Annotated in this window: 60 protein-coding genes (2 of these 60 cut by a window edge); 34 read left to right on the top strand and 26 right to left on the bottom strand. The window is 43.9% G+C overall.

The genetic code is table 11. The annotated features are described in order from the left end of the window. The 4 genes from MTR11_RS08955 to MTR11_RS08940 all read left to right on the top strand — a co-directional run. Window positions 1–117 carry the 3' portion of a DUF1428 domain-containing protein gene (locus MTR11_RS08955; protein WP_104971810.1) on the top strand. It extends 237 nt beyond the left edge of the window, so the window shows 117 of its 354 coding nt (coding positions 238–354); the start codon falls outside the window, past its left edge; its stop codon occupies window positions 115–117. Between the two features lie 307 nt (window positions 118–424). Beyond that, complete coding sequence (locus tag MTR11_RS08950; RefSeq protein WP_150918836.1) at window positions 425–1,051, top strand: LysE family translocator; 627 nt, start codon at window positions 425–427, stop codon at window positions 1,049–1,051. Window positions 1,052–1,220: 169 nt separating this feature from the next. Then, complete coding sequence (locus MTR11_RS08945) at window positions 1,221–1,685, top strand: DUF2846 domain-containing protein (RefSeq protein ID WP_005397344.1); 465 nt, start codon at window positions 1,221–1,223, stop codon at window positions 1,683–1,685. A 158-nt stretch (window positions 1,686–1,843) separates the two neighbouring features. Further along, window positions 1,844–2,185 carry a hypothetical protein gene (locus MTR11_RS08940; protein WP_243327336.1) on the top strand — a complete coding sequence of 114 codons (342 nt, stop codon included), beginning with the start codon at window positions 1,844–1,846 and terminating at the stop codon, window positions 2,183–2,185. Window positions 2,186–2,231: 46 nt separating this feature from the next. On the opposite strand, the gene MTR11_RS08935 is transcribed toward MTR11_RS08940, so the two are convergent. From MTR11_RS08935 to MTR11_RS08925, 3 genes are read right to left on the bottom strand one after another with little or no spacing between them, the layout of a single operon-like run. Beyond that, window positions 2,232–3,587, bottom strand: a complete 1,356-nt coding sequence (locus MTR11_RS08935; protein ID WP_243327335.1) for an FUSC family protein — start codon at window positions 3,585–3,587, stop codon at window positions 2,232–2,234. 14 nt (window positions 3,588–3,601) lie between these two features. After that, entirely contained in the window at window positions 3,602–4,465 is an 864-nt protein-coding gene (locus tag MTR11_RS08930) for an HlyD family secretion protein (protein ID WP_167426513.1), read from the bottom strand. 10 nt (window positions 4,466–4,475) lie between these two features. Further along, the gene (locus MTR11_RS08925) at window positions 4,476–4,688 is read right to left on the bottom strand and encodes a DUF1656 domain-containing protein (protein WP_012841753.1); all 213 of its coding nucleotides are present in this window, start codon (window positions 4,686–4,688) and stop codon (window positions 4,476–4,478) included. 302 nt (window positions 4,689–4,990) lie between these two features. Here MTR11_RS08925 and MTR11_RS08920 point away from each other — a divergent pair, with 302 nt between their 5' ends. Further along, window positions 4,991–5,908: a LysR family transcriptional regulator gene (locus tag MTR11_RS08920; protein ID WP_109170209.1), complete on the top strand. Its 918-nt coding sequence runs from the start codon at window positions 4,991–4,993 to the stop codon at window positions 5,906–5,908. 218 nt (window positions 5,909–6,126) lie between these two features. Here the strand turns inward: MTR11_RS08920 and MTR11_RS08915 are convergent, their stop codons facing one another. From MTR11_RS08915 to MTR11_RS08885, 7 genes are all read right to left on the bottom strand, one after another. Then, window positions 6,127–7,119 carry a DUF2955 domain-containing protein gene (locus MTR11_RS08915; RefSeq protein WP_243327334.1) on the bottom strand — a complete coding sequence of 331 codons (993 nt, stop codon included), beginning with the start codon at window positions 7,117–7,119 and terminating at the stop codon, window positions 6,127–6,129. Further along, window positions 7,109–8,173 (bottom strand): HlyD family secretion protein, encoded by a 1,065-nt coding sequence (locus MTR11_RS08910; RefSeq protein ID WP_046875202.1) that lies wholly within the window; start codon window positions 8,171–8,173, stop codon window positions 7,109–7,111. Before MTR11_RS08910 ends, MTR11_RS08915 begins: the two co-directional genes overlap by 11 nt. Window positions 8,174–8,432: 259 nt before the next feature. Next, window positions 8,433–9,584, bottom strand: coding sequence for an ABC transporter permease (locus MTR11_RS08905; RefSeq protein WP_243327333.1), 1,152 nt, complete (start codon window positions 9,582–9,584; stop codon window positions 8,433–8,435). Further along, complete coding sequence (locus MTR11_RS08900) at window positions 9,581–10,747, bottom strand: ABC transporter permease (RefSeq protein ID WP_243327332.1); 1,167 nt, start codon at window positions 10,745–10,747, stop codon at window positions 9,581–9,583. Before MTR11_RS08900 ends, MTR11_RS08905 begins: the two co-directional genes overlap by 4 nt. Window positions 10,748–10,769: 22 nt before the next feature. Then, entirely contained in the window at window positions 10,770–11,750 is a 981-nt protein-coding gene (locus MTR11_RS08895) for an HlyD family secretion protein (protein WP_243327331.1), read from the bottom strand. A 3-nt stretch (window positions 11,751–11,753) separates the two neighbouring features. Further along, window positions 11,754–13,169, bottom strand: a complete 1,416-nt coding sequence (locus MTR11_RS08890) for a TolC family protein (RefSeq protein ID WP_176320626.1) — start codon at window positions 13,167–13,169, stop codon at window positions 11,754–11,756. 130 nt (window positions 13,170–13,299) lie between these two features. Then, window positions 13,300–13,527 (bottom strand): hypothetical protein, encoded by a 228-nt coding sequence (locus tag MTR11_RS08885; protein WP_005377125.1) that lies wholly within the window; start codon window positions 13,525–13,527, stop codon window positions 13,300–13,302. A gap of 477 nt (window positions 13,528–14,004) precedes the next feature. On the opposite strand from MTR11_RS08885, the gene MTR11_RS08880 reads away from it, so the two are divergent. After that, window positions 14,005–15,624 carry a sensor histidine kinase gene (locus MTR11_RS08880; RefSeq protein ID WP_243327330.1) on the top strand — a complete coding sequence of 540 codons (1,620 nt, stop codon included), beginning with the start codon at window positions 14,005–14,007 and terminating at the stop codon, window positions 15,622–15,624. Further along, the gene (locus MTR11_RS08875; protein ID WP_243327329.1) at window positions 15,621–16,307 is read left to right on the top strand and encodes a response regulator; all 687 of its coding nucleotides are present in this window, start codon (window positions 15,621–15,623) and stop codon (window positions 16,305–16,307) included. Before MTR11_RS08880 ends, MTR11_RS08875 begins: the two co-directional genes overlap by 4 nt. A gap of 77 nt (window positions 16,308–16,384) precedes the next feature. Here MTR11_RS08875 and MTR11_RS08870 read toward each other — a convergent pair whose 3' ends face one another. Continuing rightward, on the bottom strand, window positions 16,385–18,520 hold the full coding sequence (locus MTR11_RS08870) for a TonB-dependent siderophore receptor (RefSeq protein ID WP_243327328.1): 2,136 nt from the start codon (window positions 18,518–18,520) through the stop codon (window positions 16,385–16,387). Between the two features lie 117 nt (window positions 18,521–18,637). Continuing rightward, window positions 18,638–19,570 carry an AraC family transcriptional regulator gene (locus MTR11_RS08865; protein WP_243327327.1) on the bottom strand — a complete coding sequence of 311 codons (933 nt, stop codon included), beginning with the start codon at window positions 19,568–19,570 and terminating at the stop codon, window positions 18,638–18,640. Between the two features lie 539 nt (window positions 19,571–20,109). On the opposite strand from MTR11_RS08865, the gene zwf reads away from it, so the two are divergent. From zwf to gnd, 3 genes are read left to right on the top strand one after another with little or no spacing between them, the layout of a single operon-like run. Next, window positions 20,110–21,612 carry a glucose-6-phosphate dehydrogenase gene (gene zwf / locus MTR11_RS08860; protein WP_005397367.1) on the top strand — a complete coding sequence of 501 codons (1,503 nt, stop codon included), beginning with the start codon at window positions 20,110–20,112 and terminating at the stop codon, window positions 21,610–21,612. Then, window positions 21,609–22,325, top strand: coding sequence for a 6-phosphogluconolactonase (gene pgl, locus MTR11_RS08855; RefSeq protein ID WP_005397368.1), 717 nt, complete (start codon window positions 21,609–21,611; stop codon window positions 22,323–22,325). Before zwf ends, pgl begins: the two co-directional genes overlap by 4 nt. A gap of 37 nt (window positions 22,326–22,362) precedes the next feature. Continuing rightward, window positions 22,363–23,811: a decarboxylating NADP(+)-dependent phosphogluconate dehydrogenase gene (gene gnd / locus MTR11_RS08850; RefSeq protein WP_005397369.1), complete on the top strand. Its 1,449-nt coding sequence runs from the start codon at window positions 22,363–22,365 to the stop codon at window positions 23,809–23,811. 85 nt (window positions 23,812–23,896) lie between these two features. On the opposite strand, the gene MTR11_RS08845 is transcribed toward gnd, so the two are convergent. Continuing rightward, a complete protein-coding gene (locus tag MTR11_RS08845) occupies window positions 23,897–24,100 on the bottom strand; it encodes a hypothetical protein (RefSeq protein ID WP_005397371.1) in 204 nt (67 codons plus the stop codon). A 575-nt stretch (window positions 24,101–24,675) separates the two neighbouring features. Here MTR11_RS08845 and MTR11_RS08840 point away from each other — a divergent pair. Beyond that, on the top strand, window positions 24,676–24,813 hold the full coding sequence (locus MTR11_RS08840; protein ID WP_012841759.1) for a hypothetical protein: 138 nt from the start codon (window positions 24,676–24,678) through the stop codon (window positions 24,811–24,813). A 60-nt stretch (window positions 24,814–24,873) separates the two neighbouring features. On the opposite strand, the gene MTR11_RS08835 is transcribed toward MTR11_RS08840, so the two are convergent. Beyond that, entirely contained in the window at window positions 24,874–26,634 is a 1,761-nt protein-coding gene (locus MTR11_RS08835) for a sigma-54-dependent Fis family transcriptional regulator (RefSeq protein WP_243327326.1), read from the bottom strand. A 239-nt stretch (window positions 26,635–26,873) separates the two neighbouring features. Here MTR11_RS08835 and MTR11_RS08830 point away from each other — a divergent pair, with 239 nt between their 5' ends. Beyond that, window positions 26,874–28,394 (top strand): aldehyde dehydrogenase family protein, encoded by a 1,521-nt coding sequence (locus MTR11_RS08830; protein WP_243327325.1) that lies wholly within the window; start codon window positions 26,874–26,876, stop codon window positions 28,392–28,394. 134 nt (window positions 28,395–28,528) lie between these two features. Here the strand turns inward: MTR11_RS08830 and exsE2 are convergent, their stop codons facing one another. Together exsE2 and exsC are read right to left on the bottom strand one after the other, a co-directional pair. Beyond that, on the bottom strand, window positions 28,529–28,834 hold the full coding sequence (gene exsE2 / locus MTR11_RS08825) for a T3SS regulon translocated regulator ExsE2 (RefSeq protein ID WP_005397379.1): 306 nt from the start codon (window positions 28,832–28,834) through the stop codon (window positions 28,529–28,531). An 8-nt stretch (window positions 28,835–28,842) separates the two neighbouring features. Then, entirely contained in the window at window positions 28,843–29,289 is a 447-nt protein-coding gene (exsC, locus tag MTR11_RS08820; protein ID WP_005397386.1) for a type III secretion system regulatory chaperone ExsC, read from the bottom strand. Between the two features lie 387 nt (window positions 29,290–29,676). On the opposite strand from exsC, the gene MTR11_RS08815 reads away from it, so the two are divergent. From MTR11_RS08815 to MTR11_RS08720, 20 genes are all read left to right on the top strand, one after another. Continuing rightward, the gene (locus MTR11_RS08815; RefSeq protein ID WP_243327324.1) at window positions 29,677–30,084 is read left to right on the top strand and encodes a YscW family type III secretion system pilotin; all 408 of its coding nucleotides are present in this window, start codon (window positions 29,677–29,679) and stop codon (window positions 30,082–30,084) included. Window positions 30,085–30,698: 614 nt separating this feature from the next. Then, window positions 30,699–31,559, top strand: coding sequence for a helix-turn-helix transcriptional regulator (locus MTR11_RS08810; RefSeq protein ID WP_006741517.1), 861 nt, complete (start codon window positions 30,699–30,701; stop codon window positions 31,557–31,559). Between the two features lie 148 nt (window positions 31,560–31,707). Beyond that, the gene (locus tag MTR11_RS08805; RefSeq protein ID WP_006741518.1) at window positions 31,708–32,688 is read left to right on the top strand and encodes a T3SS regulon anti-activator ExsD domain-containing protein; all 981 of its coding nucleotides are present in this window, start codon (window positions 31,708–31,710) and stop codon (window positions 32,686–32,688) included. 12 nt (window positions 32,689–32,700) lie between these two features. Beyond that, window positions 32,701–33,129 (top strand): YscB family type III secretion system chaperone, encoded by a 429-nt coding sequence (locus tag MTR11_RS08800; protein WP_012841763.1) that lies wholly within the window; start codon window positions 32,701–32,703, stop codon window positions 33,127–33,129. After that, window positions 33,126–35,000 carry a type III secretion system outer membrane ring subunit SctC gene (gene sctC / locus MTR11_RS08795; RefSeq protein WP_264762567.1) on the top strand — a complete coding sequence of 625 codons (1,875 nt, stop codon included), beginning with the start codon at window positions 33,126–33,128 and terminating at the stop codon, window positions 34,998–35,000. Before MTR11_RS08800 ends, sctC begins: the two co-directional genes overlap by 4 nt. 5 nt (window positions 35,001–35,005) lie before the next feature. Next, window positions 35,006–36,307, top strand: a complete 1,302-nt coding sequence (sctD, locus tag MTR11_RS08790; protein ID WP_243327322.1) for a type III secretion system inner membrane ring subunit SctD — start codon at window positions 35,006–35,008, stop codon at window positions 36,305–36,307. Continuing rightward, a complete protein-coding gene (locus MTR11_RS08785; protein ID WP_012841766.1) occupies window positions 36,294–36,497 on the top strand; it encodes an EscE/YscE/SsaE family type III secretion system needle protein co-chaperone in 204 nt (67 codons plus the stop codon). The genes sctD and MTR11_RS08785 overlap by 14 nt, the downstream gene beginning before the upstream one ends. A 17-nt stretch (window positions 36,498–36,514) precedes the next feature. After that, on the top strand, window positions 36,515–36,763 hold the full coding sequence (sctF, locus tag MTR11_RS08780; protein ID WP_047009831.1) for a type III secretion system needle filament subunit SctF: 249 nt from the start codon (window positions 36,515–36,517) through the stop codon (window positions 36,761–36,763). Window positions 36,764–36,766: 3 nt separating this feature from the next. Continuing rightward, a complete protein-coding gene (locus MTR11_RS08775) occupies window positions 36,767–37,126 on the top strand; it encodes a YscG family type III secretion system chaperone (protein WP_005395153.1) in 360 nt (119 codons plus the stop codon). After that, complete coding sequence (locus MTR11_RS08770) at window positions 37,123–37,758, top strand: YopR family T3SS polymerization control protein (protein ID WP_104971781.1); 636 nt, start codon at window positions 37,123–37,125, stop codon at window positions 37,756–37,758. Before MTR11_RS08775 ends, MTR11_RS08770 begins: the two co-directional genes overlap by 4 nt. Window positions 37,759–37,766: 8 nt before the next feature. Next, complete coding sequence (vscI, locus tag MTR11_RS08765) at window positions 37,767–38,111, top strand: SctI family type III secretion system inner rod subunit VscI (protein ID WP_005377202.1); 345 nt, start codon at window positions 37,767–37,769, stop codon at window positions 38,109–38,111. Further along, complete coding sequence (gene sctJ / locus MTR11_RS08760; RefSeq protein WP_118781028.1) at window positions 38,111–38,857, top strand: type III secretion system inner membrane ring lipoprotein SctJ; 747 nt, start codon at window positions 38,111–38,113, stop codon at window positions 38,855–38,857. Before vscI ends, sctJ begins: the two co-directional genes overlap by 1 nt. Next, the gene (gene vscK, locus MTR11_RS08755; protein WP_114322286.1) at window positions 38,850–39,515 is read left to right on the top strand and encodes a SctK family type III secretion system sorting platform protein VscK; all 666 of its coding nucleotides are present in this window, start codon (window positions 38,850–38,852) and stop codon (window positions 39,513–39,515) included. Before sctJ ends, vscK begins: the two co-directional genes overlap by 8 nt. Next, the gene (locus MTR11_RS08750; protein WP_006741524.1) at window positions 39,494–40,132 is read left to right on the top strand and encodes an HrpE/YscL family type III secretion apparatus protein; all 639 of its coding nucleotides are present in this window, start codon (window positions 39,494–39,496) and stop codon (window positions 40,130–40,132) included. The genes vscK and MTR11_RS08750 overlap by 22 nt, the downstream gene beginning before the upstream one ends. A gap of 131 nt (window positions 40,133–40,263) precedes the next feature. After that, window positions 40,264–40,749: a CesT family type III secretion system chaperone gene (locus MTR11_RS08745; RefSeq protein WP_243327321.1), complete on the top strand. Its 486-nt coding sequence runs from the start codon at window positions 40,264–40,266 to the stop codon at window positions 40,747–40,749. A gap of 3 nt (window positions 40,750–40,752) precedes the next feature. Continuing rightward, window positions 40,753–41,916, top strand: a complete 1,164-nt coding sequence (locus MTR11_RS08740) for a VopS family T3SS effector adenosine monophosphate-protein transferase (protein ID WP_243327320.1) — start codon at window positions 40,753–40,755, stop codon at window positions 41,914–41,916. 264 nt (window positions 41,917–42,180) lie between these two features. Continuing rightward, window positions 42,181–42,627: a type III secretion system chaperone gene (locus tag MTR11_RS08735; protein ID WP_243327319.1), complete on the top strand. Its 447-nt coding sequence runs from the start codon at window positions 42,181–42,183 to the stop codon at window positions 42,625–42,627. 10 nt (window positions 42,628–42,637) lie between these two features. After that, the gene (gene vopR / locus MTR11_RS08730) at window positions 42,638–43,615 is read left to right on the top strand and encodes a type III secretion system effector VopR (RefSeq protein WP_243327318.1); all 978 of its coding nucleotides are present in this window, start codon (window positions 42,638–42,640) and stop codon (window positions 43,613–43,615) included. A 230-nt stretch (window positions 43,616–43,845) separates the two neighbouring features. After that, the gene (locus tag MTR11_RS08725) at window positions 43,846–44,304 is read left to right on the top strand and encodes a CesT family type III secretion system chaperone (RefSeq protein WP_243327317.1); all 459 of its coding nucleotides are present in this window, start codon (window positions 43,846–43,848) and stop codon (window positions 44,302–44,304) included. Window positions 44,305–44,313: 9 nt separating this feature from the next. Further along, the gene (locus tag MTR11_RS08720) at window positions 44,314–45,792 is read left to right on the top strand and encodes a CesT family type III secretion system chaperone (RefSeq protein ID WP_243327316.1); all 1,479 of its coding nucleotides are present in this window, start codon (window positions 44,314–44,316) and stop codon (window positions 45,790–45,792) included. A gap of 75 nt (window positions 45,793–45,867) precedes the next feature. Here the strand turns inward: MTR11_RS08720 and MTR11_RS08715 are convergent, their stop codons facing one another. From MTR11_RS08715 to MTR11_RS08705, 3 genes are all read right to left on the bottom strand, one after another. Further along, window positions 45,868–46,071 (bottom strand): hypothetical protein, encoded by a 204-nt coding sequence (locus MTR11_RS08715; RefSeq protein WP_005395134.1) that lies wholly within the window; start codon window positions 46,069–46,071, stop codon window positions 45,868–45,870. A gap of 597 nt (window positions 46,072–46,668) precedes the next feature. Next, window positions 46,669–47,412: an SDR family NAD(P)-dependent oxidoreductase gene (locus tag MTR11_RS08710; protein WP_048626454.1), complete on the bottom strand. Its 744-nt coding sequence runs from the start codon at window positions 47,410–47,412 to the stop codon at window positions 46,669–46,671. Between the two features lie 63 nt (window positions 47,413–47,475). Continuing rightward, the gene (locus MTR11_RS08705) at window positions 47,476–47,928 is read right to left on the bottom strand and encodes a MarR family winged helix-turn-helix transcriptional regulator (RefSeq protein ID WP_005395130.1); all 453 of its coding nucleotides are present in this window, start codon (window positions 47,926–47,928) and stop codon (window positions 47,476–47,478) included. Window positions 47,929–48,374: 446 nt separating this feature from the next. Between MTR11_RS08705 and MTR11_RS08700 the strand changes: the two genes are divergently transcribed. Further along, complete coding sequence (locus MTR11_RS08700; RefSeq protein ID WP_005395128.1) at window positions 48,375–49,388, top strand: HlyD family secretion protein; 1,014 nt, start codon at window positions 48,375–48,377, stop codon at window positions 49,386–49,388. 5 nt (window positions 49,389–49,393) lie between these two features. Further along, window positions 49,394–50,926 (top strand): MFS transporter, encoded by a 1,533-nt coding sequence (locus tag MTR11_RS08695; RefSeq protein WP_243327315.1) that lies wholly within the window; start codon window positions 49,394–49,396, stop codon window positions 50,924–50,926. Window positions 50,927–50,977: 51 nt separating this feature from the next. Here MTR11_RS08695 and MTR11_RS08690 read toward each other — a convergent pair whose 3' ends face one another. The 7 genes from MTR11_RS08690 to MTR11_RS08660 form a co-directional block, all read right to left on the bottom strand. Next, on the bottom strand, window positions 50,978–51,580 hold the full coding sequence (locus MTR11_RS08690) for a TetR/AcrR family transcriptional regulator (protein WP_047009923.1): 603 nt from the start codon (window positions 51,578–51,580) through the stop codon (window positions 50,978–50,980). 284 nt (window positions 51,581–51,864) lie between these two features. Then, complete coding sequence (gene vscU, locus MTR11_RS08685; protein ID WP_047009817.1) at window positions 51,865–52,920, bottom strand: SctU family type III secretion system export apparatus subunit VscU; 1,056 nt, start codon at window positions 52,918–52,920, stop codon at window positions 51,865–51,867. A gap of 15 nt (window positions 52,921–52,935) precedes the next feature. Next, the gene (gene sctT, locus MTR11_RS08680) at window positions 52,936–53,721 is read right to left on the bottom strand and encodes a type III secretion system export apparatus subunit SctT (protein WP_243327314.1); all 786 of its coding nucleotides are present in this window, start codon (window positions 53,719–53,721) and stop codon (window positions 52,936–52,938) included. Beyond that, a complete protein-coding gene (vscS, locus tag MTR11_RS08675; protein WP_005377227.1) occupies window positions 53,718–53,984 on the bottom strand; it encodes a SctS family type III secretion system export apparatus subunit VscS in 267 nt (88 codons plus the stop codon). The genes sctT and vscS overlap by 4 nt, the downstream gene beginning before the upstream one ends. 13 nt (window positions 53,985–53,997) lie before the next feature. Continuing rightward, complete coding sequence (gene vscR, locus MTR11_RS08670; protein WP_005377232.1) at window positions 53,998–54,648, bottom strand: SctR family type III secretion system export apparatus subunit VscR; 651 nt, start codon at window positions 54,646–54,648, stop codon at window positions 53,998–54,000. After that, window positions 54,645–55,613 (bottom strand): type III secretion system cytoplasmic ring protein SctQ, encoded by a 969-nt coding sequence (sctQ, locus tag MTR11_RS08665; RefSeq protein WP_243327313.1) that lies wholly within the window; start codon window positions 55,611–55,613, stop codon window positions 54,645–54,647. The genes vscR and sctQ overlap by 4 nt, the downstream gene beginning before the upstream one ends. Beyond that, window positions 55,610–56,250 carry the 3' portion of a type III secretion system needle length determinant gene (locus MTR11_RS08660; protein WP_243327312.1) on the bottom strand. 508 nt of this gene lie beyond the right edge of the window, so 641 of the gene's 1,149 nt are visible here — the last part of the coding sequence; its start codon lies beyond the right edge, outside the window — the gene reads right to left on this strand; the stop codon is at window positions 55,610–55,612. Before MTR11_RS08660 ends, sctQ begins: the two co-directional genes overlap by 4 nt.

Genomic DNA, 56,250 nt, shown 5'->3' with positions numbered 1-56,250 from the left:
GACTCAGGGTGGCAGCGGATCATTGGGGATCCTCGAATGAGTCCTGAGAATAACCCAATGCCCTTTGATGGAAAGCGTCTCATTTATGGTGGATTTGATGTTATTTTGGAGCAGTAAAATACCAGAGAGCCCCAGCTTGATTCGTGACACTTGGCGCGTTAATCAGGATTACGCTTCTGATGTCGATTAAATAGGGCATTCCGCGATAAGCGTTGATAAAACTCCATGTGGAGGCTTAGAGTAAAAATGGAAGGGATAAATTATTCACTGATTGTCGTATCAGCTATAGCTAGCCCCGGGCCTGCGATGGCAGGCACGTTAATGAACTACGGTCAACGCCTTGATAACCAACGGAAACCTAGACGTTGCATTACTTATAGTTCGATGAGATGTTATCCCGCAAGACGTTAATTTGGAGAAAAGAATGGATTCAAACTCACTATTATTATTTGTTGTCGCTTGTCTCGCTATCAACATGATTCCTGGACCTGATGTAATTTATATTGTTTCCAATACAATGAAAGGTAAATTATCTGCTGGGCTGAAAGCGGCTCTGGGGCTTGGTGTTGGTTACTTTTTTCATACACTAGCGGCATGTTTAGGTTTGTCAGCAATAATTCTGAGTTCATCTTTGGCTTTTAGCGTTGTTAAATGGTTAGGGGCTGCTTACCTAGTTTATTTAGGTGTTCAGTCGTTACTGTCCATGTGGCGTGGAGAAAGTAAAATCGTTGAAAACAAAAATGTTGATAATAATAAAAATGTGTTTGTTCAGGGGGTTATTGTCAGCGTGTTGAATCCAAAAGTAGCGTTATTCTTCCTCTCGTTTCTGCCTCAATTTATTGATACGTCTGCAAGCTCAACATCAATGCAATTATTAGTACTTGGCTTGCTGTTCAGCGCACTTGCGACGACATGTAACGTTTTGTACGCATCTGTGGGGAATTGGGTATTTAGTCGTTCACACTCTCAGCGTTACTCTAGAACTCTTGAAGGTGTTTCGGGTATTCTGCTTATCAGTCTAGCGAGTAAAGTGGCATTTAGTGATCGTTAGATACAGGGCATTTTATTCTCGTGATTTTTATATGGCTAATGTTTGCTCAACCTATACGTAAAATGAGTGCTATTGCATAGGTTGAATCACAAATTTCATAAATACCAATAAGTGAACGTATTTATTTATAGTATGGTTGGCGCGATTTTATCGTAGCTAGGTTAATAACATGAAAAATAAAGTAATTCTGTGTTCCGCATTCCTTTTGGGTTTGTCAGGTTGTGCTTCTGTTCCTACTGTTGATTCGACAGTATCAAATCAAATGAAATCATTTGAAGCACCTCAAAAGGGGAACGCAGGGATTTACATTTATCGAGAAGATGCTTTTGTCGGAGCAGCGCTTAAAAAGTATGTTTACGTCGATGGGGAATGTATTGGTGAAACAGCTCCTGGTGTATTCTTCTACCATGAGGTCGAAGGCAATAAAGAACATCAAGTAAGTACAGAGTCTGAGTTTTCTGAAAATCACTTAACTATCTTAACGGAAGAGGGCCGTAATTATTTCGTTAATCAATACATTAAAATGGGTGTATTTGTTGGTGGTGCGGGCGTAGAACTCGTGGACGAAAGCAAAGGTAAAGCAGAAGTACTAAAAGTAGACATGGCAGAAAAAGGAAACTGTCCTTCGATCTAGTTTAACTGACTGATTTTACATTTAAAAGTACTTAAAAAAACACAACCCAGCGCTTGACATGAAAAGTTCAACGTTGGGTTGCGTTTTTATGGCCAACAGCTTTTACTTGGTGTTGTTATTGGTAATACATAAGCGTAAATCAGCAACAAGGATGTGTAATGAAAAATAAGATGTGGATCTTCGCAATTATCTTACTCATTGGTGGGCCTTCACTATTGCCATTTAGTCTGGAAGTTATTTCTCTCATCGAGTTATTTGGGCTGTTAGGGTTGTGGACGGTTTATTCATCCTATGCTGAGTATTTGATCAAGCATCCTCGGCTCAAAAGAGGCGCATCTTTAGCTACATGTTGGGATCTTCAACCTCAAATATTATTCTCATTTCGTGATATTAAAGTATTCCCACTGCTGATATTTCATATGTTTCCTGTTCAAAGTGTGTTGGTTTGGTCTTTAATTTTTACCTTTTCGGGCGGTGTTATTTGCCATTATGTAATTTGATCTAACCATTGTTCAAAGCATTTCCTTATTAAGTTTAATTACTTGTTTAAGCGGTTACGCGGGGATGAAACAGGTCATTAAATAACTTGGCGATCATCAAAATGAGCATGATGTTTACCAGCATGAGTAAAGGTGTTTCGATACGATACTCCGGGGTCAAGTTAAGTGCGCCTGAGGTTAATACCACCAATAAATTGACGCCTAAGACTCTATGGATCATCAGCTGTGGTGTAGAAAATACCTCCCAAATCAAAATAATATTGATGAAATAAAATAACCCTAGTTGCCATAGCTCAGTCATCATGGGCATCAAGAAGATGTATTGCAGCAGTATCACTGAACCTGTTCCCAAAACGCCAAAGAAGGCATCTTTAACAACGCTAGGAGGCATTGTAGGTACTATTGATGAAAAGACACCGGCCAACATAGGGAAGATAAACCCACCTGGTACAGGGAGATAAATCCAAACCAATAACGAGGTGATAAACATCGATAGGCCTTGCAAAACCTTTCTGCGGTCTTCTTTCAAGTGCTGTATGAAAGTCCGGTGTTCACGATGCCAAGATGTTTTCTGTTTCACTTGTTCTGTCAATAAGGTACGACCAATTAGATGCGTGGTTGGCTGAGCGATATTAAGTAGCGTCAGGTTTTGAGCCACAGGTTTCCAGTCAATATCATCACAGTGGGGCTTTTCCACTTGTTCAAGTAATCGTTCTTGAATACGTTTCATCTCTTCGAGGCGCTGATGCCACAGCTTTCGATGTTCTTTGAGGTGGTAACTGCCCGTGAGCGGTAATCCCAGTAGTTGGCACATCTTCTCAATGTTTGCTGTGTTGGTTTCAAGGGCATCAATATCAATGTCATTTGGTTTGTCTATAGCTTTAAGCAACACCTCACGGCTGCTCTCAAAGCGTTGAATGAAATTCTCTTCAGTATTCACTGGCCAAACCAAACGATAAACAACGGAGAAGGTAATGATGCCAAGAATAGTTTCCTGCATTCGAAGTACTGCGCAATGGAATGTCACCTGACTATCAAACCCTCCCATACAAGCGATGATAGAGCACACCGCAAAGCCTATGGAGAACACATAACCGTACTTTTCGTCGCTCGACATGAAAATGCATACACCTAAAAATAGGGTAAAAAAAGTCAGGAACAAGAAGCGATCTTGAGAAAATGCTGTGATGAGGAAAAAGGCATAGCCAATGCCCAGTAGGGTTCCCACTAGGCGGTTATGACCTTTGTTTATCGAGTGAGCGAAGCTTTCATTTAATGCCATTACCGCGACGGCGATCGCTGCCCAATAGGGTTTCTCCCATTGAAACCATAAGGCGAGGCAGATTGCGATAACGATAGACAGCGCAGCTTTAATTGCTTCTTTGGTTGAGGCATTAAACATACATTTCACCGCACTTATTGTTTGATTATTTTGATGGATGCCGTCATACCGACGCGTAGTTGAAAATCTTTTGGTAAGTTGTCTAATTTCACTTTAATTGGAATGCGTTGAGCTAAGCGTATCCACTGAAAATTAGGATTCACATTAGGCAGAAGGTTGTTACCTGTACTACCGTCTTGCTTCGCGATGCCATAACCAATGCTCTTGATTTTACCTTCCAGCACCATTTCGTCGTGCATCATTAAGGTCACGTATGCTTTATCTCGTGGATCAACACCAACTAAATCCGTTTCTTTGAAATAGCCTTCGATCCAAAAGCTGTCTTCATCAATTAATGCTACAACTGGTGAGTTTGCGACAACTTGGGAGCCGGTGCGCAGATTAAAATTAGTGATGTAACCATTTGTTGGAGCGTACACCTTGGTGTAATCAAGGTTTAGCTTGGCTTCTTCAACATTGGCTTTCGCGAGTTCTACGTTGGCAACGGCTGTCTCCACCGCATTGTCTAGGTTATTCAATGTCAGTACAGGTACAGCGCCAGGTGTGCGCTTTTCTAACTTAAGTGCTCGCTGCTCTTCATTTTTGGCCTTTGCTAGTAATGCAATGGCTTGCTTTTGAGCTGCTAGCGCTTTGTGGTACGCCGCTTTATAAATGCTTGGGTCAATCTCAAACAGTAAGTCGCCCGCATTAACTTGGGAGTTGTCTTCAACATATACCTTGATGACTTGCCCGGTTACACGGGGCGTTATAGACACAATGTACGCGCTGACATGACCATCTCTAGTCCAAGGATTGTTTGAGTATGATTGGTAGTAACTGAAAATCACAGTGCCAGCGGAACACAGTAATAAAAATGTGATTAGATAACGTTTTATCACGGAATTTGCCTCAAAAGATGGTTATGAATCGACCAATAACGCCAGTAAAAATCACAATTAGGCTCAGCTCAGCAAGTGCTGGAAACGCAACGTATTTGTGTACCCCTAATTTTGTTGCAACGGTTCCAACCAAAATGGTGAGAATGTAAGCCAATGCAATAACCAGCAACAAGGGTGGGAAGTAAACTTCACCCCACACAAGCTCATGTGGCATTGAGTTCATAGTGCTTTTCTCTATTTATTTGATGAATGCAAAGATAAGAGAAATCCTACAAATGTAACAATCGCTTTTGTAGGATCAAATCCATCAATGTATTTTTTTAGAGAGTTCGTAATGAGTTACGTCTAATGTCGAACGTGCTTTAAGGGGAGTGTGAGTGCGATAAGTTTTCGCATTTACGTGCGGAATAACTACGTATCTAATGATGAAGATAAAAGCCTCGGGTCAACAGTCGCTCTTCCGAGCTAGCATTCTCAATAACTTGTGATAGTTTAGCCATGTAGCCCTAAGATATAAGAAAACCTATGAATTTTAGTCTTGAACAACTATTGGCATTCGTTGCTGTTTACGAGGAGCTTTCGTTTAGCAAGGCTGCTGTAAAATTGAATAAGCACAGAACAACCATCGGGCAGGTTATTACGAATTTAGAAGATTTACTTGCTGTGAGCTTGTTTAATCGGGTTGGCCGTTCCGTAGAACCCACTGAAGATGCTCGCCTTCTTTACCACTATGCAAAGCAAACAATTGAACAAGCCCGTACGTTCGACAAAGTTGCATTGAGCCTTGCTCATGGTGGCTTAGAGAGTGTCAGCATTGCCTATTCTAGTGCCATCCCACATCGTTTGCTGGTGTTACTTCGTGTTCAATTAGCGGCAGATTTTCCGATGATGCGAGTTAACTTTTTTGTTCGTAACCGTAACGAGATCAAAGAAGGTTTAGCGACTGGTGAGTACCAGTTCGGTATTGTCAATGTGCATGATAGCCGTGCAATACACAGTCTAGACTCGACGTTTTTAGGTCACTTCGAATTTGTTCCCTTTGTCCAGAAAGGTGGTGAACTGGCTTCTATGGCACCCGACCGAGTGTTAACTGCGTTGAGGAATAGCAAGCAATTTGTGTTGCGATCTTTCATTGAAGAAGGAATGGGTGAAAAAGTTATCGTCAGTTCGAATCATGAAGAAGTCGATCAGTTGGCTCTTGTTGTAAAAATGGTTGAAGCAGGGCTAGGGTGGGCAGTTCTTCCTAGAACGCTGGCTCATTCGGAATTTTCTAATAATGATATAGAGCCCGTTGAAGTCTGTGAATTACTAGAAGGCTTTAAGTTTGGTTTTGGCCTTTGGTGTCAACCCTCTAAGCAAATAGGGGATGTAAAAGACTCTATCATGAGGGTTGTTACGGCGTATCGGGAGAAGCTAATCCGCGATTTTAAAGCGACGCCATAACCGTATTCATCCAGACCACATTTATAAACAAGACTCAATTCGAGTCTTGTTTTTTACTTGAAAAATTCTTCTCTTCTGATTGGACGTTAATGTTTATTGGGAGGGAGTAATCTTCTGTATGTGATTATAAAATCGATGCTTTTTTACTTATTCAAGCTTCGTTCAATGAGAAAGCTCATATCGCTCAGCCGCTTTAGTTTAAGAAAGAGAGGCTGCAGTTATTTTACCTCTTGCTCTGATCTAAATAAATTGAGAACCAGTACCCCTAGAACTATAGCGATAGAAATAGAGACGAATCGAGTCATTTGAGCAGAAAATGATTCGATGCCCGTATTGTTAATAATCTGGTAAGTCAGCACAGTGAAGTTAGTAAAAAGCAATTGATAGATGGTTAAGTGTGTCTGTCGACGTATTGCAAAACACGCTAGTTGCAGGCCAAAAAAGATGGTAACGCCAAGTACAACGTAAGTAGGTGCACCTGTGGCTACTGCAAGCATGCATGGAATAGTAAACAAGATCCCTAGGCTTGTAGTGATAATTCGATACCGCCCAAAGGAATGACTGTCTTGATTAATTGGGTGCTTAATCATGCTGCCAAATGTTATTGCGATCAATAGCGTTTGAGAGCTTCCAGATGATATTAGCGCGTACAAAACAACACACAATGCGGTTGCTTTAAAGACGATAAGCCCGATATGTTCGTTTGCACCATCAAGAGTGGTTTGGTCTGGTTGTATATCTTTTTCGTCCCCAGGGAATAGCCAAAAGCTAATATATGTGGCAACCAACGCAACAATGAAACTAGTAAATAAGACCCATGGCAACCCCTCAAGCGACAACCCCATTTGTTGGCTTGTGACCACGATAATCAATACAACAATCAAAGTGAGTGTCGAAACGATGTCTTTGGGATCGCGATGACTTCGGTAATAACTCCAACAGAGAAGTGACCAAGTAAACAGTAAGAAGCCACTAGGAGAGCTCATGAGCGCTCCTGCTAAAGTTACGATGCCAAAGCTGAGAAGTGAGAGTATTACCAGCAATTTCAACATCATGTTGAACGGGGGTTTAGATGGCATCAGTGTTAGAAAAATCACAACGAATATTGGCGCGATAAAGGGAGTAGGTGCACCTGAATACTGTAAGTAAAACAGTAAAAGAATCGGAGTGAAAACCAATCTAATGATTGGGTTTGCTGAACTATGAAACATAAGTCCAGATACTCAACACTCTCATCCAGAAAGAGGCCAGCCACTCTCCAAAGGTGCTTTGCTCAGTTAAAAAAGCGACCGTTGCTTTCGAACCATAACGTACGTTTTCGGGAATATCTCCGCCTTCAAAAACAATATTTACAGGATAGCGCTGTGCGTTTAAGGAATTATTGTCTGCAACCAAAAAGCCAGTTGTCGGATCGACGTCGTTACTGCCACCAGTACCCCAACCAATGCTTTCTACTCGCCCTTCAAACACTCTGCCAGGTAAAGCATCCAACACAATCTTTGTTTTTTGTCCCGCACGAACATGCTCGAGTGAGTTTTCGCGAACAAGCGCTGATACCCACACGCCTCTCGGATCAATGAAAGTGACAAGAGGTGAGCCAGTCGTCGCTTTTTGCCCAACAGTGAGTTGTAAGTTAGAAACGATCCCCTTTGATGGAGCAATCACTTTCGTTCGTTGTAAGTCGAGTTGCGCTTTTTCTAGATTTGCTATAGCTGCGAGAATCTGGGGATTATCTTGCCCTTCGGGACCAAGATTATGCTTGGCTTGAGCTAAGGACGCTTCTGCTGCCTCTAATGTGGCTTGAGCTCGTGCTTTGGCTTCGATGGCGTTGTCTAGCTCAGATTTACTCAATACCCCTTTTGCGGCGAGCTCGGTTACGCGAGCTGCTTGTTCTCTTGCGTTGTCACGAGCTGCGAGTGATTCAATGACCTTAGCTTGTGCCACTTCAACAGCCGCTGTGTTGGCTCCAATGTTTTGGCCAGCAATGGCTAAGTTTGCTTCGGCTGAACGCAGATTAATTTGATAATCTCTTGGATCAATTTCGAAAAGCACATCACCAGCATTAACGACTTGATTATTACGAACATGGATTTCAGTTAGGTTCCCCGAAACCTCTGGAGTAATACGGACAAGATAAGAATGAATCCGAGCGGTGCCAGTGATTGGTGTTACTCGATCAGCCCACAAGCTATATAGCCAAACCACAAAAACGAGGCCAATAATAATAAAGCTTAACTTTCTGGAAGATGATTCCGCTTTAGACATCCAATTCTCTCTTGTTACAATACGTTAGGTAAGCAATGTTACAACATGTGACATAAACAATGCTTCCAAAAAATCAACTATTTGTCGATAAGGTCATGGGATCGTTCCGAAGGTGCCATTTAGAGAGGCTGAAGCATGCTAAACGAACTTTCCAATCACGTTGGCTAACGTCGCCAATAAAAAAGGGGCGATACTTCGCCCCTCAGATCGTCCATCAGGTTTTTGATTTGTGATTATATCTTTGAGCTGTAGAGAGAAATCAACTTAGACTTTCTGTTACAACTGGCTTGTTATTGCGCTTAGCAATCCAGTACGCAACGCTACCCCAAAGCACGGTGAGTACCCAAAGTGCCGTCCAATGTGGAGCGACTTGTTGCCAGGTTGCCCCCATTTGGTTTAGCGCTAAGAAAGCTTTGATCGCCCATGTACTTGGACTTAAATCTGCAATCCATAGTAGGGGAGCAGGAATGGCTTCAATCGGCCAAATAAAACCCGCCAAGAAAATGAGAGGCATAGAGCTCACGAGGACGACTAAGGTAACCAGTTCACGCCGAGGTAATAAGTAACCTAGCCAGAAGCCTAGTCCGCAACAACCTAAAAAGAACGGGAACAACATGGTAAGTAGTTCGCTCACATTGGCGATATGGTTTACGTTTAAACGTTCGAAGCTAAAACCAAAATAATAGGCGCCGAGTAAATAATAAATTGCCACAAATACTAACGTTCTCACAAGCAGCAGCGATCCCGTTGATACTTGAGACCAGTAGCCACGACCATGACGCTGTGTTCCCGTTTGTAATCCAACCGCCATGATCAACGTTTGTTGTAAAATCAGAACAAATACTGCTGGCACTACGTATTCGATGTAACCCATGGTTGGGTTGAACGTCGGTTTCATATTAAGCTTAATAGCAGAGTAATTATGGCTAGCCATACTCATGGGCACACCATCTATCACCATTTTACTGACTTTCACTTGGGCCCCTAATGTGCCTCCTGCTTGGGCCAATCCTTCTACCACGGTTCCGTACACGAGAAAATACGAGGCGTCCGCAGCGTAGGCCAGAGTCGGGCTTTTACCTAGCATTAGGTCTTTGTAAAAGTGTTCCGGTATGACTAAAAAACCGGTGATCTCTCGTTGTAAAAGTGCTTGCTTTGCATTAGCAATCGTATGAAGTCGAGTAACTACGTTGACTTGTGGGGTGGCATCAACCATACGTTCCAGCTTTAAACTCGTCTGACTACCATCTAAATTAACAATCGCGATTGGTTGTTCACGAGGCGTTTGTTGTGCATAAGGCAAAGGGTATAAAAACGAGTAAAATACGACACCACCAAACACGGTCAACGTAACGACTGGATTGGTTAGAACGGCCCTCAGCTCTGCTTTAATCAGTTGCCACAATGTCATACCGCCTCCTTCGCTTGGCGTGTTGATGAAGCTATTCGATGTTTACCCATCAAGGCTGCGGTAACGAGCAGGGGCACAACGTAGCCAATCATAGGCCATAGCGAGCTTAAAGATTGTGCGGCCGATGCCCCATAGCTTGCTTGACTCACTTGCACTTCAATGTAATGGGTAATCGGCAATAATGAACGCCATGCATAAGCGAGCGTGTTCATGTCAGAAACTGGGAATGTAATTCCCATGAACGCGAAGCTTGGAGCCGTAAACGCGCCAGCAAAACTCATCGCACGTGCAGGATCCATCGACAAGAAGAAGAACAACGCTCCCATAATGATACAGGCGATAACCGTCGCCAATTGTGCTAGTAGCATAACCACAAAATTGCCTTCCATTGGCCAATCAAGCACGGAATAAAACCAATACAAGAACAACGCACCTTGCGCCATAAAGACCGGAATGTACTGACTTAATAGGGAAGTGAGCCTGGCGTATGGCTTTTCGCCCAAAAACGCAAAGCCATTCTTTCCACCATAAATGCGAAAGTGCGCGGTAAGAATCAAAATAGTGCTTACTACAATACATATTTGCCAAATGGCTGGCACGATAGCCGTTACCAAAAATTGTGCGTAGTTATTGTTACGGTTAAATAATGCGGTTATTTGTGTCGATACGGGTACAGCCTGACCAGCCGCTGCTAACGTTGTGGTGTTACCCTTAGCTAAGTTGCTCATTACTTCAACCTGAGCGTCGAAATAGCCTTGTGCTTGCGCAACGGCAGAGTTGATCAGTTTCGCAACCAAAATGTACTGACTGTTGTAAAAGACAGAAAGTTGAGGTTGGCGGTGTTGGAGAATATCTTGGTCGAACTTAGATGGGATGACCGCGTAAGCGTAGATATCGCCTTCAATCATCGCATTTTTTGCTTCGCTTGCACTGGTGTAGTGATAATTAACAGCCATACTCGACGACGCATCCAAAGATTGAATGAGCTTTCGAGAAAGTTGGGAATGTTGCAGATCAACCACACCGATTGGCAGATCCCGGGCAATGCCCGCAGAGAACACTCCCCAAATCATCATCGCGAGCAAAATCGGTATCCAAGTAAGGCACGAAAGCAACCACTTATCTCGTCGTAAGATATGCCGCTGTGAAATCTTAATCGTCATAGCATTAACCTAGTGGTTGTGATTAAAGTTCAACGACAACACTCATTCCCATACGCAGTTCAGGTTCGGGTTGAGCTGGACGAGCTTCTACTTCAAAGGTACGAAGATCAAAACCTTGAGAAGCATCGGTTGCTCTCCACGTTGCAAAGTCACCCATAACGGCAACATGCGTTACTTTGAACTCAACATTTTTATTTAAGGCAGGCAAATAGGCATCAAAGGTTGCTCCTTTTTTAAAGTGTTGAAGGTAATCTTCACGCACATTAATTGTCGCCCAGGCATCTTCTGTATCTATCACAGTAACAACCGGGAAGCCCTGAGGTGCTAATTCACCACTTTGAAGTAGAACTTGAGAGACTTCGCCGTCAAACCAGCTGTAGATCTGAGTATCTTTCGCATACGCTTCTACTTCGGCTACCGCACCCGATGCCATGCGCGCTTTTTCCGCCGCAGCTACTTTGGTTTCACTTCTAGCACCTTCTTTTGCCATTTCATACATTTGAAACGCGGCACTTTCTGTGTATTTCGCTGCTTGCCACTGAGTTAAAGCTTCATCGCGCTTTTGTTCTGCAACCACGCCATCGTTATAAAGGTTATTCACACGATTGTAGGTTTTTTCCATTAAATTCGCAGCGGCTTTGGCTTTCATCCACTGATCTTTTGCTGCTTGGATTTGTTGCTCGCGTGCGCCTTTCTCAGCTTCTTGAGCTAAGGCGTCCGCCGCTTTTTCACCTGCTTTTGCTTGTTCTAACTTCGCTTCAATTTCAGGACTATGAAGGGTAAAAATAAGCTGGCCTTTCTCTACATCGTTGCCTTTACGGACCATGACCTCATCAATACGCCCTGGAACTTTTGAGGAAATGCTGTATTGCTGGGCTTCAATCAATCCCTGTAAGCGGATCGGTTCTGGCTGATAGGCTTGGTAAAATTGATAGCCAACCCAAGAGGCAACACCCAGAGCACAAAGTGAGAGTAAAACGGGTTTTAGTGATTTAGCTGCCATGATTTATTTCACCTCTTTGGATGTTGAAGCAGGGATATAAGCGGTATTTTGATATTGTTCGAAGCTGTTCATTTCACTGCTCAATGCGAGTAGCTTGGTTAAAGATATTAAATAGCGGAAACGCGCCGCTGAACGTTGTGTTTCTATACTAGCGACATAAAGCTGTGCATCCACAACATCCAGAGAAGACGACAGACCCTGAGTAAATGCTTTTTCACGCAAGCGCAGGTTTTCGTTAGCGAGTTCAATGCTAGATGCGAGCCCTTGTACTTCATCAATGGCTTGCTGAGCCTCCAAGTATGTCTTTTGTACTAGCAGCGATAAATCTTGTTTGGCTTGGGACTTTAATGAGTCGACCTGTGAGACGACGCTTTGAGCGGCTTTGACTTTTTCGCTTCGCCCTGATGATTCAATCAGTGGAATGCTGACACCAACACCAACTAACCAGTCAGGCTTCATTTGGCTTGCGAGAGAATCGTCTTCATACAAGCTGTAGTCGCCGTAAAGGTAAACTTCAGGATAGTATTTCCCTTTTTCTGCTTTGATTAAGCTAGAGGCTTGTTTGTGTTTAGCGCTCAGAAGGTCTAACCCCGGATAGGTAAGCAACGTTTGATCGACAAAAGCGGTAAGAGGGGGAAGACTGTCGTTGATAAACAAAGATTCCGCGGGCTCTACGGCGTCATCTTGTGCAAGTAATTTACCTAATGCTGCTTGAGCGATACTCAAATCGCTGGCGGCTTTACGTGTTTCTACTGATGCTTTATCTAGAGAAGCCTCGGCTTGCAGGCGCTCAACGTGTGCGATTTGTCCTTGCTCTTCAAGCTTAATGGCAAAATCTCTATGCTTTTTTAGTCCAGCTTCAACCGCTTGCCGCGTTGCGAGTACTTCCTTTGCCAGCACGACAGAAAAGTAGTACTTCGATAAATCTTCAAAACGCGCTTGTTGTTCCATTAGAAGCTGACTTTTCGCCTCATCCGTTTTGCCTTCTGCTGCTGATTGAGCCGCAGAAATTCGACCACCAGTAAAAATTGGCCAAATCGCACGAATAGACGAAGAGAAAATATCGCGCTCGGTTATGGTCGAAGTGGTATTAGCTAAGGCACCAAAAATAGGCTGAAAAGCAGGAGGTACGTTAATGTGTGCTCCTGTGCTGTCTAGGATCTGTTTTCCTGAAAGCGTGATATCGGTATCTAAACGCGTGTAATTCGCGCCAATGGTAACTTGAGGTAAGTTGAGATTGCTGGTGGCACTCTCTTGGTATTGGTAGTTCTCGACGTTTGAGCGTTGAGCTTTAAGAGAATAGTTGTTTTCTAGCAATAGCTGCCATGCGGTATCAAAAGTGATCGGTGCCGCATGACAGGCAAGGGAAATCGAGCTGCTAAGTAAGCCCAGTATCCAAAACTTTCCTGTTTTTTTCATAATGGCTGCTTTGTCGTAGAGTATAAGCTCTAATATAAAGGATTCGTAACTTGGTGTTAAGTAGGAGGGGAAATTGGATAGTAGTATGCGCCCAGTTATGTTTGTGCTGGGCGCGAGAGATGTTACAAGTTTACTTCGTATATGGACAGTGAAACTCTGCTCTCCACTCAAGCTGACGAGAACCTCGCATCGTATTCAATAGGTCTTTTCCACTCATTTGAGGGAACGATAACAGGACCTTGAGATCAGAAGTACCGCCTCCGTTTTTTTCATAAGCCCTGACGTGTGTAAACGTTGAATACATATTCTCTGACAGCATGGCCTTATTCAGGCATATTCCAAAGGTATCGCGTTCCATGTTTGGTGTTCCTTCTAACTATAAATGCACCTCTGTTTATAGTTTTCCAGTTTTCAGATGGTGTCTAAGTGTTTGTCATAGAGTCAGTATTTGTGTTTTGTTTTATTTGTGTCCAAATCACTGACATCAATGTTGAGCTTTTAATAGACTTCCAGCTTCACTGCTTTCTAACCGAAACTCTCAATGGTTTCGTTGATTAAAAATTATACGTTGGAAAGTCTAAAAACGCCTCAAAAACCGCTAAAATCGATGTGATCACGATCATGTTTTAAAGGGCAATTTATGTATGGAATTGAGTATCAGAGAGGAATGCTGAATTTGGTCAATGGTTGTAATTTTATGTTTCAGCTCGTCGATTAATTAACCGTAAACTCTGAGGTTTGCTTGCCTTCCTCACAGATTTATCACCGCAACAAAGCCATGCTGTTAACTGAGTGTTAACGTAATCGCTTGGGAGTGAATCATAAGGATGTATTAATGAGTTGGAAAACGATCAGCTTTCGTAAGCGGATGCTCATTATTATGACGCTATCGGGGTTGATAGAGCTTCTATTGCTTGTCGCTGCAGGATTCACTTATCTCAAAATCAATCAAGAGCAAGAAATGGGAGAAAAAGCACTGGGTGTTGCCCGTTTTTTAGCAGACTCCGCCATTGTTCGCGAAATGGTCGCAACCCAAAATCCCCAGCCATACCAACTTCGCTTCCGAGAATTAACCGAAGCCATCGGTGCTGCATTCATCGTTATTGGCGACCACGAGGGAGTGCGCTTAATCCACCCCGTTGATGAGCGGTTGGGTAAGCCAATGAGAGGTGGCGACAATCGTCGAGCGCTAGAGCAGGGATTGTCTTATGTTTCGACGGCACAGGGCTCGTTAGGTTATTCAGTTCGTGGTAAAGCTGCGATTTTTGACGAGCAAGGGAACATCATTGGTGTGGTTTCGGTTGGCTATTTGCTCGACCGGCTGCAAGACCGCATCGAGCCATTTTTGGCTTTTTTGATCTTCATGGTCATCGTAGTTGTTGTCGCTAATGCCATCGTATCCAATTATGCGTCGAGAAAGTTTCAGCGCGCCATTTTGGGGTTCGAGCCTGAAGAGATAGGGCGGTTGTACGGCGAATTAGAAGTGACGATGAGTACCATTAAAGAGGGTGTGTTAAGTATTGATGCCCAAGGGATACTTCGCTCGATCAATCGTAGCGCCTGTCAGATTCTCGGTATTGATAGAGAGGCAGCTCTTAATAAACCGTTGACTGAGACGTTACGCGATAGTGACTTATATACGGTGCTAGAAACCGGACAGGAAGATCATGATATTGAGATATTCCTTAATCATAAACGTCTGATCGCAAACCGTTCGCCAATTTATGTGGATGGAAAAATAGTGGGGGCAGTATCGAGTTTCCGTTTAAGGGATGAAATCAACGACCTAACCGAGCAGTTATCACAAACCAAAGAATATGCAGATTTATTACGTTCGCAAACCCATGAGCATCGAAATAAGCTAAACACCATTAGCGGGTTAGTTCAGATGGGTGAGCTGGATGCGGTGCAAAAGTTAATTGGGCAAGAAACCGCACACTATCAAGCGATGATCGAATTTTTAAGAGACACCGTTAAAGACCCGTTAATTGCTGGTATGTTGCTTGGAAAAACTGAACGTGCTCGCGAGTTAGGCTTACAGCTGGTGGTTGAAGAAGGCAGCCGTTTGGAGCCTCTGCCTGAGTGGCTAAATTCGGAAGACCTTGTCACCATTCTGGGCAACTTAATTGATAACGCTTTTGACGCAACATTAACCTCGATTCGTGATGAATCGAATGTCGCATCGGATCGCAGAAATATCGATGTGTCAGTGAGCGATTACGGAAATGAAGTGATACTTGAGGTGATAGATCAAGGCTGTGGTTTACCAAGCGATATAGAGCCGCAGGCGCTATTTAAAAAAGGGGTGTCGACGAAATCTCGTCAAAATCGGGGGGTAGGATTGCATCTAGTCAACCAGCTGGCTACTCGATATCACGGCCATGTTGAGATGATGCCCAACACAAATTATGGAACAAGAATAACGGTGTATTTACCCAAGGAAGAACAATTATGAGTATGGCGACTCGCGTAATGATCATTGAAGATGATCTTGCTATTGCTGAGCTGCACCACAAATACTTAAGCCAATTGGCAGGTTTGGAAGTGGTCGGCATTGCGACCACGAGAATGGAAGCGGAAATGCAACTCGATATTCTTAAGCCAGACCTCTTGTTGATGGATGTATACCTTCCTGATGGAACAGGGCTTGAGATACTCAATACATTACGTGCGAACAACCAAACGTGTGATGTCATTTTGATTACCGCGGCAAGGGATGTCGATACGCTACAACAGGCAATGAGAGGGGGTGTCGTTGATTACCTACTCAAACCAGTGATGTTTCCACGCTTAGATGCCGCACTGAAAAAGTATGTGTCCCAACGCCAACAACTAGACATCGCAGAGAGTTTGGATCAGAACCTCGTTGATAAAATGCTGCAGTCTCACGCCAATCAAGACAACTTGCCGAACCGATTACCGAAAGGGATTGATGGTGTAACCTTAGATAAGATCAGAGAGTTGTTCCCAAATGATAGTGTGCTGACCGCTGATGAGGCAGGCGAAAAGATTGGTGCGAGCCGAACAACGGCAAGGCGCTATTTGGAGTATCTGATCAGCACTGGTGAACTAGAGGCTGATTTAAACTATGGGTCGGTAGGTAGGCCGGAAAGGTGCTATAAGAAAGTGATACGGTAACGTAGATTTTGATGCTAAATACGAAATGAAAGCGATGGCTTGTTTTAAACAAACCATCGCTTTTTCGCGCTGAGGAGTTAGAAATTATATTCTAATTTCGCTTCAATAGAGCGCTCAGCGCCAAACCAACAGTTATTTTTGTCGTAACAAGAATAGTATTCTTTATCGAATAGATTGCTTGCAGAAAGGGTGACGCTAGCCCCTTTCATTGATTCAGATACTGTTGAAAAATCGTAACTTGCTGCCAAATCAAACAAGGTGTAGTCCGGTACTTTTTGACTATTCTGTGCATCAATTTGTGCTTCTCCGACATAGCGAACGCCAGCACTGGTACGAAGGCCTGAAAGATTTCCTTCAAAGAAGTAATTGGCCCATAGAGAGGCCGTTTGCTCAGGCACCCAAACCGGCGTTTTACCTTCTTGGTTGTAATAACTGTCTTCGGTAATCTCCATATCTGTATACGTGTAGCCTAGAGTGAAATCAGCTTGTGCTGTGGCTTGCCACTTTGCCTCTAGTTCAACACCCTGTGATACCACTTCGCCCGCTTGATAGTTCGGTGCATAAGGATTATTCGGATCGGTCAAGATCGCGTTTTTCTTCGTAATATGGAAGAACGCTAAATTACCCGAAATATCGCCAGACAATGGCGCGTATTTAAAACCGAGTTCCCACTGATGCCCGGTTGATGGTTCAAACGCTTTGCCTGTGGCATCTGCACCCGCAATTGGCTCAAAACTCTCGGAGTAAGTAAGGTATGGGGATAAGCCGAAGTCGAGCTCATACAAACCGCCGACTCGGAAAGATACGTTGGTGTCGTCTAACTCTTCCTTGCTGTTGGATATTGTTCCTAGATAATCGCTCACGGCGTCCGTATTTGAATCGTATTTATCCCAACGAAGACCTGCAATCATTACAAGTTGGTCGTAACGAACTTGATCTTGCAAATAAACGCCAATTTGCTTCGTTTTGATATCTAAGTTTTGTTTGTATTGGAAATTCAGTGCATTACGATCAATGCTGTTGTGGTCAGGATTGAAGATGTCCTGAGTTAGCGAATACCCAAGCGTATCTTTGTATTTTACATCCGAATCTAGATACTGATAATCAAGTCCGAACAATAAGTTATGTTCAAAATTTCCTGTTTTAACGTAGCCAGATAGTTGGTTGTCAATCACAAAGGATTTGGACTTTTCATCGGTTAAATAGGCATTTCGACCAACGGTACGGTTATCCGCCTCAAGTGCGCCGTTATATGTGTTTTCCTGATAGGCATTGGCGGTCATGTAGCGGGCATTCTGTAGAAATTGCCAATTGTTGTTAAAGTCGTGTTGGACTTTGTAACCCATCATCAGAACTTCGCGTTCGTAAGTGTTCCAGTCCTCATCCCCCAAATAAGTGCTTGGTGACATCGAGCCAAGTGGGTTGTCAATCACTGAGCCAGACGCTGGCACGGTCGTGTAGATACCTGCTGATGGATCATTTTGATAGTAAACATTCACGTTGACTAAGGTGCTTTCTGTCGCTTGCCAATTGAAAGATGGAGCGAGGACATAACGTTCGTCTTCCGAAGTATCGGCTTGACCATCTCGCTGTTTTGCGAGGCCGATAATACGGTAATCAACATTAGAATCACCAATTTGTCCTGTGGTGTCGAACGTCAGTTCTTTTAGGCTGTTAGTCCCAGTACTAATCGAGACAGAGTGCGAAGGTGTTGACTGAGGCGCCTTGGCGATAATATTGACCATACCTCCTGGTGGAATATTGCCGTAAAGAACAGACGTTGGCCCTTTAAAAACCTCGATTTGTTCAAGGGCAACGGAATCGACCTGAGGTTGAAGGTTCCAACCATTGTAAAGTAAAGGCAGACCATCATAAAAGTTGGTGTAGTTGATAAAACCACGAATATTGAATAGGTCAAGGCGAGAAACGGCACCGCCACGCAGCTCTGTATTTACGCCAGGCGCGTAACGCAATGCTTCGCTCACCGAGTTTACGCCGCGCAGGTCCATGTCATCTTTAGTGATTACCGTGATCGCTTGCGGCGTTTCTTCCGGTTCTAAAACGGTTTTAGTTGCGGTGTTTCGGTATGTTTCGCCAAGTACTGTGATAGTTTCGTGCTGAGAAGTGCTCTCAGTGGCACTGGCGTGACCAGCAATAAGCGCGGATACCACGACTGCAACCGCAGAACGATGAAATCGATTCGGACTTTCCATATTTATTAATTCCACTACTTTTATTTGTTGATAATGATTGTTGTTTGCATTCTATAGCGAAAGAAATAGGAAAAGTTAACAATTTGGTGCAAAGCCAGAACCTAAGTGCTTAGGCTTCTATCTAATAGGCGTGGCTTCGTTCGGTTTGACAGGTATCCAGTAATGCATTTGGGCATTCTCGCTCTCAACATCATAGTCTTCTGGATAAACTTCTAACTCGTAGCCATCAATACCGTGATAATTGGAATAGGGGAGCCAGTGCAAAATGAACCACTCAAGCGTCGCCGCTAGATTTGATGCTTTACCTATGTGCGTAATCACTGCGTAGGTTTGCTTAGGAACAACCAGAAGATCTGGTTCTTGCGTAGAGCCTTTGGATATTGAAGTTCTTGACGCTGAGTTGTACTCATAACCAGCCCAATACTCGAGTTGCTGGTTGTTTGAATACGCTTTTGTTACGTCAATCACACCAAGATAGTTTCTTTCCAGATGAGTATGTTTTTCAGATGAATAGAGCTGTGACCATAATGAGGGCACTTTGGATTGGAAGTTGGGCGTTGCGGAAAACAATCCATAAATAGGTTCATGATAACCAGCAAGCACAAAAGCAGGTTTTGTTTCTATTCGAACTTCGATAAAGCACTTATGTCTATTTTCGTCTTCTGGTGTATCGCGCAATGTTAAAGGTTGCCTCAAGCCCGTTAGTTGCTGAGCTTTACGATAATCTCGAGGGCTCTTTGAAAACATATTTTTGAACGCTCGACTGAATGCATGTTCAGAAGCAAACCCCATTTCTATCGCAATATCTAACGAGCGATCTGATGTATGGATTAAGCGTTCAGCCGCAAGGCTTAGTTTAAGCTCTCTAATATAGTGAGCGACGGACACGCCAGTGTGTTGCTGGAAAACGCGTTGCAGTTGCCAACGTGACCAGCAGCTTGCTTTCGAGATTTCATCCACGCTAAGTGCGATATCTAGATTGTTGTGAATGTAATCAAGCACAGAGTGTATTCGGTTTATCGGGTGCAGATTCTTTGTGCTTGGTTTCATGACATTCTACTTTCGCATTAATAGTATCCTCATTATCTTTAATTGAGTATCATTATCAATAGAGTGAGAGGATAAAATTCAGGCCACATAGATCACAATAAAATTGTAATGGATTGCAAGGGTGGATAAGGATTGTCCATATTAGAGTTTTTGCTTAATTTTTGTCTTACGTTAGTGCAACTTTTTTTATCCATAAAATACAAATATTTATGATGTTTTGTGCAACTTATTTAAACGTTTGCACTGGCAAGTGTTGATGTAAATCAAATAGTCGTAGACAATACTGCACCGTGTCGGACTCTCCTCCAGCGAGTACAGTGTGTACTTTTGAGACATAAGTGACCTAAATGACCTTAATACGTCGTGTTTCCAACAGATTTGGGAGTGCTACTTCTTGAGGTTCTTTGGGCCTATAGACTTTACCTATCAACGTAATAGGTAAGACCAATTTTCTATTTTGAGGTGCCATTGATAGGGTTGGCTCATCCTTTAGCCGTATCCGGGCACACAATAAGTACCTCGTTTTTAAGGGAAAGATGATGGTAATACCAGAAAACAGCAGCATCGTTATTTTTGGTGCTTCAGGTGACCTTACATATCGTAAGCTCATTCCTGCTTTATACCACCTCTATGCGAACAAGCAGCTTCCAGAAAATTTTGCCATTCTGGGTGTAAGTCGCACTGAATACAGTGATGAGTCTTACCGCGCGAAGCTGAAAAAATCGCTTCAGGAAATGGAAAAGACTGAGCCAGAAACGCTTGATGCATTTATTAACCATCTGCACTACCAAGCTATCAATACTTCTGACACACAAGATTACAGTAAGCTATCTTCTCGTTTAGACCAACTTGCTGACGAATATCGTTTCGATCAGCGCAATACGCTTTTCTACTTAGCAACCCCACCAAGTTTATACAGTGTGATTCCTGCAAGTCTTGCAGCACACGGCCTAAACAAAGAAGAAGATGGTTGGAAACGCCTAATTATTGAGAAACCATTCGGTTATGACCTTGAATCAGCGCGTATTCTGGATAAAGAAATTCACGAGCACTTCCAAGAGCATCAAATCTACCGAATTGACCATTACTTAGGTAAAGAGACGGTACAAAACCTTCTTGTACTTCGTTTCTCAAACGCGATGTTTGAGCCGCTTTGGAACCGTAACTTCATTGATTATGTTGAAATCACGGGCGCAGAATTCCTCGGCGTAGAGGAGCGTGGTGGTTACTACGACAACTCGGGTGCCGTGCGCGATATGTTCCAAAACCACCTGCTACAAGTATTGGCGATGGTGGGTATGGAGCCACCAGCACAGATCAATGCAGATTCGATGCGTGATGAAGTCGTTAAAGTACTCCAGTGTTTAAAACCTTTGGACGAAAACGCTCTGCGTAACGATCTAGTATTAGGTCAATACACCGCTTCTGAAGTTCGTGGACAAAGTCTACGTGGCTACCGTGAAGAGCCGGGGGTTGCAGATGATTCTCGTACCGAAACTTACATCGGTTTGAAAGCATACATTAACAACTGGCGTTGGAATGGCGTGCCATTCTACGTGCGTACTGGTAAGCGTCTTCCAACACGCGTTACTGAAGTGGTTATCCACTTTAAACAAACACCGCACCCAGTGTTTGGTCAAAACGCACCAGAAAACAAGCTGATCATTCGCATTCAGCCAGACGAAGGCATTCAAATGAGCTTTGGCTTGAAAGAGCCAGGCGCAGGTTTTGAAGCGAAAGAAGTGAAAATGAACTTCCATTACGCTGACCTACAAGAAACGCAAATGCTAACTGCGTATGAGCGTCTTCTACTTGATGCTTTGAATGGTGATGCTACGCTATTTGCACGTAGTGATGCGGTGGAAGCGTGTTGGCAGTACGTACAGCCAATTTTAGATTTTAAACAAGATCCACAATCCCTCTTCGGGTACGCATGCGGCACATGGGGTCCTAAAGAGTCAGACGACCTGCTACAGCGTGATGGTCGCGCTTGGCGCTTCCCATGTAAAAACTTAACAGATACGGATTACTGTGAACTATGATCAACCATAAGATCTACCAAACAGCAGAGCAGGTAGTTGAAAGCCTAGCTAACGACATGAAAGCGTTCAGCGAAATGGGCCGACCTGTTCACATCTCTCTTTCTGGCGGCAGCACTCCTAAAATGCTGTTCAAACTGTTGGCTTCAGAGGCTTACGCAACCTCTATTCAGTGGCAAAATCTCCACTTCTGGTGGGGTGACGAACGTTGTGTCGCACCTGACGATGCGGAAAGCAACTACGGAGAAGCGAACGCGCTACTGTTTAGCCAAGTAAACATTCCAACAGAAAACATCCACCGTATACGCGGTGAAGATGACCCTAAAGTGGAAGCGGAACGCTTTGCCAAAGAGATGTCAGAGGTGATTCCGACTGAAAACGGAACCCCTGTGTTTGACTGGATCTTATTAGGTGTTGGTGCAGATGGTCACACAGCTTCTCTGTTCCCTGGCCAAACCAATTATGATGATGCGAATCTATCTCTTGTGGCGTCTCATCCTGAGTCAGGCCAGCTTCGTGTGTCAAAAACGGCACGCGTTTTAGAAGCAGCAAAACGCATCAGTTACTTAGTGCTGGGTGCAGGAAAAGCGGACATCGTTGAAGAGATCAACAGTTCACCTGCACACGCACTGCCATACCCAGCGGCTAAGATTCAAGCGAAATCTGGCCTGACGGAATGGTATTTAGATTTGGACGCAGCAGCAAAAATTGCTTAAACGCTGCTCGTCAATGAAACAAAATTGGAGAGAAACAATGAAAGGTGATATCGGTGTAATTGGCCTAGCGGTAATGGGTCAAAACCTTATCCTAAACATGAACGACCACGGTTTTAAAGTGGTAGCTCACAACCGTACTGCTGCCAAAGTAGACGAGTTTCTGGAAGGACCAGCGAAAGGCACGAACATCATCGGTGCATACTCTCTAGAAGAACTAGTAGAGAAGCTAGAAACGCCACGTAAAGTGATGCTAATGGTTCGCGCAGGTGATGTGGTAGACAAATTCATCGACGCGCTAGTCCCTCTACTAGACAAAGGCGACATCATCATCGATGGTGGTAACACAAACTACCCAGATACAAACCGTCGTGTTGCTGCACTACGCGAAAAAGGCATCCACTTCATCGGTACTGGCGTATCTGGTGGTGAAGAAGGTGCACGTTTTGGCCCATCTATCATGCCTGGCGGCGCTCCAGAAGCTTGGGAAGCGGTTAAGCCAATCTTCCAAGGTATCTCTGCAAAAACTGATGCAGGTGAGCCTTGTTGTGACTGGGTTGGTAACGACGGTGCGGGCCACTTCGTTAAGATGGTACACAATGGCATCGAATACGGTGACATGCAGCTAATCACAGAAGCTTACCAGTTCATGAAAGACGGTCTTGGTATGTCTGCAGACGAGATGCAAGCGGTATTCGCTGAGTGGAACAACACTGAGCTAAACAGCTACCTTGTTGAAATTACGGCTGACATCCTTGGCTACAAAGACGAAGACGGTGAGCCTCTAGTTGAGAAAATCCTAGACACTGCTGGCCAAAAAGGTACAGGTAAATGGACGGGTATCAACGCTCTAGACCTAGGTATTCCTCTAACGCTAATCTCTGAGTCTGTATTCTCTCGCTGTCTATCTGCATTGAAAGATCAACGTGTTGAAGCTGAGAAACTGTTCGGTAAGACAATCACACCAGTTGAAGGTGATAAGCAAGAGTGGGTTGACGCACTACGTCAAGCGCTTCTAGCGTCTAAAATCATCTCTTACGCTCAAGGCTTCATGCTAATGCGCGAAGCGTCGAACGAAAATGGCTGGGATCTAAACTACGGTAACGTTGCTCTTATGTGGCGTGGTGGTTGTATCATCCGTTCTGCGTTCCTAGGCAACATCCGTGATGCATACGAAGCGAATCCAGAACTAGCATTCCTAGGCTCTGATGATTACTTCAAAGGTATCCTACAAAACAGCCTAGTAGCATGGCGTAAAGTGGCGGCTAAGTCTCTAGAAGCAGGCATCCCAATGCCATGTACGACTTCTGCACTAACGTTCTTAGACGGTTACACAACAGCTCGTCTACCTGCGAACCTACTGCAAGCTCAACGTGACTACTTCGGTGCTCACACTTACGAGCGTATCGACCGTGAGCGTGGTGAATTCTTCCACACTAACTGGACTGGTACAGGCGGTGACACAGCGTCTACAACTTACGACGTGTAATCCGCAGTCAGTAAACGGATAAAAGCAAAAGGGTGCCCAATTGGCATCCTTTTTTGTGTCTGGCTTTATGAAACTCAAAGAGCGCCTAGGCGCTCTTTTCAGTGGTCGTTTTCTTGTTTTGATAAAACCTGTCTTTGAGGTAGAGAATTGCGCTGACCACAAGAGCTACTACAGAAACAGTAAATAGGGCATACATGCTGAGAATCCATGCGAATGTAGCCGTCAAAAACGCAATGAAGGAAAACATTCTGCTGAAAGACATCACATGGCCAAGTTTGCTACTTTTCATAAACGCCTCCCAAAGCGGAGTGGGGATAGACAAGTGTGGTCATATACCACACTTTGATTGTCTGTTCTTTTTGGGCGTTTCACACAAAAAAGCGGCTAAAGATTTCTCAAAAAAGGTGAAATATTGAACTGGTAGACAAATCCATAAACGGCTTTACAAATATATGAATGCATTTGTCTATCACTTCAAAGTTTTTGCTGTGCGGATTAAGGCCTTTTAACGCTATTATTGCAGCCTTCGAGTTTACTAGGCGTAATTTCAAGTCAATAATTCCGGGAAGCTCATCCTCATTATCAGTCACGATGAAAATCACTTTTCTTTGTTTAACAGTACTTTATTGAATATGTGTGATTGCATCAGGTTTGAGAATGAAACTAAGGTTGCAAGAAAGGCGAAAAAGAGTGCTAGGTAAGCCTTTGAACTACGCCTATAATTAGCGCCCACATGGAGGATGTTTAATAAATGAACATCCTCTATTTTTTGAAACCAGCAACAAGGATCCAGTAAAACGTGTTTTTCTGGTGTTGTTTACGTTGACCAAGAAGGTGATTAACACAACAAATTGAGGTTCTAAGATGATTCTTAACAAGTACTTTGTTTTCATTCCGGCAGAATTGGATCAGGAAATACACAAGGACAACCAAGTGATCTCTGAGAAGGAAACTCAACGTCAGGCATTAGTAAAACAGGCGCAACAACAAGGTGGCCTGTAAGCTAGGTTTCAAATAGAAAGAGCACCGCAAAGGTGCTCTTTTTGTATCTGAGATTATGGATTAACCCAATATGCCGAGGCTTTTCAGCTTTCTATAAATCGTATTTCGACTGACGCCAAGCATACGAGATGTTTTGCTGATGTTCCCCTGATTGGCTTGATATGTTTTGAGCAGTTTGTCTTCGACGGTTGCACGCAGTTCTAAGGTGGGTTCGGCAGTGGTTGTTACGTCTGGAGCCTGGCTGAGCTTCTTACTCAGGTGAGTCGGTACGTGAGTGAGCTCTAACGTTTCTTCACCTTGCGCCATTAACGCGGATACTTTGATTAAACTATCGAGTTCACGCAAGTTTCCTGGCCAAGAGTAAGAAAGCAGCAGAGAAAGTAGGTGAGGACAGAGTTGTTGTTCAGATTCAGCGTGACGTCGATGAATATTCTCGATCAGTTGTTGCTTATCATCTCGCTCTTCGAAGCGAGGCAATTCGATGATCAAACCATTGAGGCGATAGTATAAATCTTGACGGAACAATCCTTCGCTAACCAAGTTCTCGATATCTTTATGTGTGGCCGCAATGATTTGCGTATCGACTTGAACACTTTGGTTTGAACCCACAGGAAGCACGGTTTTATCTTGCAATACATGCAGCAAGCGGCTTTGAGCTTCCAAGGGTAAATCTGCGATTTCATCCAGAAATAAAATCCCCTTGTGCGCTTGGCGAATTTTTCCCTGATAGCCTTTGCTGTTTGCGCCAGTAAATGCACCAGCCACGTAGCCAAACAATTCGGACTCAACCAAATCTTTTGGTAGTGCGCCGCAGTTTACGGAAACCAACGGCCCCGTTTTTCTCTGGCTGTTTTTATGTAGCGCTTTCACAAACTCATTTTTACCAACTCCAGTCTCTCCGAGAATCAGTAAACTGATGTCTTTATCGATAACGCGATTGGCTTGTTGCCAGCAATGCTCGACAGTGGAATCACCATAATGCAGATCATTGGAAGCGGTAACAGAACGAGACTTCACTTTTTTGTCGGTCAGCGGCTTTGTTTTGAACACGAAAGGGTGCTCGTCACTTTGGATAGAAAGAATGTCGTCGAGCGATAGCCCGATGACGTTTTGTTGAGCAAGGAGCTGAGAAGCAACTTGGTTGTGCGCAAGAATCTGTCCATCTTCATTGGCGATGATAATCCCTTGCCACCCACTGTTCAGTAAGCCTTTCTCACACGCCAAATCCACACGAATATGCCCTTGTGGAATCAAGTTAAGCAATTGATTTTCAACTTGCTGGACCATGTTTTGTACCAGCACTTGCGTTGAGAAGTCATGTTTCTTTTGTTCGCTGGTGATATCTAGCACGCCAATCAAATGACCAAGATGATCGAAAATAGGATTGGCCGAGCAGCTAATAAAACGATGATGTTGGATGAAGTGTTGATCGCCGATGACTGAGACCGGTTTTGCTTCAACTATCGTAGTCCCAATCGCGTTGGTGCCTTTGACCTTTTCTTGCCAGCACGCACCAGAGCTTAGCGCAATTTCGGTCAACTTCTCGCGGAACTTAGGTTGTCCCCAACTGCCGATGATGACGCCGTCGGCATCCGTCAGAATTAAGCGGCTGTCACTATGAGCAAAAAGCTGATTGAACAGCGGGAGAGCAAACTGGGTGACGGTTTCCAATAAGAAGTTGAGTTGGTGACGCCTATCTTGAAGTGTCGCTGGTGTCACTCGAATATCTTCAGGGCGTCGACGCTGTTTTAAACCCGCCTGTTCACTTCGGATCCATGAAGTTGAAAGCCAATTGTTATCGCTAATGTGTTGAAGTTCCATGACTGTACCATTTTGTCACAGTGAGGGTGTGCCATTTTGGAACACTTGAACATTGGTGTTCACACCATACATCCGCTCAAACATCGCTCACTTGGTTTGTTATCGCTTGGTAATCATAGTTTTACATTTAATTAACAACAAGTGTGGTGTAGTTGGCGTGTGACTTGCGTAATGCTCTTTGTGAACAGTGCGATACGACACTGCAATAACACATTGAACGAGAAACAAAAGGAAGAGTTATGATCTATGCACAGCCAGGTAGTGAAAATGCCATTGTTAGCTTTAAATCGCATTACGATAACTTTATCGGTGGGGAATGGGTAAAACCAACGGATGGTGAGTATTTTGACAATATCTCACCAATCAACGGACAAGCGTATTGTAAAGTTGCTCGTTCTGGCGAGGCTGATATCAACTTAGCATTGGATGCGGCACACAACATCAGAACTAAATGGGCAAAAACCAGTGTGACTGAACGCTCGAACATCTTGCTGAAAATTGCTGATCGTATTGAGCAGCATTTAGAAGAGTTGGCAGTTGCCGAAACTTGGGAAAACGGCAAACCAGTTCGCGAAACCTTAGCTGCAGACTTACCGCTGGTCGTGGATCATTTCCGTTACTTTGCTGGCTGTATTCGCTCACAAGAAGGCAGTGCGGCGGAGCTGGATGAGCACACCGCAAGCTACCACTTCCCGGAGCCGATTGGCGTTGTTGGTCAAATTATTCCATGGAACTTCCCAATGTTGATGGCGGCTTGGAAGCTGGCACCGGCACTTGCGGCAGGTTGTTGTGTGGTATTGAAGCCAGCAGAACAAACGCCAACGTCGATTCTGGTTCTTATGGAAAAGATCGGTGATCTACTGCCACCGGGCGTCATTAACGTTGTTAATGGTTTTGGTTCAGAAGCGGGCCAAGCGCTCGCAACCAGCAACCGCATTGCGAAGTTAGCGTTTACCGGTTCAACACAAGTTGGCAATCACATTCTAAAATGTGCGGCGGACAACTTGATCCCTTCGACTGTTGAGTTGGGTGGTAAATCTCCAAACATCTACTTCTCAGATATTTTTGACTATGAAGATGAGTATCTCGACAAGTGTATTGAAGGTACGTTACTTGGTTTCTTCAACCAAGGCGAAGTTTGTACCTGTCCATCTCGCGTGCTGGTTCATGAAGCGATTTACGATAAGTTCGTAGAGAAATTGACGGAACGTGCGCAGTTAATCAAGCAAGGTAACCCGCTCGATACCGATACTCAAGTTGGTGCTCAGGCTTCTCAAGAACAGTTTGATAAGATTTTAAGTTACCTGGAAATCGGCCGTGAAGAAGGTGCAAAAGTGGTCTTTGGTGGTGGTGTCTCTGAGCAGCCAGAGTCAATCAATCAGGGTTACTACATTCAGCCAACGATGTTGGAAGGCCACAATAAGATGCGTATTTTCCAAGAAGAAATCTTTGGCCCCGTCATTGCCATCACTAAGTTTAAAGATGAAGCGGAAGCATTAGAAATCGCGAACGACACCGAATATGGCTTAGGCGCAGGCGTTTGGACTCGTGATGCGAACGTCGCATATCGTATGGGCCGTAATATCGAAGCTGGTCGAATTTGGATTAACTGCTACCACGCTTACCCTGCACACGCTGCGTTCGGTGGCTATAAAAAGTCAGGTATTGGACGTGAAACACATAAGATGATGCTGGATCACTACCAAAATACGAAAAACCTATTGATTAGCTACAGTGTTGATCCACTAGGCTTCTTCTAAATTGAAGTAGTTAACAAAGAAAAAGCAGTACTAACCAAAACCCCGAGCCTTCGGGGTTTTTTATTGCATGGGCTTGCGGGTGGGAGGGGGTATATACGTGAAATTTATATTTTGAACCCATTTATATTGCGTGATCAGGAACGTTGAATTACGGTCACTTTTCGTTCAAGTAGTTTTTCGACCGCGGTGTTTTGCTTTTCAAGACTAAACTGCTGATCAAAATCCAAGACGCGATTACAAGACTCAAGACTCGCAAACTGGTTTAAACATTCGCTAAGTTCTCTTTTAGAGCTCATTCGAGCCAAACTGCTTTCTGATGAAGAGAGTAGGGTCACTTTGCGGCCATGAAACGTTCCTTGTGGCAGAGCATCACTTTGCTGTGCTTGCTTTACTTCATGAACCGGTAAGTTAGTGTATTTAGATTGGATGTCGTTGGACATAGAGACACCTAAACTCTTAAGTCTAAAGTTTGTGGCATCGGAGCTACCTCAGCAGTGGCGACATGAGCAGACAATAACGACTCCCACGACTCACTTTGCGTCAACAATTCCGCCAAAGCTGTTTCAAAATACTCATAATCCAGTCGCTTAATGTTAATGAGTCGGTTTAAACAGAGTACATGTCGATGATTATCTAAACTAAAGAATAATTGATGCTCAGGCCAGTGATAATTAAAGGCTAGGAAAGAACGATAGAGATCGGAATTAACGATTTGAAGACCAACAATCTCAGCTTCGAGCTGGAGGGTTGTCGATTCAGGATGAAAGATGATATGCACTCTTAGATTATCATCAAACGCTAAGCTTACTTCATTTTCCGTTAGATGCAGTGCAGGCAAGCCTATTTGATGAGCAAACTTTAGCAAAATCTCATCGATAGTTTGGCGTGCTGACATAGGAATAGTCCCTTTTGAAATTTTATCAAGGAAAATATTAGATGTATCTCTTCGTGTTTATCAATATTGGTCGGTTGTTATTATATTTTGGTTTTTAATTTCGGTGAGCTAAATAGAACAGCGATAACAAATGTGCTCTGATGCATATTGTGGTGCTTCTTAGATATTTAAATATCTTTGTTCTCTAATATACCCGCCTAATTGAAAGTGTATTAAGGTGCAGTCACGATGAGTTAAATTAAATCTAATGTTAAATATGTGTTGTTGAAGAATGCGATTTATTGTCCGCTTGTAGTATAAATATAAGTTGATCTTTTATATTTTTACATAAAGAATTGTGTGAAATTAAAATGAACTAAGTCTATAAAATAAGTTTATGGTGTCATAATGAACAATTCTATGTGGGCTGGTTTTGTCGGACTATTCCTACTAAGTGGGTGTAGTCAATCTGTGCCGATTGTAAGGGAAGGTAGCTTTGACACAAAGAGTCAGGCGACACTCTATGGTTGGGTTTCTGTCGATGGATACTTTCCACCTTCGATTACGTCTCTTGATGTGGAGATATGCAAAATGATTGAAAATCAGTGTCTTAGGTCTGCATCGCAGCACTACCAAGGCGTTCAATTACCCGTACAGTATTCATTTTTAATTGCACCGATTCAAGCTGGTGACGGAAACATGAAGATAATTGGAAAGCTATACTCGAATGGGGAACTTGTAGCGGAAAAAGAAAAGAACTATTTATTTTCAGTGGAGGGAAAGCAGGAAAATTTGATGCTCGTGCCAAAAAAATAACCAGATGAAAAGTAATCGGTTACATTTAATTAGACCTTACTAAATTATTAAAAATAAAGATTTGCACTTTCCTGTTGTGAAAGTTTTGTTGTTTTTTACAAACATTAATCACATGGTTTAAGTCATCGGGTCAGTTGTTTTTTAGACTTATACTTGTTGCAAAAATAGCATTCTTTATGATTATATCTCGCTCCTTGAACACGTTGGCTTGGCGTTTTAGGCTATAAAACATACAATTTTAAGATTTTGGAAATTTCAGTTTGTTCGATAAACGATACCATAATCTATTTAATTTTATTCTAATGTATAACAAAAATCCTAAACTTTAATAACGAAAGGATATTTAAGTTTTGGCTAATAATAAACGCTATCTGATAAAAATAATAAAGACGGACAGCAGAGTTTACTAAGATAAACTTTTACCTTTAGGTAAGGGTAATGCTTAGGATATTCGCTAATTATTCGGGGGGTATGGTAAGTGATATGAACTTCTATGCTCTTTTCTTTGCTTCTTTAATTGAATAGCAGTACTTAGAAATAACAACAATCAAAGTATTGCTTTGAAAGTTTCTCAACACTCGTACTGAGAAACTCAAAATAATGAAGGGTAGAAAATGGATGTGTCAGGCCAACTAAACACAGAAAAGGTCGGCTCGAGCTCGCGAAAAATTCGTAGTTTTTCCCGCTATGAAAAATCTGACGAAGTATTTCACTCAGACCAATCTCACATTGTTGTCGTTCACAATGGTCAGCTTCGAGTTCAAACAGGTGATTGCACAATCGATGTCGCGGCAGAAAACGGGGTGTTTCTATCCCAAGGGGATTACTTATTCGAGTATTCGCCCTTAGACGGGGCATACAAAGCGTCGATTATAACCTACGACAATGAACTCGTTAGCCAGCTATTACAGAAGCACAGTGATCTTTTGATGATGCTGCCCAAGGTAGATAAAGTTTGTTCTGGCTTGTTTACTTTTGGTTTGAACATACTCGTAGAGCAAGTGCTTTCCAGCATGCAGACGCTTGAGCAACAGGCGTATCCAGATGCGATCATGTGCCTAAAATATGAAGAGTTACTCATTCTTTTGCTGCACGGCAAAGGGGGAGAATCACTCTATGCGTTGCTGTCACAACAAACGAACCGAACATCGGAACGGTTACGTCGATTTATGGAACAACACTACCTCAAAGAGTGGAAGTTGACTGACTATGCGCAAGAGTTTGGTGCTAGCTTAACGACTTTTAAAGAGCTATTTAATGAGCACTATGGCATTTCTCCAAGAGCTTGGATCAGTGAGCGCCGATTGTTGCACGCTCATAAACTCCTGTTGACGAGCAAGATGAGCATCGTGGATGTGGCGATGGAGGCTGGGTTTTCTAGTCAGTCTTACTTTACGCAGAGTTACCGCCGTCGTTTTGGAACGACGCCAAGCCGTGTACGTTCGGGAGACGATCAAGTAGCTATCGCGAAATGAAATGACTTGGGACTAAAATTTTCTGACTAATTTTGAAAGTCACTCATCAGCGTAAATTCTATTATGCGTCATGTAACAACGAACGATTAAAAATTATTACACCTCTTTCTTTCTGGATCGTTCGAGAGGGGTGCGGAGACGAACATAAATGAAAAAGCAGCATTGGCGACGCCGTTCGCTTTTTCCAGACAGCATTGTGACACAAAGGAAAGTGACTGTTTTGCAGAGAGGAGCTCGATATGAAAGTGCTTCTAGATCAACGCAGGATTTCAATGTTGTGCACGTCAATCACCGACAATTGTTGAGTGAAGGCGTCATTAATTATGAACAGTTATCTTTACTTCAGCGCTTGTTGGATAGAAGCGTCGTCGATAGCCTGTGCGCAAGCCAGTTGGTGAAAACGTATCAAAAGCTCGGTGCGTCGCTTGACCGATTCGCCATGCGTTTATTTTTGGAAATTGGGTCGCAGCTCAGTGATAGCCGCACACTCGTGACCTTTGAACAAAGACTGGAATACATCAACGCGCGTCTTGGTTTTCGCTTCAATTTAGCGGTGCCAAAAACGTTGATGCTTTGTTTTCATTTATCGCTAAACGAGTGGATTAACCGTCAAGTTGATCAAAGCGCTTTGCATGCCTCCATTAAAGTGGAACAGCTTATCAATCAGCTCGATATTCAAAAGGAATATTGGTCGAAACTATCGGGAGAGGACACCAGTGCGGTGTTTGTACAACAGCAACTCGATTTAATTGAGCGCCAACAACACCAGTTGAAAGATCAACTCGGGACGTTGAGTGAACAACAGATGCAAGTGATTGAATGTCATCGTTCGTTAATTGAGAAGTGGCAACCGTCCTTAGACGAGCTTAAAGGGTTCGCAGAGTACACTTCTACGACTGCTCAGTTTATCTCTGAGTGGAAAAAGTGGTGTTCGGAAGTTCGACTTGAGGCTCCTGAGCTGAACGAAGTCTGGGATGCATGCGATGTGGTTTACAACGACCAAAATGCGGTTGCGAAAGTATGGCAGTGGTTCAAGAGCATGCAAATTGTTGGCGACATCGATCACTACTATTTTGACACTCAAAGCGGCCAGTGCGGCCAGGCTTGCAATCACCTCAGCCAGATTTAAATAGGGCGTTAAATGTTAGATAAGATGATGAAGTCTTTAGCGGAAACGCTAAAGGTAGGGGATTTTATTGCCTCAGAAAATGGCTCTTACAACATCGAGGTTGATCAGTTGTCACTGACCATCAAACAACACGCATCATGGTTTTTATGGGAAGCGGCTTTACCCTTCCAGTTTAAAGAGCATCTAGATTATCAACAAGAACAAGCGTTACAACGTTGCATGCAGCTCTCATTAAAAACCATCCGTGAAGATGGCTGCGTACTAACAGCGAATGATGATCAGCAGCTGATTTTGCAAAGCAAAGTGAGGATCGAGGACTGTTCGATTGAGCTGTTCTCTTCTTTGCTTTCTAAGCACGTTAATCTATGTGAGCGTTATATGGCATTATTGGAGCACGAGCGCGTGAACCACACGATTAATCATAATGTGTGGTTGCCATGATGCGAAAAGTCTTTCCGAACATCAGACGTGCTGCCACAAAGATACTGTTGTGTGCTGTGAGCTTTGCTCCGTTGGGGTTCGCACAAGCAACAGACTTACACTGGCCCGAACAACCATTCCGATACTATGCAGATAACGACTCATTAAAAGAGTTGTTGAATAACTTTGGCGCAAACTATCGCGTTTCGGTTTCTGTGAGTGACAAAGTTAATGATCGAGTGAGTGGACGTTTTACTCCTGATGACCCGGCTGAGTTCCTCGACTACTTATCGCAAGTCTATAACTTGATGTGGTATTTCGATGGTGCCGTCTTACATGTCTATAAGGCGACAGAAACGCGCTCACGTTTACTCCAATTAGAATTATTGACCGCCAGAGAGCTACGAAGCACGTTAATTTCCACTGGAGTGTGGGATTCGCGCTATGGGTGGAGAGCCGCTGAAAGTAAAGGGTTGGTTTATCTTGCAGGTCCTCCACGTTATGTCGACTTAGTTGTACAAACGGCCGAAGCATTAGAAACGCGCCTGCAGCAGAAATCGAATTCAACCGACGAGTTATTCGTTGAAATAATTCCTTTGAAGTACGCTTCTGCAACGGATAGAGAAATTGCATATCGAGATCAGACCATTACGGTTCCGGGTATCGCCTCGGTTTTAAAGCGAGTCGTGTCTGGTGTTCAAACTCAAGTCACGAGCGCGTCGAGTAAAGAAGTTACCAGTTCAGATAAGCCTGTAAAAAGCAATAAAACCGCCTCAGTTCATGGCGGAGCAACGGTTGAAGCAGAGCCGGGCCTTAATGCGATTATTGTTCGTGATACTCAAGCGCGATTACCGCTCTATCGCAAACTGGTCGCTCAATTGGACCAACCGCAATCAAGAATTGAAGTTGCATTATCGATTGTCGACATCAGTGCCAACGATTTAAGTCAGTTAGGCGTGGATTGGCGAGCGGGAGTATCTGTCGGAAATAATCGAATTGTTGATATCAAAACAACAGGGGATGTGAGTTCGGGGGATGTGACTCTTGGCAGCGGACAAAATTTTAAGTCTTTGCTTGATTCAACCAATCTGAATTACCTGTTGGCTCAAATCCGTTTATTGGAATCTCAAGGCAGTGCTCAAGTGGTTTCAAGACCAACACTGTTAACCCAAGAAAATGTCGAAGCGGTACTGAACAACAGCAGCACGTTTTACGTCAAGCTGGTTGGTAAAGAGACCGCAGCACTGGAAGAGGTCACGTATGGCACGTTACTGAAAATTGTCCCGCGTATCGTTGGTGACAGGTTTGCTGCCCGACCAGAAATCAATCTGAGCCTTCATCTCGAAGACGGGGCAAAGATTACCGATGGTGGTGTCGACGACCTTCCTTCCGTTCGAAAAACTGAAATCAGTACCTTGGCGACGGTGAAGCAAGGACAGAGCTTGCTCATCGGTGGTGTTTATCGAGATGAAGTGAGTCATCAGTTACGTAAAGTACCACTGTTGGGAGACATCCCATATTTAGGTGCGTTGTTTAGAAGCAATACCAACACTAAACGCCGCACGGTGCGCATGTTTATTCTAGAACCGCGAATCGTTGTGGATGGTATTGGCGATAGTGTGTTGATTGGTAATGAGTACGATCTGCGACCAAGCATTGGCAAGCTCAACAACATTTCCAACAACAGTGCTGAATTTAAATCGGTCGTCGAAGTGTATAGCTGCACATCAAAGACTCAAGCAGAGCGCTATCAGCAAGACTTATTGTCACAGCAACAGTCGTCTCAATTGACGCAGTGCCAATTGCCGACAGGGCAAAAGGGTTGGCGTGTAAAAGTATTGGAATGTGATGACTCACAAAGTGAGTGTGTGCGTCCATCAGAGGAGCCTTAACCGCGATGCAGCAATGGAAAATTCGTATTTTATCAGGCGTGCATTCCGGAGTTGAAGTCACCTTACCTGAGGGCGCTCTTGTGCTTGGCAGTGACGACTTTATCGCAGATCTCGTGCTGTCTGATGCTGGGGTCGAAGCTAACCATTTCACGTTGGTTCGCCAGCAAGACTCGGTCATTTTACGAGGCTGCAAAGAGGCAAATATTAACGGTGAAAACATCTCTGTTGAAGATGATGGGATCGAGTTGTCACGCCATGCCGTTGTCTCTGTAGGCGTTGTGAAGTTCGCACTGGGGTACGCAGAAGATGCGTTAATCGTGAGTAACGTTAGCGACGAATCTAGCGAACAGGATACACCAGTTGTTGCTGTACAACGCTCTAGCTGGAAAAAAACAACGCTCATCGCCTTGCTTTGTAGCTTTGTCCCGAGTGTCATTTTTGCTGGTATGTGGTACAGCCAAGCTAACGGAAACAACAACGAGACTGTCACAGAAGCAGAACCCATTGTTTTGGTGCGCAATATCTTAGGCGAGCTCAAACTTAGCGACGTTCGTGTGGAATGGAATGCCGCCGCACGCCAAGCGGTTTTGGAAGGCTATGTTGAAGATCGAACTCAGAAACTCGATCTGCTTGGTCGAATTGATGTACTAGGTATCAATTACAAAAGTGACTTAAGAACGATGGAAGAAATCCGTCGCGGGGTTCGATTTATTTTGCGAAACCTCGGCTATCACCAGGTGAAAGTCGAAAATGGGGATGAGACGGGCACACTGTTACTGACGGGTTATATCGATGATGCAAGCCGCTGGAACCAAGTTGAGCAAATTTTAGAGCGAGACGTACCGGGCCTCGTAGCGTGGAAGGTCGAACTGCAAAGAGCGGGTGCCTACATGGATACGCTAAAAGCCTTATTGACGGATGCGGAGCTACTCAAAAAAGTCCAGTTGGTTACCAGCGGTGATCGCATCGAAGTACGCGGGGAACTTGATGATATCGAAACGACTCGATTTTACGGTGTGACTCGAGACTTCCGAGAACAATATGGTGAAAAACCATATTTAGTTTTGAAATCCATACCTAAGGTGAGTAAAGGCACTAACATCGATTTCCCGTTTCGTAGCGTTAACTTTGGTCAGGTTCCATATGTGATTCTGACTGATAACGTTCGTTACATGGTTGGTGCAAGAACGCCTCAAGGCTACCGCATATCCAGTGTTACGCCAGCTGGCATTGAGTTGGTCAAAGGCGGGCGGGTGATAACAATAGAACTCGGATACGAGGGCGAGACGAACAATGACAAATCTTGAACAAATTTTAAATAACGACAAAAACGGTGCGGAAGTGCACAAGATTAAGAGCAAGCTCTTAGAAGCACAAGCGGTGGTGAAACGTCAGTTGGATTTAGGGTGCTCACCACAGCAGTACCAATTGCTACTCAAACAGTATGAAGCTTACACCGCCGCACATGCGGTCGTTGAATCATACGAAGCGAACTAAAAATACGAGGAAGTCTTATGTCATTTTACGATGCTAGTAACAGTGTAAACCTTGATGATGTTAAAACTAAGTTGGAAAAACAAGCGAAAGATGCCAACACAGAAGTGACGACTGCCATCAAGAACCTAGAAACAAACGCCGATGATCCATCTAAGCTGGCTGAACTTCAGCACGCGATCAACAAATGGTCTGTTGTTTACAACATCAATGCGACCACCACTCGTGCGATTAAAGATGTGATGCAGTCGATTCTCCAGAAGGTATAAAGCATGGAACGAGAAATGCGCCAATTGCTGGCTGAAATCGCGCTGATGGCAACCGGTATGCATCGTCATCAAGAAGCTAACACGATTGCGGACGGCCTTGAAGCAAGCTCTGGTTCTGAAGAGACCGTGGTGATGATTCGTACAATGAGCCTTATGAATAAAGGCTTGTACGAAGAGGCTCATCAATTGCTCGAACCACTTTGCAACGCCTATCCAGATCTGATCAGTTTAGCGGCCCTTGCTTCCGCCAAAGCTGGTTTATTGAGCAAAGCGGAAAGTTGGGTAGAACTCGCATCACAGGGAAGCGAAGAAAGCCAAGCATTTGCTGCAAGCTTTTCTCAGGACATTAGGAACCTTGGATGATCGTTGATTCAAGTAATCTAACTCTTCAGCCTCAACCTCTGCGCCAATCGGAGTCGCGCCATTATGAGCGGAGCGATGAAGATAAGATGAATGTGCTCATGGAGCGTAATGCCAAGCAAGCGGAAGCCTCACACGCCTCTCCAAAAGAGACGTTAGAGAAAACAGAAGCGAAACTGGCGGACATCAAAGCGTGGTATGAATCACTAAAAGACGCAGATGTTGTCAGTAAACAAAGCGTCTTATCATCGTTGAATGAAGCGTTCTCCGATCCTCAAGTTAAACGAGAGGCAATGTGGTACGCCTTTTATGAGGCGAAGAGTGCAAAGGGCACCGAACACCCGCAAGCCGATTTATTAAAGGTGTTGAAGCAGGAGTTGCTAGGGGATTTTTCGGGCCAGCTTATTGCCGAGCCACCTGTCGATAAAGCAGCACTTAAAGAAATGTTGGCGCAGCATTTTCCACTTGGTGCCCAGAAAGAACAAGCCTTGTGGCACTGCTGGGCTGAGTTGAAGTCGTTACCTGGTATGGCATCAACACTGGACATGGTTCGTGATGAGCTTAGCTTCATGATTCAAAAAAATGCGATGGTGAAAAACATCGTGACTCATAGTCACAAGTTAGATTTGTCTTAGGAGTACATATGATAAACACGCAGTACACCGAGGTGATGCAAACCAACATTGATAAGTTGCAGGATGCACAAGTCGAGGACGGTTTAAGTGAACGTTTCGAACAAGCTATGTCGGTTCCCGAGGCGAATAATGGCCTGGAGGGCGGTTTGCTCGAAAACATCAGCGAGTTAAAAAATACTATCGATAACGCGAAAAGTAACCTGCAAGACAACATGAAGATGGTGGGTGATGATCCGGCGCAATTACTGCAAATGCAGTGGGCACTGACGCGCATTACTTTTCAAGAAGAGCTGATCGCGAAAACCGTGGGTAAAACCACACAAAATGTAGAAACCTTATTGAAGGCACAATAGTGATGATGAATAAAATGAGAGCGGCTTTCATCATGCTCACGTTGTTTCTGGTAGGTTGTCAGACCGAGCTGTACACCAACGTAACTCAGAAAGAGGGGAATGAGATGTTGTCGATCTTATTATCCGAAGGTGTCGTTGCAACAAAAGAACCTGACAAAGACAACACCGTCAAGTTAATGGTAGACAGTTCTCAAATCGCCTTCGCTGTAGACGCGCTGAAGCGAAAAGGGTATCCAAGAGAGCAGTTTTCTACATTGAAAGAGGTGTTTCCCAAAGACGATTTGATCTCGTCGCCATTAGCAGAACGAGCACGTTTGGTGTACGCGAAATCTCAAGAACTTTCTTCAACCTTATCTCAGATTGATGGCGTGCTGGTGGCACGTGTTCATGTTGTTTTGGAAGATCAAGATCTACGTCCAGGAGAGCGTCCAACGCCTGCATCTGCCTCTGTGTTTATTAAACATGCGGCGGATATTGCGCTTGACTCGTATGTTCCGCAGATCAAATTATTGGTGAACAACAGTATTGAGGGGTTGAATTACGATCGAATCAGCGTAGTGATGGTACCCTCATCAGAGGTACGAGTTGCTACTCAAAACAATCAATTTAAAAGCATTTTGTCGGTTCAGGTCACCAAAGAGACGGCGAATAATTTTGTCGCCATCCTGGTGTTCTTGGTAGCTGCGCTTATCGGTTCAAATATCGCTACTTTTACTTGGTGCCGCAGGAACACAAAGCGTGGTTAAACCAGAAACACCACTCGCGCAGGTACAACATCAATTTAACTACGCGCCTTGCCAATACATCCATAAAAGTTGGATAGAACAGAAACAGCCTTGGTTATTAAATATTGAAGGTTGGAGAGATAACCCCATGTTTAACCAATGGTGCATAAATGAGTGGGCGTTATCTCCAGTTCCAGAGACGGCTTTTAACAAACCTTGCCATAGCTTGGCGTTGCTCCCAGCGGATGCGTTGAATCAACTCGTATTGATGGTGGGCGGAGCTTTACATTGTGTGGCAATGCGAGGCGTTGTTTTAAAACATCCGAAACAGGTTCTGAACAACGTCTTTGGATTGGAAGGCGCTCGGTTCTTGATTCAAAACGGGCCGATGTTGTTATCCAGTTGGCCGCAAGGTTGGCAACATCCGTTGCCAGAATCATTGGATGAGCGGTCTGTTGAAGCAAAAATGCAAGCGCTTGGGTACTCCTGGATAAGGTTTGTTTTAGTTAACTCGCCAGAAGACATTGTCCTGCGTTGGCAATTCAAACTAGAACAGCAGCTCAGCGAGAGTACGGAAATGGCTAGCTGGTTGGCAAAAGATCAGCGAGATCTGGCGTATCGACTCACAAAAAAAATCGCAAAACAGGTTATTCCCCAATGGTTTCATTTGTTGAAATAAAAACAGACAACTTGCAGCTGGCACCTGGCTTAAAGGTGCTGAAAGCGAAAGATTATGCCAGTTATCTTGATTCGCAACACTTAGTTGAAGCCGCGAACTCCAAAGCTGAAAGCATAATTGCTAATGCCCAACAAGCCTACGAAACTGAAAAACAACGTGGTTATCAAGATGGTCTCGCACAAGCCAAGATTGAAAATGCGCAAACGATGGTTGAAACCCTAGCGCGTTGTAATGATTACTATCAGCAAGTCGAAGAAAAAATGACAGGCGTGGTGTTAGAAGCGGTACGTAAGATCATCGATACCTTTGATGATGTCGATACCACGGTGAGCGTCGTGCGAGAAGCGTTGCAATTGGTGAGCAACCAAAAGCAGGTCATTTTACATGTCCATCCAGAGCAGGTTGTTGATGTGAGGGAAAAGGTGGCTGGTGTATTGAGTGATTACCCTGAAGTCGGTTACGTTGACGTGGTAGCAGACGCTCGCTTGAAAAATGGAGGCTGCATTCTGGAAACTGAAGTTGGGATCATCGACGCCAGTATTGATGGACAGTTGCATGCATTAAAGCAAGCGATGGTGAAGCAGCTCAGTGAGCGTAAAATTACGATTCATGAATAAATCTTAAAAACTCAGCACTTGCTGAGTTTTTTCATTTTAATGCCTTTAAACAAAAAAAATCCGACCATTTCTAAAATATTCACTGCCATAAATCCTTAAGAATACACCTAAGAAAGCTGCTTAGTTGATAAGTGTTGCAACCAAGCAGCGCCTCTAAAACAACAAAAATAGGATTATTTAGTCGAATGGCTAATGGATTTATAACTTCTTTACTGACAGATTTTGCCAGCCGCTGCCAACTGGAGTCGCTGGTTTTTGATGAGGATGATTGTTGTCATCTACTCATTGACCAAAACACAGCAATCACAATTCGCGCACAAGAAGATCGCCTGACACTTATTGGGCTGATTTCAGGCGATAAGCCGAGTGATGATGTTTTGCGTCAACATATGAAAGATGCCTTAACGCAAGGCTCTCCAGCGGTATTCTGGGAGGCAGAAACGGGATACATCGGTTTCACACACCTGCACCAGCAACTGTTAACTGCTTCTTTTCTTGATGAATCATTAGCGAATTTCATCGAATGGCTAAAAAGTGCGAACACGCAAAAAGTAACCAATAAAACAACCGAAGTACCGGTAACGAGTACTACTCATTTTTCCACATTAAGGGTTTAAAACATGATCAGTTTTGGAAGTGTTAGCGCATTGCAGGCTGCCATGCCGCAAGCTCGCAACGAGATACTTAACGAAGGCAAGCTGAGTATTGGTGGCAAAGAATACCAAATCAACGCAGCGACCCAAGAATTTACTCGTACCAATCCTACGAATGGTGCAGTAGCGCGATTTTTTGAAGCGACAGGAAAATTGTTTCGCGAAGGCAGCTCACAATCGGTTGCGAAAGCCCTTACAAAAGCCGTATTTGATAGTGAGCAAGGCCAAGCTCAGCGTTTACGAGCTGCTTCTTCTGTTGAGCATGGACAAATGTTCTTCAAAGATGGAAACATAAAAACCGCATCAGATGTATTAAATGCATTCGCGAAATTGGATAGCAAAACGGTCCAATCGCACTCTGCTGAGCTAAACCAGTTAGCGGAGCGAGCAATGACAGAGGCAATGTTAGAAACCGACTCTGGTAAAAAACTCACATCACTGATTGGAGAAAGTGCAGCGAAGTCGCTTGCTGGACGTGTAGTAAAAGACTATGGCGGTGGTGTGTCTGCAGCGCAAAAAAATCCAGCAGGTAGCATCAATCAAATGCAAGCGGTGTTTGATATGGAGGTGATGCATCTTAAATCGGCGCAACGCCATATCGAAGGTCTAGCAAGCACCGATCTAAGCCAAGGTGTATACGCTGAAGGACTGGCAGAGGACACGTTTAACAAAAGTGGCGTCACCGATAATGTCGAACGAGCTGCGGCGTGGATCATTAATGCTTCTAACTCTAAAGGAAACGATGCCGAAAACATTACGTCTTTACTTAAAGAATACGCGTCTAATGGTAAAGACTTATTGAATATGGACAACTTAAAAGAGCTACACGCTCGCTTGGTACCTGATGTTGAACGTGACTACAGAGGGCCAAATATTTCGGGTGGTACTCTGCCTTCAAGTATTGGCGGTGAGGGGATGCTAAAGCAGCACATTGAAGGATTTTTGAAAGAAAACCCAGTGGCGGATAAAGATCTGGGTAAACACTTGTTTGCAGGAGTCATTGGGTATCACGGGTTTACTGATGGAAACGGTCGCATGGGACGCATGCTATACGCGATCGCAGAACTTCGTAACGACTCATTCAATCCTTTGGCTATGAACGCAGAGAACAGCCTTCACGGCATCAAGTAATTTTTCTCTTCTATTCCAATTTTAGAGCGGCGATTGCCGCTCTTTTCTTATTTCTTTATCCAACTTATTCTTCATTTTTCTACCTCGCTAAAACGGCTAATAGCAATAAAATTGAGACGTTTAAATAAAGCTCTTGTGTCTATCACGCCATAAAATCGCTCTTATCCTTATGAGCTTATTTAAATAAGCCGTTATACCCAAGTCGTCTCGCTGCATCAAATATTTCGAGGCTACTTAGGTATATTAAATTAGGCTGGACACAACATGGATACAGGAAAGATTAATATGCTTCTCTCTGAACTGGGAGAAGTGCTGAAACTTGAACGCGTGACAGCGTATGACGATCAAATGTGGTCACTGCATTTTGCTGAAAATAACAGTGTCGATGTTCTGCTCGTGGAGGAAAAAGGCGAGTTGTTGATTTCTAAAAACCTGCACATAGAACAAGAGGATATTACGTTAGACAAACTTCAAGTTTTACTTGAATACAACTTCTTATATCGAGAAACCGGCGGTGTGCAGTTTTGCGTTAATCCAACCACCGAAGATGTGGTTCTTCAGGTTGCCATCGCGGCCGAGAGTGAACTCACCAATATTGCTAACTTGATGATTCAACTGAATGAGCTAGTGGATACTTGGGCTCAGCTATTTCAGAACAATACGGTTGTAGATTTTAGTCAAACAGACGTACACGCATTTATTCAGGTTTAAGGCATCAAACATGGTCAATATTAATACATCACACATGCATTCGTTGAGTCAGTTAACGTCCCATTTGGCGACACAAAATCAAGCTGACGATAAAGAGGTTCGAGCGCATAATGGCAAAGATATTTTTGTTAAAGAAGGGGCGCCCAAAAACAAAAGCGTCAGCGCGCGTATTAGCCACCAGAATAAAGCGAAAGACATTGTGGTGAATCTGCTCACGAAGCAAGGCATTCCTAAAGACGTTGCGAAGCTGATGCTGCAAAATGTGTTGAACGGTGAAAACAAGTTAACGCTTGGTAGTCTGAAAAATCTTGAGAGATTGTCGTCTGGTCCTAGTTCACATTGGCCAGCCGCACAAACGGCGGCCTCTTCTTCTAAAGCGAATAAAACCTCATCGAGTGTAGCGCTGATCAACGAACATAAAGCTAACCTTCAAAAGCTTGGTGATTTTGCCTGTACAGACTTAAATACATTTGGTGTAAAAGGTTCGCAGTTTTATGAAACCAAAGGAAAGCCTAGACTAGAAGCGCTTCACGCGAATCAAGCGCGAATCATGCAAGATCAACGAGCGACTATGTCCGCAAACGGAGTTCAAGCTGCAGCACAAAGAGGAACCGCACCGCAATTAAGCACTTTACAGAACATTGCTAAGGCAGTACAAAACGCGAAAGCCGGCTGCTGTACTACATTTGCCTTTGCTGCCGCTGCGGAGATGATTCAAGGCATGTCAGGCACACCTGAAGGTGAGCCTAAAGTAGAAGTGGTTGCGTTTAAAAAGGGTCATTCAGGTACACACCTTTATGTACTGGTTGGTCGACAAGAGGGGAGTGATATCAAAGATCCATCAACATGGAGTAAGGATGTGAAAATTGTTGACCCTTGGGCCACATCCGCATTCGGTGCACCAATGTTTGGAGATGCGCAACGACCACCTGTTTCGAATATGTTCCCGCCAACAGAAGTCATTTTTGATAGCCATAAACTGGGTTAGTCACTCTGCAAAAGAAGTGAGCAAATACATAATGCTAAGCTTCTAACCTTTATTGAAAGAGCAGCCCTGAGCTGCTCTTTTTGATTACTCTGGCAACTCGTTTTTAGAGCGAGATTTCTGCGGAAAACCTCACAATGAAGGCGAAAAAGTGACAAAAATAAAGCCATTACCGACATCGTTCAATCTGCAATCGTTGTTCAATAGAGTTATTGAAACAAAAGGAAAAAGTTATGAACACGATTCAACAACTGCTCTTGGAGTTTTGCCAACTCAATGAGTTACCCGAACTGAATTTTGAAGACAATGAACGTTGTCAGCTACTGGTCGACGACTGCTACATGCTGTATTTCATCGCGACAGATACGGATGACTTAATGTTGTCCGTGACGTTCGGAGGATTAGAAAAATCGGGCGAACAAAGACTAAAAGGTTTAGAGCTTCTTGCTCATGCTAATTATCAGGGTATCGGTAGTGGCAGCCTTGCACTTGCTTTAGCCCCAAATGGTCGACAGCTTGTCTTAGCGGGACGTAAACCTGTTGAGCACCTAAACACGACGAATCTTACTGCTTGGTTTCATGAGGTTATTGAACAGGCTGAATTGTGGCAAGCGCGTTTTGCAATGTTGGATCAAGCGATTCCAACCCCCCCTAATCATGAACAAGCTCATGTTCAATCACTTCGTGTGTAGGAGAGAAAAATGGTCAATACAACGCAAAAAATCAGCCAAAGCCCAGTACCTGATCTAGAACAGTTTCGTGCAGTCGCTGCGCAAAAAGATGACCGAGTGATCAGTAAAAGAGGTGAGGTAAAAGAACCTTCAACGTTCCACAAAGGTCACAAGTTTGCTTCTATCCACGAAGGCGTGTTGAGAAGCAAATACACTAAGTTTTTCCAAGAAAACATCAAAACTCACCTTGATTTAAAGCAGGCGCTACTTAAGCAAGAAAAACCTGAGGTTGCGCTGTTGGCTTACTCCCTAGTGAGTCCTTCTGGTTATCGCGGTGAGCCGCTTACTGAGCGCAAAATCTTAGAAGTTGTCAGCTTGTTGGATGAAGTCAAGGTGAGCAGCGATACGTACCAGCAGCTTAAAAATACGTTTGACGCGATCAGCAAAGATCCGCGTATGCAGGTGAGTTTAGAGGCTCAGTACCCGGGGAAAATGGATGGTTTTGGTGCCGAACTGTTACAGATGGGCAAAGAAAAACTGAAAGGTTCTGGCGTTAATGCTGTCATCAACCTAGCTTTGCCTGGCGTAGGGCTATTAATTTCAACAGGACGTGAGCTGCACAAAGCGGCAGTCAATGGCGATGCTGAAGCTTACCACCATCAGCTGGAGCAAATTTCGCAGCTTCCAGGGCGAGACCAACGTCTCTCTATGCCGATGCAACAAACATTGGCTCAAGGTCATGCAATGTTATCAGCTGAAGGTGCAGTTGGGGCAACATTGGGCATGGCGACAGGGAGCTTGGGTACTTTTGGTGTGAGCTCCGTAGCGACAGCGGGTGTTACGCCGATAGCAAAAGAAGCCATTGGTTCGGCTGCCACGACTGGCATTATCAGTGGTGGTGGTTTTGTTGCGAACCAAGCTGGAGCATACGGACTAAATACAGAAGTCAAAGAACAACTCATGCAAGGTGAGATGTCTGGTGTTTTACCAAGGCTTGAAGTTTCTAATACCAAAGGAGACTTTACCTTCAGCATGCAAGATCCAGCTTCTGTACGCGCATTGATGGCGTACCTTGGCCCTAAAGAGAACACGGCGATGACATCACCTCAAGCGCCTAAAGAAGCACAAGAGATGGAAGCTGCTCGCTTAACGTTGAAAAAGATGTTGGGATCAGAGCCAGGTGAACACTTAGTCCCTGACGTTGATTCTATCTTGAAGCTAAGTCCAGAAGATGCGCCAAGTGAAACTGAGGCAACTGCTCATAGTGCGTTTAAAAAGCTATTGGGCGAAGATTGGGATTGGCTCATGCCTGCAGTTCGAGCGATCGATAAAGGTGAGGCGAGTCAAATCAATGAAAAGCTGACTTACAAACTGCCACTTGATGCAGAAAATGGACGAGTATACCTTGATAAATGCCCAAACCTGAGTGACGCTCAGTTGGATGCATTAGATAAACTGGGCTCACCAAGTCAATTGCGACTGATGTACTTAGCGGAAGGTTGGGTTTAATTGAAAGTAAGGGAGCAGATGCTCCCTTACCGTATATGGTGTTTTGCCGGATGTTTATCTAGGCGTTAAATTGGCCTACTGATTTCGCTTAAAAAAGCGCTCGGCATTAGCAAATAGAGATTCACAGTGCTTTTTCTGCTTGTCGTAGTCAGCCGAACCTTCTGGCATTGCGTCTAATACTTCTTTTGCGCTGTGGTATTCTTTTACCATCAACTCAAATTTATCTTCATAATTGCTTTTTTTATTCTTTTTTTGAAAGCTATCTCGTTTTTTTCTCATTTTTATTCCTCTAGAGCGTGTTTATTAAAGGTCAATCTAATTAACCTCTACTTTTATAGGAATAACGAAGTCAAAATGGTTTAAATTAAGTCTAAATATTCCATTGTCATCGCGCTGATTAATATATTTCACCGCTAATGACTATTCCTAAATAGTGATGATATATACACGAAGTGGCTATGCAGCGTTATGTCTTATTTTGACGCTTACTGATTGTTTTTATAAGGTTAAATTCCTTATAAACCTATCGATGTAAAGACAGCGCGTTGTGATAACCATGCTAAGAGAGCTAACTCTCGTTCGTATTTAAATCAAAACTGAGGCTATTTAATGGAAGATAAAGAATAAGTTGCTACAGGAGTTGAGTAACGAAATGACTCGAAAGAAAACTAAGAAGAGACTCGAACTAAATATTTCATCAATAGCTCACGGTTAGGAGCTGAGCTCACTATACACCGATTATAAGAAATAGATAGGACTTTCTATTTTTCTTCAGACAAAACTGCCCATGAAGGAAGCTTGCGCGTTGCAAAGCAATACCTAAAGATACAAAGGCATGCGTACATGCCTTTGTATTTGTGCCTAGCACACTTGGCGCTATGGTAGGTAGGCGCCGCCACATACTGGATTGTATGTGCCCGTGATATGTCCGCTTTTTTCACTTGCCAAGTAGCTCACGGTGTTTGCTACGTCTTCAGGTGTGGCAATTTTCTGCGTTGGTGTGAACATTCGAATGGTTTCTTTAAACTCTTCAGGAGCACCTTTTGTTGCGTCTGTTTCTACAAGGCCCGGAGCAACGACATTAGACGTAATCCCGAAAGGACCAAGTTCTTGAGCGAGGTATTTACTAAAGCTATCAAGTGCACCTTTTGCACTACCATGAGCAATAAAGCTTGGTGCAGGAGCTTCTGATAAGGTGCTAGAGATAAAAATTAAGCGACCAAACTGGCTGGCTTTCATGTTTTCTACCGCCAATTTTGCCGTTTGATATGCAGCGTGCATTTCGTCATTTAGCTTTTGTGAAAACTCTTCCCACGACTGCTCAGTGAAAGGTTTAGCGGTAAAGCTCATGTTTGCGTTTGAGACAAGAACATCAACGCCACCATGTTCATTTGCTATGCTGTCGAACATCCCTTGTATTTGTGCGTCATCACGAACGTCAGCTTTTAAAGTGTACGCCTCACCACCGGCGTTTTGAATTTCCTGAGCTAACGCTTCCGCGACCGCAGCACTATTTACGTAGTTGATAAAAACTCGGTAACCATCTGCAGCGAGTGCTTTTGCTGTTGCTGCACCAATTCCGCGAGCGCCACCTGTAATTAAAGCATTGCGTTTTGTCATCGTATTTCTCCAAGGTTGAGCCTGACTGTTAAACCAGCTTCTGTCGCAACGTACGCTGATAAGTTAAATTTGTCCGTTAAGCTTGCGTAAGTTCGCTACCACGCTAGAAAGTTGCTGTTTGCTGTTATCTAGGTCGGCATCAGCAAGGTTCTGTTGGGCTTCTTGCAGTACTAGCGAAGCGATATTTGCACATGTATCAACGGTGTCTAAAGATTTTTCTGTTAGCACGACTAACTTGCTTCGACTATCCGTTGGCGAAGGTTTCCTCTCTGTCCAACCGCGCTTTTCAAGCCCATCAATTGATCGACTGACGCTCGATTTTTCTAAGTACAACAGTTCACAAATCTGACTTTGAGAAAGGGCACCGTTGTTTCGTAACAGCAACACGACACCCCATTGTTCTGCTGTCATATCAATACCAGCATCTTTGAAACGGGTAGTGAGTAATCGGTTAAACAGACGACTAGCAAGCCCCGTAAGGTGACCGAGAGACTGATGATGGTTGTATTGGGACATGGAAAATTTCACCAAATAACATGAACGAACAATATGGTTGTATACACAACTATATTGGGCGATGTCAAATTCGTTTGAAGAAAATGCTACTAGCTTGTGCTTATCGTTGGGTTGATGTGTCAGATTGAGGTGCTAATGAAAATTGGTGAGGTAGCTTCGAAAACTTCGGCCAGTCAAATGTTTGCGCCTGATGCACCGAGTTGGGGAGCAAGCTTCATTAAAGGTAGGGGAGTTGCAGTCCTCTCTTTACTTATTCAGTTTAAATGTGTTTTTTGTTTACATTACAAATGGTTAGATTTTAATTCTTTTCATTCGAAACACTTTTCTCAAGAAGTTCATGATAAATCAATGAGATTGATCTTTTTGATTGGCAATGATCAAATGTGTCTTTACTAAAACTGTACGGTACAGTACAGTTTGTGAAAATCATAAAATGGGTTTCAAACATGAAGAAGAAAGTTATCGCCTTGTCGCTTGTTGTTGGTTCGTTATTTGCTGCTGGCTGTGCCTTATACCAGCCGAATACTGTAATGACGGATAACGCATATGTTCATTCAGACGTTACGGCCATTTCACCTGAGGTTGGGGGGCAAGTAAGCGAAATCTTTGTCAAAGATAACCAGTGGGTAAGAGAAGGAACTCCTTTGTTTGTCATTGATGATGAAGACTTTATTGCCAACCAAGAAATTGCTCGAGCAGCACTAGATGTTGCGAAATCTGAGCTTACTGCAAATCAAATCAAAACGGATATGCAGTTAATGAAAATTGAGCAGGCGAAGCAAGGTATTCGCCGCGCGAGTGCAAATGCCGAACACCAAGCGGCGGAGTTTCAACGTCTTTCTCGTTTGGTACAAAAGCAATCTGTGAGCAAAAATCAGTTTGAAGCACAAAAAACGCGATCTATTGAAGCAAGCAGTAATCTTGAAACCGCTAAATTGGGCTTAGCTGCTGAGCAAAAACAGCTCGACACATTGATGACTGAGAAGTTGCAACTGACAGCACAGCGTAAAAAAGCAGAAGCAAACTTACGACTGGCTAATATTTCACTGGAAAGAACCACGGTGCGTGCGCCATTCGATGGCTATGTGGCAGATAGACAAGTGCAAGTCGGCAAGTTTGTACAACCAGGAATGGGGCTCATCGTGATGGTGCCAGATTATGTTTGGATAGAGGCAAACTTTAAAGAAACACAACTTGAGAACGTTGTGCCTGGGCAAGAGGTTGAAGTGGTATTGGATATGTTTCCAAACCATCCATTGCATGGCCGTGTTTCTTCGATAACCCCGGCGACTGGTGCACAGTTTAGTTTATTGCCACCTCAAAATGCGACAGGCAATTTCGTAAAAGTAGTACAACGTGTACCAGTACGTATTGAGCTAGAGATCCCTCAAGAGTTGAGTCAACGAGTCTATCCGGGGTTGTCTGCAGAAGTATCGATCGAGACCGCGGCACAAGGTTAACTGCAATGGAAAAACGTTCACCGCTGCTGATTTTGACGCTTTTTGCGATTGCTGCTTTTGGTATTAACTCCGTGATGTTTACCGAGTTATCGTATGAGATGGCGGCAACGTCAGGCTTATCTGTCGATGAAGTTGCTCTGGTTAAAGTCGGCTTTATGATTACCCAGGTATTAGGTTTTATATTCACACCAATATTGGTGCGTAGATTGGGTACGTTAATTCTCTTACATGCCATTTTATTGGTAGGTCTAGCGAGCAACCTTGTACTTTACTGGGGCGGACAGCAAGAACTGGTGTTCACTCTGACTTGGCTCTCGAGTGGCTTTTTTATGAGCATGTTAATGGTGGTATTAAACCTTTACTTGCTCCACTTCTTTGAACAGCGTTGGCTACCAGCCATTATTGCTTTAACGCTAGTATTCTCAACCTTGCTACCGATCGGCGCTTACCCTTGGGTAGTGGCCAATATTGTCGAAATCTTTGATTGGTCACTGTTGTGTGTTGTGTCGGCTTGGCTGTACTTCTCTGCCTTGGTAATTGCATGCATCTACAATCCTAAGTCGATTCAAATCGAGGCCGAACCCAAATCTGGCTGTTGGCTTTATTTAGTTTTTGCCCTGACAATAAGCCTCGTTGTATTTCTATTGATGAGAGGCAGTTATTACAACTGGTTTGACTCGGAATGGTTTGTTAAAGCCTCTTCGATAGCCGCGGCTCTGACTTTATTAGTGGTGTATTACTTTGTGAAAACCAGTCCTTTAAATACAGCATCAATACAGCTGCATAGTAAGTTGAAAACTAATGTTTTTATGTACAACGCTTTTTTGGCAGGTTTTGCTGTTATGGCGAGCAATGTGTTGTTTACTAGCTTTTTGAAAATGGCGTTGCAGTACAACAACCTTAATGCTGGATATGCCCAATTGCCGGCATTTTATTCCATGCTAGGTGGTATGCTAGTCAGTGTGCTGGTGTATTACTTCCGCCGGCCATTAGCGGATGCAGTCGTCCCGTTTGGTGTGGTGATGATTATACTTTCGGTACATATGTTTAGTCAGTTACCTAGCTTTGCTGGTACGGAATCTTTGTCCGTTCCGATGATGTTACGTGGGTTTGGTGTCGGCTTATTGAATGTGTCTGTGACCATTGCAGTATTGATGTACTTCAATGTCGGGCAGCGCTTAGAAGGTATTGCCAATTTCTACCTCTTTCGTACCATTGGCGGTGTGATCGCTGGTGCCGTGTTCTCACGGGTAATGCAAAGCCATAGTGCACAAGCCGCTGGAGAGATTGGCCGAACGCTAGATGATGTGAATCATGCTTTTGGTGCTTATAAAAATGCGTTGAGCAGTACGATTCTGACTCATGGGCACTTGCCAAATTCGGCATTAGGAATGAGCCAAATTAGTTCTGTTGTCAAAGAGCAGGCGACCACTCTCGCACTGAGTAATTCATTATTGATGTTTATTATCTCGGTCTTTGCTCTCGCGCCAATCTTAATAATCGGTAAAAAACTGGCGGCGAAGCGAGAGATTCACTAAGCCATAGAAACAACAAGGGAGCGATGATGCTCCCTTTTATATTCAGTGAGTTTACCTTTGGTATAGATTTAGGAAGGCGGTGACCGCTTTTTTCGTATGTGCATCTAACTCTTCATCTGTCGGAAAATCGAAGCCAATTAGTGCCATGTTCTGGTAATCAAGTTTAATTAATGCAAGTAGTTGCTCACAAGCGAGGTCGGCATTTTCAACATCGAGTTGTGAGCTGACAGTTTCACTCTTTAAAAAGTCGATGAGGTATTGATGAATGCGATGCGGCCCTGTCTGCCAGAATTGATTTGGTACGGAATCATGTTTGTTGAAGTCAGCCGAAACGATCCGATAAAGTGATAGCATAGGATTGGAGCATACACCTTTTAGGTACTTCTTGGCGAAGTCATTCAATGTTTCTTGTAAAGGCTCCGATTGCTTGTCGGCAAGCTGGAAGACGGACTCTAAGCTGGTTTTGGTATTGTATGCTAAAACTTCAACAAATAACCCTTCTTTGTTCGAAAAATAGCGATATAACGTCTGCTTTGAGCCTCCACAAATCGCGACGATTTGATCGAGTGATGTGTCTTTGTAACCTTGTTTTATAAAAAGGTCAGTGGCAACTTTGATGATTCGAGTTCGTTTCTTTTCGGTAGATATGCGCATAAATAAATCAACCCAAGCAAAAATCCACCTTTGTTGTGGCTGGCGTGGTTTATTACCGAGCTTTAGGTGGTTTAGAGATGAAAGTAAAACTGTCCAGTACAGTACCACTATTGACGTTAGTAAACACGACTTTTCATGAACCAAGTGCTTCATTAAAACAAGCAAAAGTAGGCAAATTCGATATGCTGAAACCTATAGCGAAGGATGACATATTTAAAAATATCATTACGTATAGAAAAGTGATAACCGTTCTTCGTACGACAGCCTTTACTCTCGAAATCATGTTAGTTCAGCGCCTTATCCGACTCCAATGATGCCAACCAACGAAGCACTTCGGCGGTTGCTTCAATAAGATCACTTGGGATGTACTGGTCGACGTTGCCGTCCGCGTATAGTGCGCGAGCAAGAGGGACTTTTTGCATCACAGGCACACCTTCCTCTTTGGCGATTGCGATCATACGTTTGGCTACCGCATCGGTTTCCATCAAGGTGATCACGGGCAGGGGCGTTTCGCCTTTCTTGTAATAAAGACCAACTGCTATATGTGTTGGGTTTGTAACCAATACATTAGAACGTTTAACGTTTTCGCGTTGATTGGAGGCTTGTAGCTCTTGGTGCAACTGACGACGTTTACTTTTGATTTCAGGGCTGCCTTCCATCTCTTTGTATTCGCGTTTCACTTCGTCCTTGCTCATTTTGAGTTTCTTCGTGTGGTCAAATTTTTGGTACGCAAAATCAGCTGCAGCGATGACGATGAAACCTACCGAAGAGATAATCATTAATTGTTTAATCATGACGCCAGTAATGGTCGGGACACATTCTAGCCCGCAAGTTGGAATTTGCATCAAAGCGTTGATGTTACCGCGTAAGGTCACCCAGATAATGCAGGAAAGAAGAGAGACTTTAAGGATCGACTTGATAAACTCAATCACACTCTTAAGCGAAAAAATGCGTTTGGCACCTTCGACGGGATTGATCTTTTTGATGTCGGGTTTAACGGATTCACCACTAAATAAAAAGCCGAACTGCCCCATATTGGAAAAGATGGCGACGAGTGCAGCAACCAGAATAATCGGGGCGAGTAGATAGGCAATTTCTTTTGCGATGGCGATAGCGACATCGACTAGCGCATCTTGGAAACCCTGATAAGCAAGCTTACTTGGTAGGAGAATAAGCGCTGAGATGTGCGACATGTAATAATCTGCGAACGCAAACAGTACAATTATGAGCGCTAAAATTAATGCAGACGATACTATTTCTTGGCTTTTGGCTACCTGACCTTTCTGCCTGGCATCGCGTAACTTTTTTGCGGTGGGTTGCTCTGTTTTTTCTGCGCTCATAAAGAATCCTAAGCGTTATTGCCAAATGGTATTGAGTTGTTCTGCGAATCGGGTAATGCCGTAAAACTGTACTTCAAAGTGATCCATCATTAACCCGAGATACACGATCAGTAAAACACTCGCGATGGCACTTTTTATTGGCATGGCAAGGAAAAAAACATTCAATTGCGGTGCAAAACGACTGATAAGAGCCAGACCAAACTCAGCAAGAAACATTGCCAACACTAATGGGGCAGACATCAACACACCAAGCCACATGAGTTGTTCAAACTGTGCGTAGAAGAAGCTTACCCATGCATCGCTAACGGTTGGGAAAAAGTCCACGATCGGCCAAGGTGTGTAGCTTTTGAATAACGCGTAGATAAAAGTGACAAAGCCCCCGCCAGAGAAGAACAGGGTAATCAACGTTTGGGTCAGCAACACTGCGGTTGGCGTCGATTGCGAGCCTAGCGTTGGGTTAAACATACTTGCCATGGCAGCACCACGTTGGTTGTCGACCAGAAAGCCAGCCGCTTCTATTGCCCAAAAGGGGATAGCAGCAACAAACCCGATCAATAGCCCAATTAATACCTCTTTACCCAAAATCACTATCAGCCAAATACCGTCGGTTTCTGCGGGCAAGCTTTGCTGATTAATCATCGGAAATATAAACAGTGCGAGTGAGCAAAGCACACCATTTCTCACCATGGTGCCGCCTAGCATTTGCTTGCTCAAAATAGGCAAAAAGATGAAGCATGCCATTAACCGAGGTAACGTCAGGCTATACAAAAATAAAGCTTGGTGTAAGTCGTGATAACTCATCGTATTTGAGGAATTTTATCCATGGCAAGCGAGGCGAAGGCGTGGAGCTCTGCCCCTAGCCACTGCGTTGTGACGAACAGCGTAATAATGACCGCGATAAGCTTGACCACAAAGCCTAACGTTTGTTCTTGGACCTGAGTTAACGCCTGAATAAGCGACACCAATGTGCCAACCAATGCTGCGACTAAAATCGGCGGTAACGACAAGTACAAAACTAGGGTTAATGCTTGAGTTGTGAAATGAATGATTTCAGCAGAATGCATACTTTCTCCGTGATTAACCGTAACTCAGCACTAAGCCGTGGGTGAGTTTCGTCCAGCCGTCAAGCAAGACAAAAAGCAACAATTTGAAAGGGAGAGAGATGGTCATTGGCGATACCATCATCATGCCCATGGCGAGCAAGATATTAGAAACAATTAAGTCGATAGCGATGAACGGTAAGTACAATAGAAAGCCAATCTCAAAAGCACGGGTAAGCTCACTGACCGTAAACGCTGGCAGCAACAGCAACAAGCTATCTGACTCTAAACGGTCCACGTACTTTTGAGGCCATAATGTGCGCGCAGCATCGGTAAAGAATATGGCTTCGGTTTCCCGAATATGTTTTTTCAAAAACTCTCGATAAGGCTGTAAACCGCTTTCAATGAGGCCTTCTACACTTGCAGAATCTTCGAGGGAGATATCATGCTGCTTTACGTAGTCATAGGTTTCAAACCCGACGGGAGCCATGATGAAAATCGACAAAATGATCGCCAAGCCATACAGTGCCATATTCGGTGGGATTTGCTGAACACCGAGAGCGTTACGCAGCAGTGAGAATACAACGGCGAGTTTTACAAACGACGTCGCCATCATCGCGATAAATGGGATCAGTGCCAGCAGTGCTAAGCTGACAATGAGATTGAGCTCGTCAGGTAACTGGATCATGCTGGCTCCTGCGTACCACCAAACAGTTCCAGTACGCGCACACCTAAATGCTCATTAACATTAACCAGTTCACACTCACCGACGATTTTGCCGTTGGCACGCAATGTTACCGGCTTAGATACAGGTTGGTTTAGCTCGAATACGTACCCAGGTTGAAGCTGGTTAAGCTGTTCTAGAGTGATGGTTTGATGGCCGATATCAAACGTGAGTTCCACGGGCAGTTGCTGGTGGTCGGTTAACATTTCTGAAGTGTTTACGTCATTCATATTGGTTTCTTTTTCAATAATGTGAAGAATTTGGTCATCCAGTTGGCAGCGCCAGAGATTCTGGTTAGATACTTGAAAAATGGCTTGTTGTTGGGCGATATAACAATCGTCAAAAAAGATCACATCTCCCAGCTCGAGCGAAGTAAATTCGCTTAACATTAAATGGGTCTTTCCAAGGTTTAACCACACAGGTAAAGCGAGATGTCGCGCCTGAAGAGAAGCACTGTTTGGTAGTGCGTCCAACAGCACGTTTGCTCCTTCGCTAACCCACAAACAAAGAGAGCCGTTAGGTTTATTGAGGGTCAACATCAAGGTATGCTCTTGAACTTGGCTCGACTCTAACGGTTGTAACTGGCTAAGAATGGGCAACTGACCAAATAGTGCTTTGAATGCCTCACTATGCGGTTCAATCTGAGAACTCAAAAGTGCTAACTGGAGCGAGTTGGGCAGTGACTCGAATGCAGTGGCATTCAGAGTAGACTCAAGCCATTTCTGGAGTTGCGCACGACAAAAATCCACTTGGATCGTTTGCCCTCCAATCAACGTGGTTAAACGGAATCCTTCAAATGAAGGGATTTGAGAAACAGTAATCGATACGCTCTGACCATCAGCCCCTTGGAAATGGCATTGCTTTGCACAAAGTTGATTACTGAGCGCAATACTGTCTGAATCGACTTTGGGTATCGTTAACGGCGTCATAGGTCAGTCTCCGCTTGCCATTCTTCATACACGCTACGTTTCTGGCGTGAGTGTTGTTGTTCATGTTGTTGTTGATCGAACTGCTGAGTCTGTTCGCTGATCGCTAGACGAAGTGGCTGCTCACCGCCAAATCGGTTTAGGCGCTCGGCAAGATCTTGTCTAGCTTGTTGGCTAATAATGGAAAGGGCATGCTCTTGTCGAATCGTCACGCTATAACCTTGCGCGTCCAACTTGATGTGGATTTCACCACCTTTTAATTGTCCTTCACTTAGAAACAGCCGAACCTCTTTGTTGTCCGATGCGGTTGGCAGCGAAACATAGATTTTGTCCACCAATTGTTGGAGTAACGTGTTTACTTCTCGTACAGGGGCAGGCTGAGCCTGTGAAGCAACACTCTTTAAAATGACATCGCCTTGTGTTGCCGCGCTCGCAAGGTGTTGAGGTTCTGCTTTTTCGTCATCCGCTTTAACGGCCACTAGTGCGCTTTTCGTCTCGACTTTCTCAAGCGATTTAGTTTCAGAACGACTATCGGTTTTATCTGTTAGTTTGCCTGTGTCTTGTAGTCGCTGCGTTGCACGCTTATTGTGTGTCGTGTCGGTTAGTTTCGTCGTGAAGTTAGCATTGTTAATTGCATCTT

It is taken from the genome of Vibrio sp. CCB-PB317, assembly GCF_022808245.1.
Lineage (GTDB): Bacteria > Pseudomonadota > Gammaproteobacteria > Enterobacterales > Vibrionaceae > Vibrio > Vibrio diabolicus.
This window is presented reverse-complemented; position numbering and strand designations above follow the sequence as displayed.

Bases quoted from the DNA above. Each gene is read 5' to 3' on its own strand.
- MTR11_RS08950 (WP_150918836.1), top strand. From the start codon at position 425: ATGGATTCAAACTCACTATTATTATTTGTTGTCGCTTGTCTCGCTATC.
- MTR11_RS08945 (WP_005397344.1), top strand. From the start codon at position 1,221: ATGAAAAATAAAGTAATTCTGTGTTCCGCATTCCTTTTGGGTTTGTCA.
- MTR11_RS08940 (WP_243327336.1), top strand. From the start codon at position 1,844: ATGAAAAATAAGATGTGGATCTTCGCAATTATCTTACTCATTGGTGGG.
- MTR11_RS08935 (WP_243327335.1), bottom strand. From the start codon at position 3,587: ATGTTTAATGCCTCAACCAAAGAAGCAATTAAAGCTGCGCTGTCTATC.
- MTR11_RS08925 (WP_012841753.1), bottom strand. From the start codon at position 4,688: ATGAACTCAATGCCACATGAGCTTGTGTGGGGTGAAGTTTACTTCCCA.
- MTR11_RS08920 (WP_109170209.1), top strand. From the start codon at position 4,991: ATGAATTTTAGTCTTGAACAACTATTGGCATTCGTTGCTGTTTACGAG.
- MTR11_RS08915 (WP_243327334.1), bottom strand. From the start codon at position 7,119: ATGTTTCATAGTTCAGCAAACCCAATCATTAGATTGGTTTTCACTCCG.
- MTR11_RS08910 (WP_046875202.1), bottom strand. From the start codon at position 8,173: ATGTCTAAAGCGGAATCATCTTCCAGAAAGTTAAGCTTTATTATTATT.
- MTR11_RS08905 (WP_243327333.1), bottom strand. From the start codon at position 9,584: ATGACATTGTGGCAACTGATTAAAGCAGAGCTGAGGGCCGTTCTAACC.
- MTR11_RS08900 (WP_243327332.1), bottom strand. From the start codon at position 10,747: ATGACGATTAAGATTTCACAGCGGCATATCTTACGACGAGATAAGTGG.
- MTR11_RS08895 (WP_243327331.1), bottom strand. From the start codon at position 11,750: ATGGCAGCTAAATCACTAAAACCCGTTTTACTCTCACTTTGTGCTCTG.
- MTR11_RS08890 (WP_176320626.1), bottom strand. From the start codon at position 13,169: ATGAAAAAAACAGGAAAGTTTTGGATACTGGGCTTACTTAGCAGCTCG.
- MTR11_RS08885 (WP_005377125.1), bottom strand. From the start codon at position 13,527: ATGGAACGCGATACCTTTGGAATATGCCTGAATAAGGCCATGCTGTCA.
- MTR11_RS08880 (WP_243327330.1), top strand. From the start codon at position 14,005: ATGAGTTGGAAAACGATCAGCTTTCGTAAGCGGATGCTCATTATTATG.
- MTR11_RS08875 (WP_243327329.1), top strand. From the start codon at position 15,621: ATGAGTATGGCGACTCGCGTAATGATCATTGAAGATGATCTTGCTATT.
- MTR11_RS08870 (WP_243327328.1), bottom strand. From the start codon at position 18,520: ATGGAAAGTCCGAATCGATTTCATCGTTCTGCGGTTGCAGTCGTGGTA.
- MTR11_RS08865 (WP_243327327.1), bottom strand. From the start codon at position 19,570: ATGAAACCAAGCACAAAGAATCTGCACCCGATAAACCGAATACACTCT.
- zwf (WP_005397367.1), top strand. From the start codon at position 20,110: ATGGTAATACCAGAAAACAGCAGCATCGTTATTTTTGGTGCTTCAGGT.
- pgl (WP_005397368.1), top strand. From the start codon at position 21,609: ATGATCAACCATAAGATCTACCAAACAGCAGAGCAGGTAGTTGAAAGC.
- gnd (WP_005397369.1), top strand. From the start codon at position 22,363: ATGAAAGGTGATATCGGTGTAATTGGCCTAGCGGTAATGGGTCAAAAC.
- MTR11_RS08845 (WP_005397371.1), bottom strand. From the start codon at position 24,100: ATGAAAAGTAGCAAACTTGGCCATGTGATGTCTTTCAGCAGAATGTTT.
- MTR11_RS08840 (WP_012841759.1), top strand. From the start codon at position 24,676: ATGATTCTTAACAAGTACTTTGTTTTCATTCCGGCAGAATTGGATCAG.
- MTR11_RS08835 (WP_243327326.1), bottom strand. From the start codon at position 26,634: ATGGAACTTCAACACATTAGCGATAACAATTGGCTTTCAACTTCATGG.
- MTR11_RS08830 (WP_243327325.1), top strand. From the start codon at position 26,874: ATGATCTATGCACAGCCAGGTAGTGAAAATGCCATTGTTAGCTTTAAA.
- exsE2 (WP_005397379.1), bottom strand. From the start codon at position 28,834: ATGTCCAACGACATCCAATCTAAATACACTAACTTACCGGTTCATGAA.
- exsC (WP_005397386.1), bottom strand. From the start codon at position 29,289: ATGTCAGCACGCCAAACTATCGATGAGATTTTGCTAAAGTTTGCTCAT.
- MTR11_RS08815 (WP_243327324.1), top strand. From the start codon at position 29,677: ATGAACAATTCTATGTGGGCTGGTTTTGTCGGACTATTCCTACTAAGT.
- MTR11_RS08810 (WP_006741517.1), top strand. From the start codon at position 30,699: ATGGATGTGTCAGGCCAACTAAACACAGAAAAGGTCGGCTCGAGCTCG.
- MTR11_RS08805 (WP_006741518.1), top strand. From the start codon at position 31,708: ATGAAAAAGCAGCATTGGCGACGCCGTTCGCTTTTTCCAGACAGCATT.
- MTR11_RS08800 (WP_012841763.1), top strand. From the start codon at position 32,701: ATGTTAGATAAGATGATGAAGTCTTTAGCGGAAACGCTAAAGGTAGGG.
- sctC (WP_264762567.1), top strand. From the start codon at position 33,126: ATGATGCGAAAAGTCTTTCCGAACATCAGACGTGCTGCCACAAAGATA.
- sctD (WP_243327322.1), top strand. From the start codon at position 35,006: ATGCAGCAATGGAAAATTCGTATTTTATCAGGCGTGCATTCCGGAGTT.
- MTR11_RS08785 (WP_012841766.1), top strand. From the start codon at position 36,294: ATGACAAATCTTGAACAAATTTTAAATAACGACAAAAACGGTGCGGAA.
- sctF (WP_047009831.1), top strand. From the start codon at position 36,515: ATGTCATTTTACGATGCTAGTAACAGTGTAAACCTTGATGATGTTAAA.
- MTR11_RS08775 (WP_005395153.1), top strand. From the start codon at position 36,767: ATGGAACGAGAAATGCGCCAATTGCTGGCTGAAATCGCGCTGATGGCA.
- MTR11_RS08770 (WP_104971781.1), top strand. From the start codon at position 37,123: ATGATCGTTGATTCAAGTAATCTAACTCTTCAGCCTCAACCTCTGCGC.
- vscI (WP_005377202.1), top strand. From the start codon at position 37,767: ATGATAAACACGCAGTACACCGAGGTGATGCAAACCAACATTGATAAG.
- MTR11_RS08750 (WP_006741524.1), top strand. From the start codon at position 39,494: ATGGTTTCATTTGTTGAAATAAAAACAGACAACTTGCAGCTGGCACCT.
- MTR11_RS08740 (WP_243327320.1), top strand. From the start codon at position 40,753: ATGATCAGTTTTGGAAGTGTTAGCGCATTGCAGGCTGCCATGCCGCAA.
- MTR11_RS08735 (WP_243327319.1), top strand. From the start codon at position 42,181: ATGGATACAGGAAAGATTAATATGCTTCTCTCTGAACTGGGAGAAGTG.
- vopR (WP_243327318.1), top strand. From the start codon at position 42,638: ATGGTCAATATTAATACATCACACATGCATTCGTTGAGTCAGTTAACG.
- MTR11_RS08725 (WP_243327317.1), top strand. From the start codon at position 43,846: ATGAACACGATTCAACAACTGCTCTTGGAGTTTTGCCAACTCAATGAG.
- MTR11_RS08720 (WP_243327316.1), top strand. From the start codon at position 44,314: ATGGTCAATACAACGCAAAAAATCAGCCAAAGCCCAGTACCTGATCTA.
- MTR11_RS08715 (WP_005395134.1), bottom strand. From the start codon at position 46,071: ATGAGAAAAAAACGAGATAGCTTTCAAAAAAAGAATAAAAAAAGCAAT.
- MTR11_RS08710 (WP_048626454.1), bottom strand. From the start codon at position 47,412: ATGACAAAACGCAATGCTTTAATTACAGGTGGCGCTCGCGGAATTGGT.
- MTR11_RS08705 (WP_005395130.1), bottom strand. From the start codon at position 47,928: ATGTCCCAATACAACCATCATCAGTCTCTCGGTCACCTTACGGGGCTT.
- MTR11_RS08700 (WP_005395128.1), top strand. From the start codon at position 48,375: ATGAAGAAGAAAGTTATCGCCTTGTCGCTTGTTGTTGGTTCGTTATTT.
- MTR11_RS08695 (WP_243327315.1), top strand. From the start codon at position 49,394: ATGGAAAAACGTTCACCGCTGCTGATTTTGACGCTTTTTGCGATTGCT.
- MTR11_RS08690 (WP_047009923.1), bottom strand. From the start codon at position 51,580: ATGCGCATATCTACCGAAAAGAAACGAACTCGAATCATCAAAGTTGCC.
- vscU (WP_047009817.1), bottom strand. From the start codon at position 52,920: ATGAGCGCAGAAAAAACAGAGCAACCCACCGCAAAAAAGTTACGCGAT.
- sctT (WP_243327314.1), bottom strand. From the start codon at position 53,721: ATGAGTTATCACGACTTACACCAAGCTTTATTTTTGTATAGCCTGACG.
- vscS (WP_005377227.1), bottom strand. From the start codon at position 53,984: ATGCATTCTGCTGAAATCATTCATTTCACAACTCAAGCATTAACCCTA.
- vscR (WP_005377232.1), bottom strand. From the start codon at position 54,648: ATGATCCAGTTACCTGACGAGCTCAATCTCATTGTCAGCTTAGCACTG.
- sctQ (WP_243327313.1), bottom strand. From the start codon at position 55,613: ATGACGCCGTTAACGATACCCAAAGTCGATTCAGACAGTATTGCGCTC.